This is a genomic window from Hydrogenophaga electricum (assembly GCF_030160815.1).
GTDB classification, from domain to species: domain Bacteria; phylum Pseudomonadota; class Gammaproteobacteria; order Burkholderiales; family Burkholderiaceae_C; genus Hydrogenophaga; species Hydrogenophaga electricum.
The window spans coordinates 1-57,472 of the sequence record NZ_BSPB01000008.1; the positions used below are offsets into that span (position 1 = coordinate 1).

General features: G+C 67.7%; 50 protein-coding genes (1 of these 50 cut by a window edge). 23 read left to right on the forward strand and 27 right to left on the reverse strand.

All coding sequences use genetic code 11. The features are described 5' to 3' along the window. The 4 genes from QQK43_RS07115 to mdoH all read left to right on the forward strand — a co-directional run. Positions 1–478: hypothetical protein (locus QQK43_RS07115; RefSeq protein WP_284307201.1), on the forward strand; the 478-nt coding region annotated here is incomplete at its 5' end. After that, positions 475–1,875, forward strand: a complete 1,401-nt coding sequence (locus tag QQK43_RS07120) for a sigma 54-interacting transcriptional regulator (RefSeq protein WP_284307202.1) — start codon at positions 475–477, stop codon at positions 1,873–1,875. The genes QQK43_RS07115 and QQK43_RS07120, both read left to right, overlap by 4 nt. Positions 1,876–2,065: 190 nt before the next feature. Continuing rightward, positions 2,066–3,643 carry a glucan biosynthesis protein G gene (locus QQK43_RS07125; protein WP_370465234.1) on the forward strand — a complete coding sequence of 526 codons (1,578 nt, stop codon included), beginning with the start codon at positions 2,066–2,068 and terminating at the stop codon, positions 3,641–3,643. Then, positions 3,616–5,601 carry a glucans biosynthesis glucosyltransferase MdoH gene (gene mdoH, locus QQK43_RS07130; protein WP_284307203.1) on the forward strand — a complete coding sequence of 662 codons (1,986 nt, stop codon included), beginning with the start codon at positions 3,616–3,618 and terminating at the stop codon, positions 5,599–5,601. The genes QQK43_RS07125 and mdoH overlap by 28 nt, the downstream gene beginning before the upstream one ends. Positions 5,602–5,848: 247 nt before the next feature. Here the strand turns inward: mdoH and QQK43_RS07135 are convergent, their stop codons facing one another. Next, complete coding sequence (locus QQK43_RS07135) at positions 5,849–7,336, reverse strand: aldehyde dehydrogenase (RefSeq protein WP_284307204.1); 1,488 nt, start codon at positions 7,334–7,336, stop codon at positions 5,849–5,851. Between the two features lie 198 nt (positions 7,337–7,534). Here QQK43_RS07135 and QQK43_RS07140 point away from each other — a divergent pair, with 198 nt between their 5' ends. The 3 genes from QQK43_RS07140 (at position 7,535) to QQK43_RS07150 (ending at position 10,396) form a co-directional block, all read left to right on the forward strand. Beyond that, entirely contained in the window at positions 7,535–8,527 is a 993-nt protein-coding gene (locus QQK43_RS07140) for a Bug family tripartite tricarboxylate transporter substrate binding protein (protein WP_284307205.1), read from the forward strand. A 41-nt stretch (positions 8,528–8,568) separates the two neighbouring features. Beyond that, positions 8,569–9,549 carry an aldo/keto reductase gene (locus QQK43_RS07145; RefSeq protein ID WP_234265580.1) on the forward strand — a complete coding sequence of 327 codons (981 nt, stop codon included), beginning with the start codon at positions 8,569–8,571 and terminating at the stop codon, positions 9,547–9,549. A 136-nt stretch (positions 9,550–9,685) separates the two neighbouring features. Further along, complete coding sequence (locus QQK43_RS07150; protein WP_284307206.1) at positions 9,686–10,396, forward strand: IclR family transcriptional regulator; 711 nt, start codon at positions 9,686–9,688, stop codon at positions 10,394–10,396. Between the two features lie 63 nt (positions 10,397–10,459). Here QQK43_RS07150 and QQK43_RS07155 read toward each other — a convergent pair whose 3' ends face one another. Then, complete coding sequence (locus QQK43_RS07155) at positions 10,460–11,092, reverse strand: hypothetical protein (protein WP_234265582.1); 633 nt, start codon at positions 11,090–11,092, stop codon at positions 10,460–10,462. A gap of 235 nt (positions 11,093–11,327) precedes the next feature. On the opposite strand from QQK43_RS07155, the gene QQK43_RS07160 reads away from it, so the two are divergent. Further along, positions 11,328–12,389, forward strand: coding sequence for a purine-nucleoside phosphorylase (locus QQK43_RS07160; RefSeq protein WP_284307207.1), 1,062 nt, complete (start codon positions 11,328–11,330; stop codon positions 12,387–12,389). A gap of 7 nt (positions 12,390–12,396) precedes the next feature. Then, positions 12,397–13,311, forward strand: coding sequence for a LysR family transcriptional regulator (locus QQK43_RS07165; protein ID WP_284307208.1), 915 nt, complete (start codon positions 12,397–12,399; stop codon positions 13,309–13,311). An 18-nt stretch (positions 13,312–13,329) separates the two neighbouring features. On the opposite strand, the gene ffh is transcribed toward QQK43_RS07165, so the two are convergent. Further along, entirely contained in the window at positions 13,330–14,694 is a 1,365-nt protein-coding gene (ffh, locus tag QQK43_RS07170) for a signal recognition particle protein (protein ID WP_234265586.1), read from the reverse strand. Between the two features lie 146 nt (positions 14,695–14,840). On the opposite strand from ffh, the gene QQK43_RS07175 reads away from it, so the two are divergent. From QQK43_RS07175 to QQK43_RS07210, 8 genes are all read left to right on the forward strand, one after another. Beyond that, positions 14,841–15,620, forward strand: a complete 780-nt coding sequence (locus tag QQK43_RS07175; protein ID WP_284307209.1) for a cytochrome C assembly family protein — start codon at positions 14,841–14,843, stop codon at positions 15,618–15,620. A 19-nt stretch (positions 15,621–15,639) separates the two neighbouring features. After that, on the forward strand, positions 15,640–15,885 hold the full coding sequence (locus QQK43_RS07180) for a PP0621 family protein (protein WP_284307210.1): 246 nt from the start codon (positions 15,640–15,642) through the stop codon (positions 15,883–15,885). 14 nt (positions 15,886–15,899) lie between these two features. Further along, positions 15,900–17,723, forward strand: a complete 1,824-nt coding sequence (locus QQK43_RS07185; protein ID WP_284307211.1) for a sensor histidine kinase — start codon at positions 15,900–15,902, stop codon at positions 17,721–17,723. Further along, positions 17,720–19,198, forward strand: a complete 1,479-nt coding sequence (locus tag QQK43_RS07190; RefSeq protein ID WP_284307212.1) for a sigma-54-dependent transcriptional regulator — start codon at positions 17,720–17,722, stop codon at positions 19,196–19,198. Before QQK43_RS07185 ends, QQK43_RS07190 begins: the two co-directional genes overlap by 4 nt. Further along, positions 19,182–19,790 carry a 1,6-anhydro-N-acetylmuramyl-L-alanine amidase AmpD gene (ampD, locus tag QQK43_RS07195; protein WP_284307213.1) on the forward strand — a complete coding sequence of 203 codons (609 nt, stop codon included), beginning with the start codon at positions 19,182–19,184 and terminating at the stop codon, positions 19,788–19,790. Before QQK43_RS07190 ends, ampD begins: the two co-directional genes overlap by 17 nt. A 366-nt stretch (positions 19,791–20,156) precedes the next feature. Continuing rightward, the gene (locus QQK43_RS07200) at positions 20,157–23,066 is read left to right on the forward strand and encodes a ribonucleoside-diphosphate reductase subunit alpha (RefSeq protein WP_234265592.1); all 2,910 of its coding nucleotides are present in this window, start codon (positions 20,157–20,159) and stop codon (positions 23,064–23,066) included. 157 nt (positions 23,067–23,223) lie between these two features. Next, positions 23,224–24,393: a ribonucleotide-diphosphate reductase subunit beta gene (locus QQK43_RS07205; protein ID WP_234265593.1), complete on the forward strand. Its 1,170-nt coding sequence runs from the start codon at positions 23,224–23,226 to the stop codon at positions 24,391–24,393. Positions 24,394–24,594: 201 nt separating this feature from the next. Further along, positions 24,595–25,134, forward strand: a complete 540-nt coding sequence (locus QQK43_RS07210; protein ID WP_284307301.1) for a histone — start codon at positions 24,595–24,597, stop codon at positions 25,132–25,134. 90 nt (positions 25,135–25,224) lie between these two features. Here the strand turns inward: QQK43_RS07210 and QQK43_RS07215 are convergent, their stop codons facing one another. From QQK43_RS07215 to QQK43_RS07245, 7 genes are all read right to left on the reverse strand, one after another. Next, on the reverse strand, positions 25,225–26,115 hold the full coding sequence (locus tag QQK43_RS07215) for a carbohydrate kinase family protein (RefSeq protein WP_284307214.1): 891 nt from the start codon (positions 26,113–26,115) through the stop codon (positions 25,225–25,227). A gap of 17 nt (positions 26,116–26,132) precedes the next feature. Continuing rightward, complete coding sequence (locus QQK43_RS07220) at positions 26,133–27,359, reverse strand: DUF3426 domain-containing protein (protein ID WP_284307215.1); 1,227 nt, start codon at positions 27,357–27,359, stop codon at positions 26,133–26,135. Positions 27,360–27,408: 49 nt separating this feature from the next. Beyond that, positions 27,409–28,293, reverse strand: a complete 885-nt coding sequence (prmA, locus tag QQK43_RS07225; RefSeq protein WP_284307302.1) for a 50S ribosomal protein L11 methyltransferase — start codon at positions 28,291–28,293, stop codon at positions 27,409–27,411. Between the two features lie 57 nt (positions 28,294–28,350). After that, on the reverse strand, positions 28,351–29,700 hold the full coding sequence (gene accC / locus QQK43_RS07230; RefSeq protein ID WP_234265596.1) for an acetyl-CoA carboxylase biotin carboxylase subunit: 1,350 nt from the start codon (positions 29,698–29,700) through the stop codon (positions 28,351–28,353). A gap of 15 nt (positions 29,701–29,715) precedes the next feature. Next, positions 29,716–30,180 (reverse strand): acetyl-CoA carboxylase biotin carboxyl carrier protein, encoded by a 465-nt coding sequence (gene accB, locus QQK43_RS07235; protein WP_234265597.1) that lies wholly within the window; start codon positions 30,178–30,180, stop codon positions 29,716–29,718. A 225-nt stretch (positions 30,181–30,405) separates the two neighbouring features. After that, positions 30,406–30,936, reverse strand: a complete 531-nt coding sequence (locus QQK43_RS07240; protein WP_284307216.1) for a TlpA family protein disulfide reductase — start codon at positions 30,934–30,936, stop codon at positions 30,406–30,408. Beyond that, positions 30,933–31,547, reverse strand: a complete 615-nt coding sequence (locus QQK43_RS07245) for a hypothetical protein (protein ID WP_234265599.1) — start codon at positions 31,545–31,547, stop codon at positions 30,933–30,935. Before QQK43_RS07245 ends, QQK43_RS07240 begins: the two co-directional genes overlap by 4 nt. Positions 31,548–31,635: 88 nt before the next feature. Between QQK43_RS07245 and mpl the strand changes: the two genes are divergently transcribed. Continuing rightward, on the forward strand, positions 31,636–33,093 hold the full coding sequence (mpl, locus tag QQK43_RS07250) for a UDP-N-acetylmuramate:L-alanyl-gamma-D-glutamyl-meso-diaminopimelate ligase (RefSeq protein ID WP_284307217.1): 1,458 nt from the start codon (positions 31,636–31,638) through the stop codon (positions 33,091–33,093). A 20-nt stretch (positions 33,094–33,113) separates the two neighbouring features. Here the strand turns inward: mpl and QQK43_RS07255 are convergent, their stop codons facing one another. The 5 genes from QQK43_RS07255 to rodA form a co-directional block, all read right to left on the reverse strand. Further along, on the reverse strand, positions 33,114–33,434 hold the full coding sequence (locus QQK43_RS07255) for a hypothetical protein (protein ID WP_234265602.1): 321 nt from the start codon (positions 33,432–33,434) through the stop codon (positions 33,114–33,116). A gap of 151 nt (positions 33,435–33,585) precedes the next feature. Continuing rightward, positions 33,586–34,620: a hypothetical protein gene (locus QQK43_RS07260; RefSeq protein WP_284307218.1), complete on the reverse strand. Its 1,035-nt coding sequence runs from the start codon at positions 34,618–34,620 to the stop codon at positions 33,586–33,588. A gap of 158 nt (positions 34,621–34,778) precedes the next feature. Further along, on the reverse strand, positions 34,779–35,900 hold the full coding sequence (locus QQK43_RS07265; RefSeq protein ID WP_284307219.1) for a 3-deoxy-7-phosphoheptulonate synthase: 1,122 nt from the start codon (positions 35,898–35,900) through the stop codon (positions 34,779–34,781). Positions 35,901–36,135: 235 nt separating this feature from the next. Continuing rightward, positions 36,136–37,596, reverse strand: a complete 1,461-nt coding sequence (tldD, locus tag QQK43_RS07270; protein ID WP_284307220.1) for a metalloprotease TldD — start codon at positions 37,594–37,596, stop codon at positions 36,136–36,138. 44 nt (positions 37,597–37,640) lie between these two features. Further along, a complete protein-coding gene (gene rodA / locus QQK43_RS07275; protein ID WP_234265606.1) occupies positions 37,641–38,795 on the reverse strand; it encodes a rod shape-determining protein RodA in 1,155 nt (384 codons plus the stop codon). 21 nt (positions 38,796–38,816) lie between these two features. On the opposite strand from rodA, the gene QQK43_RS07280 reads away from it, so the two are divergent. Genes QQK43_RS07280 through ruvC form a run of 5 tightly spaced genes read left to right on the forward strand, consistent with a single transcriptional unit; the run spans position 38,817 to position 43,803 of the window. Continuing rightward, the gene (locus tag QQK43_RS07280) at positions 38,817–39,449 is read left to right on the forward strand and encodes a YqiA/YcfP family alpha/beta fold hydrolase (protein WP_284307222.1); all 633 of its coding nucleotides are present in this window, start codon (positions 38,817–38,819) and stop codon (positions 39,447–39,449) included. Positions 39,450–39,500: 51 nt separating this feature from the next. Next, on the forward strand, positions 39,501–41,558 hold the full coding sequence (locus tag QQK43_RS07285; RefSeq protein ID WP_284307223.1) for a ribonuclease catalytic domain-containing protein: 2,058 nt from the start codon (positions 39,501–39,503) through the stop codon (positions 41,556–41,558). A gap of 22 nt (positions 41,559–41,580) precedes the next feature. Then, positions 41,581–42,453, forward strand: coding sequence for an energy transducer TonB (locus tag QQK43_RS07290; RefSeq protein ID WP_284307224.1), 873 nt, complete (start codon positions 41,581–41,583; stop codon positions 42,451–42,453). A 6-nt stretch (positions 42,454–42,459) separates the two neighbouring features. Then, positions 42,460–43,245, forward strand: coding sequence for a transglycosylase domain-containing protein (locus tag QQK43_RS07295; RefSeq protein ID WP_284307225.1), 786 nt, complete (start codon positions 42,460–42,462; stop codon positions 43,243–43,245). Positions 43,246–43,254: 9 nt separating this feature from the next. Further along, positions 43,255–43,803 (forward strand): crossover junction endodeoxyribonuclease RuvC, encoded by a 549-nt coding sequence (gene ruvC, locus QQK43_RS07300; protein ID WP_234265612.1) that lies wholly within the window; start codon positions 43,255–43,257, stop codon positions 43,801–43,803. A gap of 28 nt (positions 43,804–43,831) precedes the next feature. Here the strand turns inward: ruvC and QQK43_RS07305 are convergent, their stop codons facing one another. From QQK43_RS07305 to QQK43_RS07360, 12 genes are all read right to left on the reverse strand, one after another. Beyond that, positions 43,832–44,008, reverse strand: a complete 177-nt coding sequence (locus tag QQK43_RS07305; RefSeq protein WP_234265613.1) for a hypothetical protein — start codon at positions 44,006–44,008, stop codon at positions 43,832–43,834. Positions 44,009–44,017: 9 nt separating this feature from the next. After that, positions 44,018–44,941 (reverse strand): UDP-3-O-acyl-N-acetylglucosamine deacetylase, encoded by a 924-nt coding sequence (gene lpxC / locus QQK43_RS07310; RefSeq protein ID WP_284307226.1) that lies wholly within the window; start codon positions 44,939–44,941, stop codon positions 44,018–44,020. A gap of 202 nt (positions 44,942–45,143) precedes the next feature. Beyond that, positions 45,144–46,373 (reverse strand): cell division protein FtsZ, encoded by a 1,230-nt coding sequence (gene ftsZ, locus QQK43_RS07315; RefSeq protein ID WP_234265615.1) that lies wholly within the window; start codon positions 46,371–46,373, stop codon positions 45,144–45,146. Positions 46,374–46,554: 181 nt separating this feature from the next. After that, positions 46,555–47,784, reverse strand: coding sequence for a cell division protein FtsA (ftsA, locus tag QQK43_RS07320; RefSeq protein ID WP_284307227.1), 1,230 nt, complete (start codon positions 47,782–47,784; stop codon positions 46,555–46,557). A 15-nt stretch (positions 47,785–47,799) separates the two neighbouring features. Further along, entirely contained in the window at positions 47,800–48,597 is a 798-nt protein-coding gene (locus QQK43_RS07325; protein WP_284307228.1) for a cell division protein FtsQ/DivIB, read from the reverse strand. Between the two features lie 8 nt (positions 48,598–48,605). Next, positions 48,606–49,568: a D-alanine--D-alanine ligase gene (locus QQK43_RS07330; RefSeq protein WP_234265618.1), complete on the reverse strand. Its 963-nt coding sequence runs from the start codon at positions 49,566–49,568 to the stop codon at positions 48,606–48,608. Between the two features lie 14 nt (positions 49,569–49,582). Continuing rightward, positions 49,583–50,992, reverse strand: coding sequence for a UDP-N-acetylmuramate--L-alanine ligase (gene murC, locus QQK43_RS07335; RefSeq protein WP_284307229.1), 1,410 nt, complete (start codon positions 50,990–50,992; stop codon positions 49,583–49,585). Next, entirely contained in the window at positions 50,989–52,041 is a 1,053-nt protein-coding gene (gene murG / locus QQK43_RS07340; RefSeq protein WP_284307303.1) for an undecaprenyldiphospho-muramoylpentapeptide beta-N-acetylglucosaminyltransferase, read from the reverse strand. The genes murC and murG overlap by 4 nt, the downstream gene beginning before the upstream one ends. 71 nt (positions 52,042–52,112) lie before the next feature. Beyond that, positions 52,113–53,360: a putative lipid II flippase FtsW gene (ftsW, locus tag QQK43_RS07345; RefSeq protein ID WP_284307304.1), complete on the reverse strand. Its 1,248-nt coding sequence runs from the start codon at positions 53,358–53,360 to the stop codon at positions 52,113–52,115. 29 nt (positions 53,361–53,389) lie between these two features. After that, positions 53,390–55,201, reverse strand: coding sequence for a UDP-N-acetylmuramoyl-L-alanine--D-glutamate ligase (gene murD / locus QQK43_RS07350; protein ID WP_284307230.1), 1,812 nt, complete (start codon positions 55,199–55,201; stop codon positions 53,390–53,392). After that, positions 55,198–56,376: a phospho-N-acetylmuramoyl-pentapeptide-transferase gene (mraY, locus tag QQK43_RS07355; protein WP_284307231.1), complete on the reverse strand. Its 1,179-nt coding sequence runs from the start codon at positions 56,374–56,376 to the stop codon at positions 55,198–55,200. The genes murD and mraY overlap by 4 nt, the downstream gene beginning before the upstream one ends. Then, positions 56,366–57,472, reverse strand: partial view of a UDP-N-acetylmuramoyl-tripeptide--D-alanyl-D-alanine ligase gene (locus tag QQK43_RS07360; RefSeq protein WP_284307232.1) — the 3' portion only. It continues 321 nt past the right edge of the window; the window shows 1,107 of its 1,428 coding nt (coding positions 322–1,428); the start codon falls outside the window, past its right edge; it ends in the stop codon at positions 56,366–56,368. Before QQK43_RS07360 ends, mraY begins: the two co-directional genes overlap by 11 nt.

Here is a 57,472-nt window from a genome sequence, read left to right on the forward strand (position 1 = left end):
CGCCCCCGTGGTGGACCTGTCGCCCCCGCCCGCCCCGCCGCCGCCCCGGCTGGACGCCCCGATGCCGGCCCTCGTCAGCGCCCTGGTGTACGCCGACCGCCTGCGCAGCCTGGGAGCGGCCGAACTGGCCGCCGAGCAGGTGCAGATCGGCGAACCGGGCAACGCGCCCGAGCGCCTGATGCAACTGGCGCTGGTGCTGTCGCAGACCCACCAGGCCCCCGACACGGCCCGGGCGCTGGCGATGCTGCAAAGGCTCATGGCCATCAACGCCCCCGAGGCGCTGGAGCTGCGGCCGCTGGCCCGGCTGCTGGCCGGCCGGCTGCAGGAAAACCGCCGACTCGAAGAACAGCTGGACCGCCAGGCCCAGCTGTTGCGCGAGGCGCAGCGCCGCATCGACATCCTCAACGACCGGCTGGAGGCCATGCGCGCCATCGAGCGTAGCCTGACGCCCCGCCCGCCGGCCCGCCCCCTGCCATGAGCGCCGCTCCGAGCCCGCGCGCGCGCCTGCTCGTCGTCGACGACGACGCCGACATGCTGCGCCTGCTGTCGATGCGGCTGGGCGCGGCGGGCTACCAGGTCACGGCCGTCGGCTCGGCCGAAGCGGCGCTGAGCCAGCTCGACATCGAGCGGCCGCAACTGGTGCTCTCCGACGTGCGCCTGCCCGGCAAGGACGGGCTGGCGCTGTTCGACGAGATCCGCAGCCGCCACCCTTCGCTGCCGGTGATCCTGCTGACCGCTCACGGCACCATCCCCGACGCGGTGGAGGCCACGCGGCGCGGCGTCTTCACCTACCTGACCAAGCCCTACGACGCCAAGGAACTGCTGGAGCGCATCACCCAGGCCCTGGCACTGAGCGCCCCCGCACTGCCCGCGAGCCCGGCCGACGAGACCTGGCGCGCCGAGATCGTCAGCCGCTCCAGCCGCATGGCCGACCTGCTGGCCGAAGCCCGCCTGGTGGCCCAGGGCGACGCCAGCGTGCTGCTGCGCGGCGACAGCGGCAGCGGCAAGGAGCTGCTGGCGCGCGCCATCCACCGCGCCAGCCGGCGCGCCCGCAAGCCCTTCGTCGCGGTGAATTGCGGCGCCATTCCCGAAGCGCTGCTCGAATCCGAACTGTTCGGCCACATGAAGGGCGCCTTCACCGACGCCCACGCCAACCACAAGGGCCTGTTCCAGGCCGCGGACGGCGGCACGCTGCTGCTCGACGAAATCGGCGACATGCCGCCAGCGCTGCAGGTCAAGCTGCTGCGTGTGCTCCAGGAAAAGGCGGTGCGCCCGCTCGGCTCCAGCCAGTCGATCCCGGTCGACGTGCGCATCATCTCGGCCACGCACCGCGACCTCGAAACCGCCATGGCACAGGGCCAGTTCCGCGAAGACCTGTACTACCGGCTGAACGTGGTCACGCTGAACCTGCCCACGCTGGCCGAGCGGCGCGAAGACATTCCCCTGCTGGCCAACCACTTCCTGGCCCAGCTCGCGGCCAAGTACGGCAAGCGCAGCTCCGGCTTCGCGCCGGAAGCACTGAAGGCCCTGACCATGGCGAGCTGGCCCGGCAACGTGCGCCAGCTCTACAACGTGGTCGAACAGGTCTGTGCCCTGTCCACCACCCCGCTGGTGTCGCTGGCCCTGGTGCAGCGTGCGCTGCGCACCCCGTCGGTCGAAGTGCTCAGCTTTGCCGACGCGCGCCAGCGGTTCGAGCGCGAATACCTGGTCGGCTTGCTGAAGATGACCGACGGCCACGTCGCCGATGCGGCCCGGCTGGCGCAGCGCAACCGCACCGAGTTCTACCGCCTGCTGCAGAAACACGCGCTCACGCCGGGCCTGTTCAAAAGCGACGGCCCGAACGGGGAATCGCAGGATGCTGTCGCCGATTCGTGACAACCCCAAGGCCTTGATTTCCAAGGATTTGGCTCCGGCCCGCCGCCCATTTGTCGCTGACTGGCGACAAAAACCCCCTCCAACCCCGCGCCAACGCCCGTCAGCCGGCGTCGTTACATTCAAAAACCATAGCATCCCGTTGATCTGAAACGGTTTTTTTGACCTGGCATAGGGTTTGCCCTATCTGGGCATGACCTTCCGGATTTCTTCCCTTTTGCCGCGGCAGCGCCACCGCCGTCTGGCCGGTGCCGTGGCACTGGTCGCGGGGCTGGCCGCGGGCTGGGGCCCGGCGCAGGCGATGGACTGGGACGCCCTGGCAGAACTGGCGCGCACCCGCGCTCAAGCACCTTTCGAGGCCGCCAGCGACAAGCTGCCCGACGACCTCGCCGCGCTGGACTACGACCAGATCCGCGACATCCGCTTCCGCCCGGACCGCTCGCTCTGGCGCGACCGCGGCCTGCCCTTCGAAGCGCAGTTTTTTCACCTGGGCCTGTACCAGCGCCAGGCGGTGCACATCCATGAAATCGCCCCCGAAGGCACGCGGCTGCTGCCGTACCAGGGTGACGACTTCGACCTGGGCCGCAACACCGTGGACGCCAAGGCCTGGGGCGACCTCGGCCACGCCGGCTTCCGCCTGCACTACCCGCTGAACAACCCGGCCTACAAGGACGAACTGGTCGTGTTCCAGGGCGCGAGCTATTTCCGCGCGCTGGGCATGGGCCAGCAATACGGCCTTTCCGCCCGCGGCCTGGCCATCGACACCGTGGGCGCTCCGGCCGGCCAGGGCGAAGAATTCCCGCGCTTCACCGACTTCTGGCTGCGCCGCCCCGAGGCCGGCGCCACCGGCGTGACGGTGCTGGCCCTGCTCGATTCGCCTCGGGCCACGGGGGCCTACCGCTTCGTGATCCGGCCGGGTGCTGCCACCACGATGACCGTGACGGCCCGGGTGTTCCTGCGCGAGGGCGCTGCCCCGGTCAACACCCTGGGCCTGGCGCCGCTGACCAGCATGTTCCTGCACGGCGAGGTGCAACCGACCGCGCGCGACTTCCGCCCCAAGGTGCACGACTCCGACGGCCTGATGATGCACACCGGCGACGGCGAATGGCTGTGGCGCCCGCTGCAGAACCCGTCGCGCATCTCGGTCAGTTCGTTCGTCATGCGCCAGCCGCGCGGTTTCGGTCTGATGCAGCGTGACCGCCGCTTTGCCAGCTACGAAGACATCGAGGCCCGCTACGAACGCCGCCCCAGCGTCTGGGTGCAACCCATCGGCGACTGGGGCGCCGGCCGCGTCGAGCTGGTGCAACTGCCCACGCCCGACGAAACCCACGACAACGTCGTCGCCTACTGGGTCCCGGCGACCTTGCCCGCGCAGGGCGAGTCGCTGGATTTCGCCTACGAGCTGTCCTGGCAGGGCGATGTGCAGCAGACGCCCCCGGGCGCCTGGGTCGTGCAGTCGCGCCGCGGGTATGGCTACACCAGGCTCTCGGCCGACGAGCAGATCCGCCAGCCCCAGTTCGTGCTCGATTTCGCCGGCCCCGCGCTCGATGCCCTGCCCCCCGGTGCGCCCGTGCGCGCCGTGGTCTCCGCCAACGCCAACGGCCGCGTGGTCGAGGCCCTGGCCTACCCCAATCCCGCCCAGCGCGGCTGGCGCGTGACGTTGCGCGTCGAGCGGCTCGACCCGAGCCAGCCCGTCGAACTCCGCGCCTATCTCCAACACCAGAACGACACCCTGAGCGAAACATGGACACACGTCATCTTGCCCGAGTGACCTCGCCGACCGCCCCCCGCAGCCCGCTGCGCGAGGAACGCCACCCGAACGCGGTGACCGCACCGCCCGTGCACCGGGGCGCCATGGTGCCGCGGCCCTGGCGCGGGTTCTGGAACAGCGTCGGCACCACGCTGCTGGCCACGGCCAGCAACCTGCTGCCCCCGCGCGAGCCGCGCGCACCGCAACCGGCGCGCGCCGCCTGGGAACACACCGCCGACCGCCGCCGCCTGGCCTTCATGCTGATCGCCGTGCTGAGCACGGTGCTGGCGGCCTGGCTGTTCACCGACGCCCAGCCGGCCGAAGGCAATCCCTGGCTGCGTGGCCTGCACACGGTGCTGTTCGTGGTGCTCTCGGCCTGGGTCGTCACCGGTTTCGTCACCGCGCTGATGGGTGCCTGGGTGATGCTGTTCGGGGACAAGGCCTCGATCTCCGCCGCGTCGGTGCGCCACCAGCCCATGAACCCCGAGGCCCGCACCGCCGTGATCATGCCGATCTGCAACGAGGACGTGGCCACCGTGTTCGCCGGCCTGCGCGCCACGTGCGAGTCGCTGGCGGCCACCGGCCACGCCGGCCAGTTCGACGTGTTCGTGCTCTCCGACAGCTACGACCCGGCCATCGCCGCCGCCGAGCGCGAAGCCTGGGAAAACCTGCGCGCCGCCCTGGTGTCGCAACCCGGCCAGCCGGCGGTGGAGGTCTACTACCGCCTGCGCACGCGCCGCACGCACCGCAAGGCCGGCAACGTGGCCGACTTCTGCCGCCGCTGGGGCAAGGACTACCGCTACATGGTGGTGCTCGACGCCGACAGCGTGATGAGCGGCAGTTGCCTGACCACCCTGGTCAAGCTGATGGAAGCCCATCCGCAGGCCGGCATCATCCAGACCGCCACCCAGGCCATCGGCCACGCGACCCTGCACGCCCGCGCCCAGCAGTTCGCCAGCCGCGTCACCGGCCGCCTGTTCACCCTGGGCATGCAGTTCTGGCAACTGGGCGAATCGCACTACTGGGGCCACAACGCCATCATCCGCGTCGAGCCGTTCATGAAGCACTGTGCGCTGGCCCCGATCCCGGGCAAGGGCGGCATGGCCGGCGGCATCATGAGCCACGACTTCGTCGAAGCCGCCCTCATGCGCCGCGCCGGCTACCACGTCTGGCTGGTGTCCGACCTCACCGGCAGCTACGAGCAGCAGCCTCCCGACCTGCTCAGCGAGCTGCAGCGCGACCGCCGCTGGTGCCAGGGCAACCTGCAGAACGCCCGTCTGGCGGCCGAACCCGGCCTGCACCGCGTGCACCGCGCCATGTTCGCCATCGGCGCCATGTCCTACGTCTCGGCCCCGCTGTGGATGGCCTTCCTGCTGCTGGGCACGGCCCTGCTGGTGTCGGGCCCCGACCTGCCCACCGCCTGGCAAGCCGTGCCGGTCGAAGTGCGCGGCCTCTGGGCCTGGACACTGTGCCTGCTGTTCCTGCCCCGCGTGCTGGGCGTGCTGGCCGTGCTGCTCAAGGGCGAACGACGCAGCTACGGCGGCACCGGCCTGCTGCTAGGCAGCGCCGTGCTGGAAAGCGTGATGGCCGTGCTGCAGGCCCCCATCCGCATGGTCGCGCACTCGATCTTCGTGGTGGTCGCGCTCACCGGCATCAAGCTCGAATGGAAGTCGCCGCCCCGGGAAGCCGTGGGTGTGCCCTGGAGCGATGCCCTGGCCCGCCTGGCCCCGGTGTCGCTCGCCGTGGCCGCCCTGGTGATGGGCTCGACCCTGATCAACCCCGACGCGCTGCCCTGGCTGCTGCCGGTGGCTCTGCCCCTGCTGCTGGCCGTGCCCGTCACGGTGCTGACCGGCCACGTGCACCTGGGCACCTGGATGCGCGCACGCGGCCTGCTGCTGATCCCGGAAGAGTCCTGGTCGCCGGCCGTGCTGCGCCGCGCCTGGCGCCATGCCAGCCGTCTGGCGCTGAAGGCGGCCTGAAGACACCAGACCCCACACAGGGCGCAGACACACGCACCGCTCACGTTCAAAGCCACGCGCTCTCCAGGAGGGCGTGGCTTCGTTGAAAAACGCCGCTCACTGCTCGCCAGGGCCTGGCGGTGGCGTGGCGACCGGTTGTTCCCAACGAGTCGGGAAGCCGGAGGGCGACGACCGCGTGCCGAGTGAGGCCCGGGACGTTGCCACACACCGGCATCGGCGATGCCTTTGCGCCGGCAGCCCCCGGCACTCAGCGCCGGACAAAGGGATTGGGCACATCCAGGTCTGTCGAAATCCAGACCGACTTGGTTTCCAGATACTCCTTGATCGCCTCCACACCCGACTCGCGCCCGATCCCTGAGCGCTTGTAGCCACCAAAAGGTGTCGTGAAGCTGGTCGCTCGGTAGTTGTTGATCCAGACAGTCCCTGCACGCAACTTCGACGACATGAGCATCGCGCGGTGAAGGGACTGGGTCCAGACCCCTGCCGCCAGGCCATACTGCACATCGTTGCCGATGCGAATGGCATCCGCTTCGTCCTCGAACGGAATCACCGACAGCACAGGGCCGAACACCTCCTCCTGGGCAATGCGCATGCCGTTGTTCACGCCTGTGAAGATCGTGGGCTCGACAAACCAGCCCGCCCCCAGGTCGGGGCGTGCCCGCCCTCCCAGCACGCACCGCGCTCCCTCGGCCCGTGCAATGTCCAGATACCCCAGAATTTTGTCGAACTGAGGACGGGTGGCGATCGGACCGATGCGCGTTTGCGGGTCGGCGGGATCACCCAGGCGCGCGTCTTTCACGAAGTCGATCAGACGCTCGACAAAGGCATCATGGATCGATGCCTGCACCAGCAGACGTGAACCCGCAATGCAGGTCTGGCCCGCTGCCGCAAAAATGCCGGAAACAACCCCCTTGACCGCCTGATCCAGGTCCGCGTCGTCGAAAACAATGTTGGGCGACTTGCCACCCAGTTCGAGTGTCACGGTCTTCAGCCCGCGAGCGGCGGCTTCGTAGATCTTCTGCCCCGCCAGTTCCCCCCCGGTGAAACCCACATGCGCCACCAGGGGATGCGTCACCAGCGGCTCACCAGCTTCGGCGCCCAACCCGGTCACCACGTTCACCACGCCATCCGGGAAACCCGCCTCCTTGAACAACCGCGCGAACAAGACTGCGGACGGTGATGTGAACTCCGAGGGCTTGATGACCGCCGTGCACCCGGCCGCCAGCGCTGGCGCGAGCTTCCAGCTGGTCAGCGTCAGCGGCGAATTCCAGGGCGTGATGATCGCCACCACCCCTTTGGCCTCGTAGCGGGTGAAGCAGGTCACCCCTTTCTTGTCTGTGGGGATGACGTGGCTCTCCACCTTGTCGGCCAGGCCCGCGTAGTAGCGGAAGTAGTCCGCCACGTAGCGCACCTGCGAGGTGACTTCTGCCGCCAGCTTGCCGTTGTCACGCATCTCCACTTCGGCCAACGCAGCCGCATTTTGGGCCAAAAGTTCCGACAGACGGAACAATATTTCACCACGGCGTGTGGCGCTCATTTCTGACCAAGGACCGCTTTCAAAGGCCTTGTGGGCCGCCTTCACTGCACGGTCCACATCCGCAGCGTCGCCGCGAGCCACCATGGCCCAGGCCTCCCCGGAAAAGGGGTTCTGCGTCTCGAAGTAGCTGCCGGTCGCAGGGGGAACGTCCTGGCCGTCAATGTAGTGTGTGAAATGAGGGAGAGCGTCAGCGGTCATGGACATGCGGTCTTGAAAGAAGGGAAGACAGGGACATCGCCGTGCGCAGAAATCACTTGGATTTCGACAATCGGCCCAGAAAGTTGCATTCTGCAGAATTTGATTCTATTATTCAAGCACCGCGGCAAAAAGGCTCGGACAAGCCCGGATCAACAAGCCCGGGTTTGGCTTCACCCCATCGAAGGAGACACTGTTTTTATGGATCGACTCACCACCCGACGCGCTTTCGCCAGCCTGGCTGCCGGACTGGCACTGACCTCCACCAGCCTCGTCCAGGCCCAGGACACCGGCGGATTCCCCAGCCAACCTCTGCGCATCGTTGTCGGGTTCCCTGCGGGGGGGCCGACCGATGTGTCGGCCCGTCTGATCGCCGAATCGCTGACCCGCTCCCTGGGGCAACCCGTCATCGTGGACAACAAACCCGGCGCGAATGCCACATTGGCGGCCGATATCGTCGCAAGAGCCAAACCGGACGGCTACACGATCCTGATGGCGGCCACCAACCACCCCATCAACGCGTCGCTGTACAAGAACCTGAAGTTCGACAGCGAAAAGAGCTTTGCGCCCATCACGGCGGTGGCGGTGGCCCCCACGGTGCTGGTGGTCAACCCGAAATTTCCGGCCAAGACCTATGCCGAGTTCATCGCGCTGGTCAAGAGCAGCCCCGGCAAATACACGTACGCCAGCGCCGGCAATGGCGGCACGCCTCACCTCTCAGCGGAAATGTTCAAAGGCCTCACGGGCACGTCCATCGTCCACATTCCCTACCGCGGCGCAGCCCCGGCGGTCACCGACCTGATGGGCGGGCAGGTGGACATGTCCTTTGCCACACTGGGCTCGGTCTTGCCCCTCCTTCAGAGCGGACAACTGCGTGCCATTGCCGTGGCGGCCCCCCAACGCAGCCGGCTCCTGCCAGACGTGCCCACCTTTGAGGAGTCGGGTCTCAAAAACTTCCGTCTGGATTCGTGGTACGGCCTCATGGCCCCTGCAGGAACGCCCAAACCGGTGATCGACCGGCTTTACACCGACATCGTCAAGGCGGTGACCCAAACCGCCTACCAGCAAAAGCTCAACGCCGCCGGCCTGGAGCCCGTGACCACCAGCAACCCGACACAGTTCACCGAACAATTGCGGCACGAAATTTCGACCTATGGCGCGCTCGTGCGAGCCAACAACGTCGTGCTCGACTGAGCCAGCCAGCCCCCCGCCCCACCGTCAGCGCACCAACACACATGCGTTCTCACCCTATCGCCGATTCATCACCACCCTACGTGCTGGGCACCATGGCCCTCACCGGCTACTACGGCACCATTTCCGAAGAACAGGCTGCAGCCACCATCGAGCGCTACCTCGACGTGGGCGGACGCTACATCGACACCGCCGATCTGTACGCGAACGGTGGCAACGAAACCTTGGTGGGGCGTTGCCTGCAAGGTCGCCGACAAGGCGTCGTGCTGGCCACGAAGTTCGGCTACACCTTCGGTGAACGGGCGGATCAGCGCGGTCTGGACGCGCGCCCTGAACGTGTGCAACCGGCTTGCGAAGCCAGCCTTCGCCGGCTGGGCGTGGAACAGATCGACATTTACTACCTCCACCGCGTGGACCCCAACGTGCCGCTTGAAGACACCTGGGGTGCCATGAGCCGGCTGGTCGAGCAGGGCAAGGTACGGGCTCTGGGCCTGTGCGAGGTCGGTCCGCACAGCTACCGCAAGGCTGCGGCGATCCACCCGGTGGCCGTGGTGCAGTCCGAATACTCACTCTGGAGCCGCGACCCCGAGGAGGACATGCTCGACCTCCTGCGCGCTGCGGGCTCGTGGTTCTTTGGATATGCCTCACTGGGTCGGGGTTTTCTCAGCGGAACCGTCCGCCGCCCCGAAGACTTCCCGCCTGAAGACCAGCGCCGCGACATGCCACGCTTCCAGGGCGAAAACTTTCAGCGCAACATTGAACTGGTCGACGCGCTGCAGCAATTGGCAGCCGATCTGGGGGTGAGCGCAGCGCAACTTGCGCTGGCGTGGTGCCGCCGTGACGGCCTGGCCAGTCCCATTGCCGGCGCCACGTTGCCAGCACACGTGGACGACGCGCAGCAGGCGGTGGCACTGGACATTCCACGCGAGGCATGGGCCCGACTGGATGCCGTTTTTCCGATGGGCGCGGCAGCTGGCGATCGCTACAACGCTTCGGCCATGCAGCGCCTGCAAACCGGCCGTTAAAGCGCGGCCGGCAAGGCGGCGTCGGGCCCCATGCCAATGGCACAATGGCACGACGAAACCGGTGCCCGGCGTTCAGCCAGCGCCGCCGGAATACTGTCATTGCACAGCGGGCCGCCAGGCGCGCCAACCATCACCGATGAGCGAAGAAACAGGCGTTGCCGCCGTTGATCGAGCCTTGCACATCCTGGGTGTGTTCACCCCGCAGGACCACAGCCTGACGCTGACCCAAATCGCCGAGCGAACGGGGATGTACAAGAGCACGGTGCTTCGCCTGGCCGAATCCTTGATGCGCGCCCAGTACCTGGTGCGCATCTCCGACGGCAGCTATCAGATCGGCCCCAAGCCTTTGCAGTTGGGATCCATCTTTCAGCGCCAGTTCCGATCCTCGGAGTTTGTGCCTCCTGTCCTGCGGGAACTCGTGGCGCAACTGGGCGAAAGCGCCTCTTACTACGTCCCGGTACAAAACGGGCGCATCTGCCTGCACCGCGTCGATGCGCCGCGCATGATCCGCGACGCAGTGCGCGAGGGCGACTGGCGCCCGCTGGAAAACGGTGCGGCCGGCACCATCCTCATGGCCTTCCGCGGCGACCCGGGCGACCGCCTGGACCGGGTCAGGCAGGAGTTCTGGGCAGCTTCGCTCGGCAACGAAGTCGACCCCGAACTGGCCGCGGTATCCGTTCCTGTTTTTGGGCATGACGGCAAGATCGCGGGCGCGCTCAGCATCTCGGGCCCACGCTACCGGCTGGAGGAGCACGGCACCCGGAGCTTCGTGCCGGCGCTGCTGGCGGCCGCCCGGCAGCTATCGGCTCAGTTTGGCGCCGACACCAGCATGTACCCGGCCAGCTGACGACCTCTTCAGACAGTTCGCCCCGATCTGCTGCTCAAGCCGCACCGCACCCGCCAGACACGTTCATGGCGGCGGTGCCGGCGGTTTCAGATAGCGGGCATCGGACCAGGTGGCCAGCCACTGTGGAGCAAAGGCCACGAAAATGGCGCCGAACATGCCGGTGAGGAAAGCATCGCCCCAGGCCATGAGCCAGCGCGCCACCAGCGAGAGATCACGCACCGGCAGGCCCGCCAGTTGCTGCAGACCTTCGAGCAGCAGCCCCGAAACGAACACCGCCACGGCGGTACCCAGAAACGCGCGCCCCAGGGTGTAGACAAACGGGTTGGCCGGCAGCCAGCGGCGCAGCGCGGCGCCGATGCCCAGCGCCAGCGTGGCCGGAACCAGGCCGATCCAGACCCACTGGTGAAGAGCCGCCTCTGCCGGGGCCTGGCCCACCCCCCAGACCACGGCCGCCACCCCGCCCAGCACCAGCACCGCCAAGGGCCATCCCAGCATCAGCACCAGCAGGCAGGCGCCCGACAACTGCACCTGCAGTCCCTGCGGCATCTTTTGCGGCAGCAGCCAGAGCCACGGCAGCAGCGCCAATGCCGCCAGCGCGGGCGTGAGCAAAGCGCCCTGCAACATGCGCCAGGGACGCAGGCTCAGCACCACCGCCCCCGCCAACGCCGCCATTGCCCCATTGATCACAGTCAACATGGCCCGGAGTATGTCGGGGCGCTGGTGGGCCACGGTTGATTTCTGTCAATCCACCTCGGGCGACGGGGACATGCGCCAGCGCACCTCAGGCGTGCGCTTTTTTCGCACAGGCAGCACGAAAATCGATGCTGTTCGGCATTGCCCTGCCTCCCTAGAATCCGGCTCCCGTGGCACCGCCCGGCATGGCCGGCGCCGCCTGATCGCCCATTCATTTCATTCACGCAAGGCACCTTCCATGGCATCTTTCTGGTCCCGTTCCCTCCCTCTGGCCTGGGTGTCGGCGGCACTGATGCTGGCCGGCTGTGCGGTGGGGCTCCAGCCCCCCTCCCCGGCCGCAGCAATCGCCACCACAGCCCCCGCTGCCGCCACCCCGGTCCGCGTCAAGGTCTTCGTTGCCGCCATGTTCGAAATCGGCCAGAACACCGGTGACCGCGCGGGCGAATTCCAGCACTGGTATGAGCGGTACTGGAAGGACGCCAAGCCCATCCGCGTGCCGGGTGCCCTGCAACCGGTGTACTGCAACGCGGACGGCGTCTGCGGCGCCGTGCTGGGCATGGGCAAGGTCAATTCCTCGGCCTCGATGCAGGCCATTTTGCTGAACCCGGCGTTCGACTTTTCCCAGGCCTACTACCTCCTGACGGGTGTGGCGGGCACGCCGCCCTCGCGCGGCACCATCGGCGACGTGGTCTGGGGCACCTGGCTGATCGACTACGACCTGGGCCACCGCTGGGCGCCCGAAGAAAACACCCCGGGCGCCCCCACGTTCATGCCACGCAAAGGCTATGAGGACTACCGCCGCTTCCAGCTCAACCCGTCGCTGGTGGGCTGGGCGCTGCAGCTCTCGGCCGACACCCCGCTGCAGGACTCGGACAGCGCACGGGCCTACCGGCAGCGTTACCCGGATGCCGCCGCCCGGCGCGCTCCGGCCGTGGGCAAGGGGACGCACATGACCGGCGACACCTTCTTCCACGGTCCCGGACTGTCCAAAGAAGCGCAGTACATGGCCAAGCTGTACGGTGCCGACGACTACGTGATCACCGAAATGGAAGCTGCGGCCATCACCCTGGTGATCAAGCGCAGCCACGGGGTGGAGCGTGTGATGAGCCTGCGCGGCGCCGTCAATTTCGACCAGGGCAACCCGCGCGAGACCACACTGGCCCACCTGGACCCCAAGCCCGGCGAAACGGCCGGCGGCTTTGCCGAGACGGTGGGGAACATCGAGCGCGTGGGCTCGCGCATGGTCGACCACATCGTGACCCACTGGCCGCAATGGCAGGCCGGCGTGCCGCCGCGCTGACACCGCCATGCACGCCAGCGTCCTCCGGTACTTCATCGAGGTGGCCCGTTGCGGCTCGGTGCGCAAGGCATCGGAGCGGCTGCACGTGGCGGCCAGTGCCGTCAACCGGCAGATCCTGAACCTGGAGGACGAACTGGGCGTGGAACTGTTCGACCGGCTGCCGGGTGGCATGCGCCTGAACCCGGCCGGCGAACGGCTGCTGCGCCATGCGCAGGAGACGCTGCACGGCTACCAGGTGATGCGCACGGAGTTGGACGCGCTGCGGGGCGAGCGCAGCGGCCACGTCAAACTGGCGGCCATGGACTCGTGCTTCGAGGACCTGCTGCCCGCGGCGGTCGAGGACTTCTCGCAGATTTTTCCCGCCGTCACCTACACCATCATCTCGACGCAGCCGATGGAAGTGCCGCAACTGGTGGCCTCCGGCCAGGTGGACCTGGGCATCACGTTCGCGACCCGGCTGCCCGCCGGGGTCGTGACGGTCGCGCTGGCGCAACTGCCGCTGGGCGTCGTGATGGCGCCTGGCCACCCCCTGGCCTCGCAAGCCAGCGTTTCGCTGCGGGACTGCGCACGCCACCCCTTTTTGCGCTCGGGAACCCAGCCGGTGTTCGGCCCCACCTTGTCGGCCGAATACACCGCGTTCTGGGAAGCCATGGTGCCGGCCGCCACCTGCAACTCCACCCCCTTGCTCAAACGCCTGATCAAGGCGGGCAAAGGCATTTCGACCTTTTCCAAGATCGCACTGATCGAAGAACTGCGGCGGGGCGAACTGGTGTGGAAGCCGTTTGAACTGCCCGCGCTCAACAGGCTGCAGGTGGGCATCGTGGTGCCCAACCAGCGCACCCTGCCCCAGATCACCCAGAACTTCGTGGGACGGCTCGCGCGCCGCCTGACCCAACTCGAACAGGCGGCCGCCGCCACCTAGCGGCGGGCACTCAGACGCTCAGAACGGCATCTTGGGCATGCCCTTCATGCCCCCCATGCGCTTCATCATTTTCATGAGGCCGCCGCCCTTCATCTTTTTCATCATGCCCTGCATCTGCTCGAATTCCTTGAGCAGGCGGTTGACCTCCTGCACGTGCACGCCAGCACCGGCAGCGATGCGGCGTTTGCGGGTGGCCTTGATGATCTCGGGCTTGCGACGCTCGGCCAGCGTCATGCTGCAGATGATGCCTTCCTTGCGCTTGATGTCCTTCTCCGCGCGGCTCAGGTCGGCCTCGCTGGCCTTGGCGGCCAGGTTGCCGGGCAGCTTGTCCATGAGGCTGGACAGACCGCCCATCTGCTTCATCTGGCGCAACTGGTCGAGGAAATCGTTGAGGTCAAACCCCTCGCCGCTCTTGACCTTGGCCGCCAGCTTCTGCGCCGCCGCCATATCGACGCCGGCCGTGACCTGTTCGACCAGCGCCACGATGTCGCCCATGCCCAGGATGCGCCCGGCATGGCGATCGGCGTCGAACACCTCCAGCCCGTCGATCTTCTCGCTGACGCCCGCAAACTTGATCGGCGCGCCAGTGACCTGGCGCACCGACAGCGCAGCACCGCCACGCGAGTCGCCGTCCATCTTGGTCAGCACGATGCCGGTCAGCGGCAGCGCTTCCTTGAAAGCCTTGGCGGTGTTGACCGCGTCCTGACCCTGCATGGCGTCGACCACGAACAGGGTTTCCACCGGATTGAGCGCCGCGTGCAGGGTCTTGATTTCCTGCATCAGCGCTTCGTCGATGGCCAGGCGGCCGGCCGTGTCGACCAACAGCACATCGAAGAAGTGCTTCTTCGCGTAGTCCAGCGCGCTGCGGGCAATGTCCAGCGGTTTCTGGTCGGGTGTACTGGGGAACCACTCGGCACCGGCCTGGGCCGTGACGGTCTTGAGCTGTTCGATGGCGGCCGGGCGGTAGACGTCGCCCGAAACCGTCAGCACCTTCTTCTTGCGTTTTTCAATCAGGTGTTTGGCCAGCTTGGCGGTGGTGGTGGTCTTGCCCGCGCCTTGCAGACCGGCCATGAGGATCACCGCCGGCGGCTGCGCCGCCAGATTGAGATCGGCCACCCCCTCGCCCATGGTGGCGGCCAGCTCCTTGTTGACCACACTGACCAGCACCTGGCCCGGGGTGAGCGAGCCCACCACCTCGGCCCCCAGCGCCTTGTCCTTGACCCGCGCAATGAAGTCGCGCACCACGGGCAGCGCCACGTCTGCCTCCAGCAGGGCCATGCGAACCTCGCGCAACATGTCGGTGACGTTGCTCTCTGTGATGCGGGCCTGGCCCCGCATCTCTTTGACGATGCGGGAAAGGCGTTCGGAAAGGGCTGAGGCCATGGCGATCGGGTTCGGGGGTGGCTGGAGGCCGTGAGAAGGTCCACCGGAGGGACGCCGCAGACCGGGCGCCCGGCGGTCCGGGCCGTTAAACTGTGCGGAGGATTTTAGCCGGCCCTCCCTTTGCGCGGCGACTCGGTCCCTGCTCCATGCCCTTTCCGCCCCTGATCGCTTTGTCACTGGCCACGGCACTGGCTTACGCCCTGCTGGCCTATGCCTATCGGCGGCTCTCGCCGTCGGCCTCACGCTGGGCGCTTGCCAGCGTCTGGGTGCTGCACCTGCTGGTGCTGGCGCAGGGCCTGTTCGCCGAGCCGGCGCGCTTCGGCTTTGCGCCGGCGCTCTCGGTCACCGTGTGGCTGGTGCTCACGGTCTACGCGATCGAAAGCCGCCTGTACCCGCAACTGCGCGCGCGCTGGGCCCTGGCCGGTCTGGGATCGCTGGCAGTGATCCTGGCCATGCTCTTCCCCGGCCAGCACTACCCGAACCTGCAGTCGGCCTGGCTGCCGCTGCACTGGGCCCTGGGCATTGCGTCCTACGGCCTGATCGGTGCGGCGGTGGTCCACGCCTGGCTGATGCAGCGCGCCGAACAGGCGCTGCGCCAGGGCAAGACCGAAGAAAAGGCCATTCCCCTGCTCACGCTGGAGCGCCTGACCTTCCGCCTGCTGGCCGCCGGCTTCGTGCTGCTGAGCCTCACCCTGGTGGCCGGCGGCTGGTTCTCCGAACTGCTCAACCAGCGCTGGGTCTGGAACCACAAGACGGCGCTGTCGGTGCTTTCCTGGATCACCATCGGCATCCTGCTGCTCGGCCGCTGGCGCCTGGGCTGGCGCGGCCGCACGGCCGTGCGCATGCTCTACCTGGGCGCCGGCTTCCTGCTGCTGAGCTACGCCGGTTCGCGCTTCGTGCTCGAGGTTGTCCTGCACCGGGCCTGATCCCCTTGGTGGCCCACGCATGAAATACCTGCTCGTTCTGTTCGTCCTGCTGGTTGCGTTCTGGATCTGGCGCAACAACCGCCTTGACCGCCAGCCCCCGACCCAGCACGCACAACGGCCCGGCACGGGCGGCCAGCTCCAGGCCATGGTGGCCTGCACCCACTGCCAGACCCATGTGCCCGACAGCGAAGCGGTCCGCGACACCCACGGTCGGCCGTACTGCTGCCCGGAACATTTGCGCCAGGCCCGGGCCACCCCGCGGTGACGGAAGACGCCGACATGCGGTTCGAGGCCTCCTCCCATTTCGCCGCATCCCAGTTTGCCCCCTCGTGGTTCATCGGCGACGAGGGCCCGGCCGGGTCGGGCCACAGCGAGTCGCGCCAGCGTGGCTTCATCCGCCTGTGGCGGGCGTTCATGCGGGCCCGCGTCTTCATCGCGCTGGTGGTGCTGGCCCTGGAAGTGTTCGTGGTGGTCAACAACACCGGGGGGCCCGACTGGCTGGTGCTGCTGAGTTCGCTGCACCTGGCGGCGGCGCTGGCCGTGCTGCTGTGGATGCGGCCCGTCGGCATCGGCCCTGCGCTGCGGGTGCAATGGCTGGCCACCATCGGGGTCGATCTGGTCGTCTTTGCCGTGCTGCAGTACTTCCAGCAGGGCAGCATCAACTTCACGCCCCTGTTCGCGCTGCCGGTGCTGCTCGCCTCGATTCTCGGTACCCTGCTGCTGGGCCTGGGATCGGCGGCCTTCGTCACGCTCTACCTGCTGGCGGAAACCGCCACCAATGCCGGCCTGGTCGGCGATGCCTCGACGTCCCGCTTCCTGCAGGCCGGCCTGACCGGCACCGGGTTTTTCCTGGTGGCGATTCTGGCGCATCAGTTGGCCCTGCGCCTGGCCCGGGAAGAGGCGGTGGCGCAAAGCAGCCAGGCCGCCGCACGCACGCAGGCCCAGGTCAACGAACTCGTGATTGCCAGCCTCAGCGAAGGCGTGCTCGTGGCCGATACACACGGCGTGGTGCGCAACGCCAACCCCGCCGCCCTCGAAATGCTGATGGGCGACGGACACCCCCCCAACCCACGCCTGCTGCTGTCGGCCCGTCCGGGCTGGGAAAGCCTGGCGGAGCTGGTGAACCAGACCTTCCTGCTGGGGCACCCGATGGAGGCCGAACTGCGCGTCGACATCGACGAACTTACCCGCCACCGCCTGTACGCCCGCACCCGCCTCACAGCGACCGGCGGCAAACACCATACGGGCCTGTGTGTGCTGTTCCTCGAAGACCTGCGCGAGGTGGAGGCCCGCGTCCGGACCGAAAAACTCGCCTCCATGGGCCGCATGTCGGCGGCCGTCGCGCACGAAATCCGCAACCCGCTGTCGGCCATCACGCAGGCCAATGCCCTGCTGGACGAAGAGGTCGCCGATCCGTCCCAGAAACGCCTGACCCGGATGATCGAGCAGAACGCCCAACGGCTCTCCCGCATCGTCGACGACATCCTCAACGTGGCCCGCGCCCAGCCCAGTCAGGGTGACACCTCCACCCTCACCCCGCTGGACGCGGTGGTGCGGCAGATCACCCAGGAATGGACCCGCCAGGTGCAGGCCGGCCCTGCGCTGGGGGTGCATCTGCACGCGCCCGGCAGCCACGTGGGCTTCGACCCGGAACACTTGCGGCGTCTGCTGGTGAACCTGCTGGACAACGCACGCCGGCACGCCAGCGGCCAGCCCGCCTCGATCCGCGTGATCACCCAGCCGGCCGGCACCGAACGCATCCGGCTCTCGGTCTGGAGCGACGGCCTGCCGCTGGAAGCGAGCGTGCTCAAACACCTGTTCGAGCCGTTCTTTTCCTCCGAGAGCCGCTCCAGTGGCCTGGGCCTCTACATCTGCCGCGAACTGTGCGAGCGCTACGGCGCCCAGATCGCCTACCAGCGCAGTGTGCTCGACCAGCGCGAAGGCAACGAGTTCTATGTGCTCATGCCCAGCGGCGCCCCGTCGCAGCGCCAGCCGGCCCAGCAAAGCCTGGCCTACCCGCCGGCCGACTCGCAGCCTCCCCGCTCGCGCCCCATGCTGAGCCGCCCCAGCGAGCTGCCCCCTTCTCCCCCGCCGACGCCATGAATGCCGCCCCCCGCGCCTCGGTCCTTGTGGTCGACGACGAGCCCGACCTGCGCACTCTCTACGAACTGACCCTGCTGCGCGAGGGGCATGACGTGACCTCGGCCGCCGACCTCGCCGAAGCCCGCCACAGCCTGGCGTCGCGGCACTTCGATGTGCTGATCACCGACATGCGCCTGCCCGATGGCCTCGGGCTGGAACTGTTGCGCGAAGTCCAGGCCGGGCAACGCCCGGAACGCACCATCGTCATCACGGCCTACGGTTCGGCCGAAAACGCCGTCGAGGCGCTCAAGTCCGGCGCCTTCGACTACCTCACCAAGCCCGTGGACCTCAAACAGTTCCGCACGGCCGTGGTGGCGGCCCTGCAGAGCCAACATGGCGCCGGCCACGCCACCGAAGCCACCGCGCCCGCCCGCGCGGGAGAACAGGCCCTGGCCCGCCTGGTCGGCACCTCACAGGCCATGGCCCAGATCCGTGCCCGCATCGAAAAGGTCGCCACCAGCATGGCGCCGGTGCTGATCCTGGGCGAGTCGGGCACCGGCAAGGAACTCGTGGCGCGCGCGGTGCACGAATGCAGCCACCGCGCCAGCGGTCCCTTCGTCGCCGTCAACTGCGGCGCCATCCCCGAAAACCTGATCGAGGCGGAGTTCTTCGGCGCCCGCAAAGGCGCCTACACCGGGGCCAGCGCCGACCGCGAGGGCTACTTCCAGGCCGCGCGCGGCGGCACCCTGTTCCTGGACGAAATCGGCGACCTGCCACTGGCCATGCAAGCCAAGCTGCTGCGCGTGATCCAGGAGCGGCGGGTCCGCCCCCTGGGTGGCGTGCAAGAAGAAGCGGTGGACGTGCGCCTGGTCAGTGCCACCCACCGCGACCTGGCCACCATGGTGCGGCAGGACGGCTTCCGACAAGATCTGTTTTACCGGCTCAACGTGATCGAGTTGCGCCTGCCGTCCCTGCGGGAGCGGCGCGACGATCTGCCGCTCCTGGTGCACGCGCTGCTGCGGCGTGTCTGCGACGAATACGGCCAGCCCGCCCCGGCGATCTCGGCCCAGGCGATGGCCTGGCTGCAGTCGCGCGAACTGCCGGGCAATGTGCGCGAACTGGAAAACCTCCTGCAGCGAGCCCTGGCCCTGTGCGACGGACAGACGCTGGCGCCCGAGGATTTCGGCGATGACAGCCCGGACACCGTGCCCGATCCGCTGCCACCCGAACCGCCAGCGACGCACCCAGCCCCGCCGCAGGAAACACCGCCGCCGGACGCTGCCTTGCCCGAACCCAGCGCGGCGCTGCCGGCAGACCTGCAGGCCTACCTGGACGACCAGGAGCGCCAGATGCTGGTCAAGGCCCTCAGGGAAACCGACTACAACCGCACGGCGGCGGCGGCACGGCTCGGGTTGAACCTGCGCCAGATCCGCTACCGCATCCAGCGGCTGGGCATTGCCCTGCCCTCGGACGGCGCCGATGCCTTCCGCGACTGACCCCGCCACAGCCCGCCGCGGGGGCGCGCACTGGCAGCAGGGCTGGCTGGCCGAAGCGCGTGCCTGCCCCTCTCCCAACTTCGGGCCGCGACCGGCGGGCGCGGTCATCGATCTCATCGTGGTGCACTCCATCAGCCTGCCTCCCGGCACCTACGGCGGGCCCGAAGTCGAACAGCTCTTCACCAACACCCTCGACTGGGACGCACACCCCTACTTCGCGACCATTCGCGGCCTGGAGGTTTCGGCGCACTTCTTCATTCGCCGCACGGGTGAATTGATCCAGTTCGTCAGCGCGGACGACCGCGCCTGGCACGCTGGCGCGTCGCACTGGCGTGGCCGCAGCCAGTGCAACGACGACTCCATCGGCGTCGAACTGGAAGGCCTCGAAGGCGAGCGGTTCGAACCGGCGCAGTACCAGGCGCTGGTGCGGCTGTGCCGCGCCCTCAAGACGCACTACCCCATCGACCACGTCGCCGGCCACGAGCACATCGCTCCCGGCCGCAAGCTGGACCCCGGACCGGGCTTCGACTGGCCCCGGCTGCGACGGTCACTGCGCTGGCCGCTGCACCGTTTTCCCGCCAGCGCCCGCTGAGCCTCGTCGAAGGCACCACCACCCAGCATTGGTGCGGCATTCCGGGGCAAATCGTCCTGCATCGCACGCGTCGCAAGGTATCCCTGGCCACAGCGCCCGGAGCACGGCACCTGCGGCCACGACCAGTCTCTCCAGCAAGCACCGGCGCGGGCCTTTGCCCGTCTCAATGACGCCCGGCTCACCGATCAAAGAAATTTCCCCACACACTACCGGTAGTGGCTTGAACCACGCATACACACCAGATATAGTGTGCCCTGCTCAAACACCTTGGTCCGCCACCGCCTCACGGCGATGCCCGCAGCGACCACCGGAAACGGCCATTGCCAGCCAGGACCGGCCCCCGACAACACCAACACAAGAGGAACCATGCAAACCACACCCTCCACCGCACCGTCGTCCGTCGCGCCCACGTTCCTGGCGGCAGGGCCTGGCGCCGAAACGCTTCAGGGCACGGCGTCGCCCTATGCCCACTACCAGATCATTCGACGCAATGGTGCGGTGGTGCATTTCGAGCCCGGCAAGATCGCGGTGGCGATGATGAAGGCCTTCCTGGCCGTGCACGGCACCCAGGGTGCGGCGTCCGCCAGCGTGCGCGAAACCGTCGACGCCCTCACCCAGAACGTGGTCCGTGCGCTGATGCGTTCGCGCCCGGGCGGCGGCACCTTCCACATCGAGGACGTGCAGGACCATGTGGAACTGGGCCTGATGCGTGGCGGCCACCACGAAGTGGCGCGCGCCTACGTGCTCTACCGCGAACGCCGCACCCAGGAGCGCGCCCGCCAGGGCGAGGCCACCCAGCCCGCCGAAAGCCTGTTGCATGTGATCGACCACGGTCAGCGCGTGCCCCTGGACCTGCCGCGCCTGAACGCGCTGATCGAGGCCGCCTGCGCCAACCTGGGCGCCGACGTCCAGGCCGCCCCCATCGTGGCCGAAACCAAGCGCAACCTGTACGACGGCGTGCCGATGGAAGAGGTCTACAAGGCCGCCATCCTGGCCGCGCGCACGCTGATCGAAAAAGACCCTGACTACACCTACGCCACGGCCCGCCTGCTGCTGCACACCATCACCAAGGAAGTGCTGGGCGAGGACGTGCCCGGCACCGAACTGGCGACCCGCTACGCCGACTTTTTCCCACAGGCCATCAAGAAGGGCGTCGAGGCCGAACTGCTCGACGACAAGCTGCTGCAGTTCGACCTGCCGCGCCTGGCGGCAGCCCTCAAACCGGAACGCGACCTGCAGTTCGACTACCTGGGTCTGCAGACCCTGTACGACCGCTACTTCCTGCATGTCAGAAAGACCCGCATCGAGCTGCCGCAGATCTTCTTCATGCGGGTGGCCATGGGCCTGTCGCTCAACGAGATCGACCGCGAAGCCCGCGCCATCGAGTTCTACGAGGTGCTGTCCTCGTTCGACTTCATGTCGTCCACGCCCACGCTGTTCAACAGCGGCACGCGCCGTTCGCAGCTGTCGAGCTGCTACCTGACCACCGTGCCCGACGACCTGGACGGCATCTACGAAGCCATCAAGGAAAACGCGCTGCTGTCCAAGTTTGCCGGCGGCCTGGGCAACGACTGGACACGCGTGCGCGCGTTGGGCAGCCACATCAAGGGCACCAACGGCGAATCGCAGGGCGTGGTGCCCTTCCTCAAGGTGGTGAACGACACAGCCGTCGCCGTGAACCAGGGCGGCAAGCGCAAGGGCGCCGTCTGCACCTACCTGGAAACCTGGCACCTGGACATCGAAGAATTCCTGGAACTGCGCAAGAACACCGGCGATGACCGCCGCCGCACCCACGACATGAACACCGCGAACTGGATTCCCGACCTGTTCATGAAGCGCGTGATGGAGAAAGGCGACTGGAGCCTGTTCTCGCCCAGCAACGTGCCCGACCTGCACGACAAGTTCGGCGCCGACTTCGAGCAGGCCTACCTGGCCTACGAAGAGAAAGCCGCGCGCGGCGAGATCAAGCCCTACAAGAAGATCCCCGCGACCGACCTGTGGCGCAAGATGCTCTCGATGCTGTTCGAGACCGGCCACCCCTGGATCACCTTCAAGGACGCCTGCAATGTGCGCTCGCCCCAGCAGCACGCCGGCGTGGTGCATTCGTCCAACCTCTGCACCGAGATCACGCTCAACACCAGCGACACCGAAACCGCCGTGTGCAACCTGGGCTCGGTGAACCTGCTTCGCCACCTGGTCGATGGCCCCAACGGCAAGGACCTCGACCACGCCAAGCTTCGCAAGACCATCAACACGGCCATGCGCATGCTCGACAACGTGATCGACATCAACTACTACGCGGTCAAGAAAGCCCGCGACTCCAACCTGCGCCACCGCCCGGTGGGCCTGGGCCTGATGGGCTTCCAGGACGCCCTGTACGAGCTGCGCATTCCCTACGCCTCCGACGCCGCGGTGGAATTTGCCGACCGTTCGATGGAAGCCATCTGCTACTACGCCTACTGGGCCTCGACCGAACTGGCCAGCGAACGCGGCCGCTATTCGAGCTTCAAGGGCTCGCTGTGGGACCGCGGCGTGCTGCCGCTCGATTCGCTGGACCTGCTGGCCCAGCAGCGCGGCGGCTATGTCGATACCAACCGCGCCGCCACCCTGGACTGGGACGCGCTGCGCCAGAAGATCGCGCGCGACGGCATGCGCAACTCCAACTGCGTCGCCATCGCCCCGACCGCCACGATCTCCAACATCATCGGCGTGGACGCCTCGATCGAGCCTTGCTTCGGCAACCTGTCGGTCAAGTCCAACCTCTCGGGCGAGTTCACGGTCATCAATGGCTACCTGGTCAAGGACCTGAAACGCCTGGGCCTGTGGGACGACGTGATGGTGATGGACCTCAAGCACTTCGACGGCTCGCTGCGCGCCATCGACCGCGTGCCGCAAGACATCAAGGCCCTGTACGCCACCGCCTTCGAAGTCGAGCCGACCTGGCTCGTCGAAGCCGCAGCGCGGCGGCAGAAGTGGATCGACCAGGCGCAGAGCCTGAACATCTACATGGCCGGCGCCTCGGGCAAGAAGCTCGATGAGACCTACAAGCTCGCCTGGCTGCGCGGCCTCAAGACCACCTACTACCTGCGCACCACCTCGGCCACGCAGGCCGAAAAGTCCACGGGCCGCGCGGGCCAGCTCAACGCGGTCTCGGCCCACTCGGCCGAAGTCGCGGCAGCGGCACCGGTGATCGCGGCGGTCGAGGCTGCCATCGAACCGGCCACCGACATCAAGTTCTGCGCCATCGACGACCCGGGCTGCGAGGCCTGCCAATAAACCCCAACGCCATGCAACGGGGTGTTCACGATCCGCCGATTCCATCGCGCAATCGATGCGACACAGCAACACCCCGCTCGCGCCACGAATGCAATGCCTTGGATTTAGTTGCCGTGGCTTCGAGACCCTTCGATAATCCGCTGAATTGGATGGACCTATGCTGACCTGGGACGATCACGTCACACCCACCGCCAAGCCCGCACCCTTGAACCCGGCTTCTCAAACGCCGGCCGTGCCCTCCGCTTCCTCCCTGTCATCGGCCCGTGCGCCAGTTGCACCGTCTGCCCGTGCCGACGGTCACAGCGAGCAGCGCCGCGTCAACGTGGCCGACAAGCGCATCATCAACGCCCAGACCGACGTCAACCAACTGGTGCCGTTCAAGTACAAATGGGCCTGGGAAAAATACCTCGCCACCTGCGCCAACCACTGGATGCCGCAGGAAGTGAACATGAGCCGCGACATCGCGCTCTGGAAAGACCCCAACGGCCTGAGCGAAGACGAGCGCCGCATCATCAAGCGCAACCTCGGGTTCTTTGTCACCGCCGATTCGCTGGCCGCCAACAACATCGTGCTCGGCACCTACCGCCACATCACGGCGCCCGAATGCCGCCAGTTCCTGCTGCGCCAGGCCTTCGAAGAGGCCATCCACACCCACGCCTACCAGTACATCGTGGAATCGCTGGGACTGGACGAAGGTGAAATCTTCAACGCCTATCACGAGGTCTCCAGCATCCGCGACAAGGACGAGTTCCTGATCCCGTTCATCGATGCGATCATGGACCCGAACTTCCACACCGGCACCCCCGAAACCGACCAGACCTTGCTCAAGAGCCTGATCGTGTTCGCCTGCCTGATGGAAGGCCTGTTCTTCTACGTCGGCTTCACGCAGATCCTGGCGCTGGGCCGGCAGAACAAGATGACCGGTGCCGCCGAGCAGTACCAGTACATCCTGCGCGACGAGTCGATGCACTGCAATTTCGGCATCGACCTCATCAACGCCATCAAGCTCGAAAACCCGATGCTGTGGACCCCGCAGTTCAAGGCCGAGATCAAGGAGCTTTTCCTCAAGGCGGTGGACCTCGAGTACCGCTACGCTGAAGACACCATGCCGCGCGGCGTGCTGGGTCTCAACGCCTCCATGTTCAAAGGCTATCTGCGCTACATCGCCAACCGGCGCGCCACGCAGATCGGCCTCGACCCCCTGTTCCCCAACGAAGAAAACCCGTTCCCCTGGATGAGCGAGATGATCGATCTCAAAAAGGAGCGCAATTTCTTCGAGACCCGTGTCATCGAATACCAGTCCGGTGGTGCCCTGTCCTGGGATTGACGCCTCTTCCGCTGCTTTCATGAACACCCGTTCACCGAAACCTTCCCACCCGCGTCTGCTGACCGGCTGGGCGGTTTCGTCACCAGATTCAACGCCCTGCCGCCATCCGTGGGTGCACCCGCCTGGCGGCAAGGCCTTGAATCGCTTCCGCGAAATGTTTTCGCGCGAAGTGCTCTTTGCAACTTGATCAAGGAGAAAACAATGGCAACTGCGAAGAAGGCCGCCCCGGCCAAGAAGGCCGCCCCGGCCAAGAAGGCCGCCCCGGCCAAGAAGGCCGCTCCGGCCAAGAAGGCCGCTCCGGCCAAGAAGGCCGCTCCGGCCAAGAAGGCCGCCCCGGCCAAGAAGGCCGCTCCGGCCAAGAAGGCCGCTCCGGCCAAGAAGGCCGCTCCGGCCAAGAAGGCCGCTCCGGCCAAGAAGGCCGCTCCGGCCAAGAAGGCCGCTGCTCCGGCGAAGAAGGCCGCTGCTCCGGCGAAGAAGGCTGCTGCTCCGGCGAAGAAGGCCGCTGCTCCGGCGAAGAAGGCCGCTGCTCCGGCGAAGAAGGCTGCTGCTCCGGCGAAGAAGGCTGCTGCTCCGGCGAAGAAGGCTGCTGCTCCGGCGAAGAAGGCCGCTCCGGCCAAGAAGGCTGCCCCCGCAAAAAAAGCCGCGCCGGCTAAAAAGCCGGCTGCCCCAGCGGCCCCAGCAGCTCAAACCAAGCTGAATCCCCAGGCTGCCTGGCCGTTCCCGACGTCCAGCAAGCCCTGATTCAACAGGTTTGAACCTGAAAGCCCGGCGCAAGCCGGGCTTTTTTTCTGGGTGCAGGCCATCGCGGCCTCATTGCCTTTGGACCTGTCTTTACGCGGAAGGCAACCGGTAGTTCTGCCCACCGCGGCTGGCGATCTTCAGAGCACCCATGCGATTGCCCAGCTCGGCACAGCGCACCAAAGACCACCCTTGCAACAAGCCGTGCAGCAGCGCGGCCCGGAATGCATCCCCACATCCGGTCGGGTCAACCACCGCGTCGACCAACACACCCGGCACGCGGGTCACCTGCCCATCGGCATAGACATCGCAGCCCTGCTCACCCAAGGTGACCAACAAACCGGCCACTTCGGCCGCCAAGGCCTCCAGCGACAGCCCCGTACGGTCACTGAGCATGCGCGCTTCGTAGTCGTTGACCGCCACCCAGCGTGCCTGCTGGACGAACTGGCGCAACTCGTCACCGTTGAACATCGGCAGCCCCTGTCCGGGATCAAAGATGAAGGGCACACCGGCTGCAGCCAACTGCCGGGCGTGGTCGATCATCGCGTCACGCCCATCGGGCGCAATGATGGCCAGCTTGACCCCGGCATCGAGTGGAACAGCCGTCTGGTGGGCCAGCGACATGGCGCCGGGGTGGAAGGCCGTGATCTGGTTGTTGTCGCGGTCGGTCATGATCATCGCCTGCGCGGTATAGGCCTGCTCGCTCACCCCCACTGCCCGGGTGTCGACACCCAGCGACACCAGGCGCTGCACATAGTCCTGCCCGTCGTTGCCCAGCATCGCCAGCGGCATGGCCGGCGAACCCAGTTGCCGCAAGCCGTAGGCGATGTTGCCGGCGCAACCACCGAACTCTCGGCGCATGCCCGGCACCAGGAAGGACACGTTGAGGATATGCAGTTGATCCGGCAGGATCTGTTCGGCGAAGCGACCTTCGAACGTCATGATGGTGTCGAAAGCCAGCGAGCCGCAGATGAGGATGGACATGGGTCGTGATCAGACAGTCAGGGGTAAAAAACCAGGGCCCGATAACCGGTCATGGCGGTCGTGGGTTCCTGGGCGAGCTTCAGGCTGAGCGTGACCGGCAGGCGCGCGCCCGGCGCCAGGCTCTCGGGGCGCCCCGGCAGCTCGGCCGGCAAAAACACCCGGCGTGCCAGCACCTGGTCGCGCAGATCGGTCAGACTCAGCTCCAGCGCCGGCATGGCCACCGCGGCCGACGCGTTGTTCTTCAGCACCAGCTCGAACCCGTACATATCGCCCACGCGGCGCACGAGGCTGGAGCTTTCGATGACCACCGCGTCCAGGTGTTGCAGAGGCTGGATCGCGCATTGCCAAGGCTTGCACAGGGTTTCCAGCCACGGCCGAAGACCTGGATAGGCCGCAGCCCAGCGGTCCCGCTCGTGCAACGCCACCTGGGTCAACAGGGCCATGCCGAGCAAGAGCGCCCCAATGAGCAGCCCCGAACGGACCACGGGCAGGCGCCAGAAAGCCTGCTTGCGGGCCTGGCGCACAAAACCCGGCTCGGCGGCCACGGGTGCGTGCCGTTCACCTTCCGACGACGGTGGCCGGGTCACGGAAGTTATCGGCGACGCTGACGTCTCCGGCACAGCAGGGACGTCGGGCGCGCGCGCGGCGGCGACCATCACCGCCTTCTGCGGCACCACAAAAGGTTCGGCAGCGTTCTGGGCAGAGCCGGTCTCGGTCTCGGTCTCGGTCTCGGGCTCGGGCTCGGGCTCGGGCTCGGGCTCGGGCTCGGGCTCGGGCTCGGGCTCGGGCTCGGGACGCGCGGCGGCGGCAAAGGCCGCCAGCTCTGCGTGGAAATCGTCTACACCGGGAAGCAGGCTGTCGGCGGCGGACCGCTCGGCGACCGGGCCCGACGACCACGATGCCCCGGGTGGCACGGTCAATGGCTCCGGTTCATGATCCAGCAGCACATCGATGCCGTGCGCCGCAGCAGGCTGCTTGGCAAGGAGGACGGCCGGCGGCGACGGCTCGGGTGAGGGCATCACCAGCCAATCCGCATCGTCTTCTCGGGGGGACGGGGGATCAGCCACCGGGGGGACAGGCGTGGACTCCTGCTTGGCCGCGGGTTCGAGCATGTCCAGGTACAGCGTGGCGTCAAACACGTCCGCACAGTGCCCGCAACGCACCCAGCCGTCGGAAATTTTCAACTGGTCCGGGACGACCTTGAAGGCCGTGCCGCAGGCCGGGCAACGCGTGATGAACCCCATGCAGCGATTATTGCAGCAGGGCTATCCCGACCGGCGTGCCACGCGGCCCTCAGGCCTTGCGTGCCGTCATCAGGATCCAGCCCTCTTCTTCGTCGCTGACGGACAGGGACACCCAGGGCGAGTACGCCGCGCGCAGTTCATCGGCCTGGCGCGACAGGATGCCCGCGAGCACCAGATACCCGCACTCGCGCACGTGGGCGCACAGCAAGGGTGCCAGCACTTTCAGCGGCGTCGCCAGAATGTTGGCCAGCACCAGGTCGTAGACCCCCTGGGCAGCATCGGGCAACCCGGCGGTCAGCTGTACATGGTTGGCCGACGCATTCAGGCGCGTGGCTTCCACCGCTGCCGGGTCGATGTCCACGGCGTCCAGATGCCGCGCACCGAATTTGGCCGCACCGATGGCCAGAATGCCCGAGCCACAGCCGTAGTCCAGCACGCGTGGCTGGTCGTGTCCTTGCGCGGCGATCCAGCGCAGGCACATGCGCGTGGTCGGGTGGGTGCCGGTCCCGAAGGCCAGTCCCGGGTCCAGGCGGATGACCTGCTGCGCGGCAGCCGGCGGCTCGTGCCAGCTCGGCACGATCCAGAACGACGGGGTGATCTCCACCGGGTCGAACTGCGACTGCGTCAGCCGCACCCAGTCCTGCTCGGCCACGGGCTGCACGCCCAGCACCTCGCAGCCGTCGAAAAAATCCTGCGCCTGCAGCAGTTGCGCCGCATCGCGGGCCGCGGCTTCCGTGGCGAACAGCGCCTGCACGCGGGAACGCTGCCAGCCCTCTTTCGGCGGCGGCATGCCGGGTTCGCCGAACAGCGCCTGCTCGGCCGGCGTGAGCGCGTCGGCATCCTCCACCGACACGCTCAGCGCGTCCAGCGCGTCCAGCGCCTCGCCCAGGTTCTCGATCGCGGATTCCGGCGCCAGAAGCACCAATTCAAACAAGGATGACATGGCCAGACACCAAAAGAGAAACGCCCCGCGGGCGGGGCGTCGGGATCATCAGCGCTCGTGCTGCGAGAGCCAGTGCTCCAGGTAGTGGATGTTGGTTCCCCCGGCGGAGAAGCTGGCATCGACCATCAGCTCGCGATGCAGGGGGATATTGGTCTTGATGCCTTCGACCACCGTCTCGGCCAGCGCCGTGCGCATGCGCGCCAGCGCCTGCTCGCGGGTGTCCCCGTGCACGATGATCTTGCCGATCATCGAGTCGTAGTTCGGTGGCACGAAATAGTTGGTGTAGACGTGCGAGTCCACGCGCACCCCGGGGCCGCCCGGTGCGTGCCAGGTGGTGATGCGACCCGGCGACGGCACAAACTTGTACGGGTCCTCGGCGTTGACCCGGCATTCGATGGCATGACCACGCAGCTGGATCTGCCGCTGGGTGAACGGCAGCTTCTCACCGGCCGCCACCGCGATCTGCGTGCGCACGATGTCAATGCCCGTGATCAGCTCGGTGACCGGGTGCTCGACCTGCACGCGCGTGTTCATCTCGATGAAGTAGAACTCACCGTTTTCGTAGAGGAACTCGAAAGTGCCGGCACCGCGATAGCCGATCTTCTTGCAGGCCGCGGCGCAACGGTCGCCGATCTTCTCGATCAGACGGCGGGCAATGCCCGGCGCCGGCGCTTCTTCGATCACTTTCTGGTGGCGCCGCTGCATGGAGCAGTCGCGCTCGCCCAGATAGACCGCGTTGCGGTGCGTATCGGCCAGGATCTGGATCTCGATGTGGCGCGGGTTCTGGAGAAACTTCTCCATGTAGACCTCGGGGTTGCCGAACGCAGCCCCCGCTTCTGCCTTGGTGGTCTGCACAGCATGGATCAGCGCCGCTTCCGTGTGAACCACACGCATGCCGCGTCCGCCACCGCCGCCGGCCGCCTTGATGATCACCGGGTAACCCACCGACTTGGCGATGCGCTTGATCTGGGCCGGATCGTCCGGCAGGGCACCGTCGGAGCCGGGCACGCAGGGCACACCGGCCTTGATCATGGCCTGCTTGGCCGACACCTTGTCGCCCATCAGGCGGATGGAGTCGGGCGTGGGACCGATGAAGGTGAAACCGCTCTTTTCCACGCGCTCGGCAAAGTCGGCGTTTTCCGACAGGAAGCCATAACCCGGGTGAATGGCCTCGGCGTCCGTCACTTCGGCCGCCGAGATAATGGCCGGCATGTTGAGGTAGCTCTGGGCCGACTGCGCCGGGCCGATGCAGACCGCCTCATCCGCCAGACGCACGTATTTGGCGTCGCGGTCGGCCTCCGAATAGACCATCACCGCCTTGACGCCCAGTTCGCGGCAGGCGCGCTGGATACGCAGGGCGATTTCGCCTCGATTGGCGATCAGGATTTTCTTGAACATGGGCTCAGCAAAGCCTTATTCGATGACGAACAGGGGCTGGCCGTATTCCACCGCCTGGCCGTTTTCGACCAGCACCTGGGTGATCGTGCCGGACTTGTCGGCCTCGATTTCGTTGAGGATTTTCATGGCCTCGACGATGCAGATCGTCTCGCCTTCCTTCACCGTGGCACCCACCTCGGCAAACGGCTTGGCACCGGGGCTGGATGCGCGGTAGAACGTGCCCACCATGGGCGACTTGACGATGTGCCCAGCCGGCACGCTGGCCGCTGCCGGCGCCACGGCCGCCACCTCGACCGCCGGAGCGGGCACCGGGGCCACCGGCGCAGCGGCGGGAGCCATCGCGTACGTCACCGGCGCGGCCAGGCCTCCGGGCATGCCTTTGACGATGCGCACCTTGCCTTCCGCCTCGGTGATTTCCAATTCCGACACGTTCGACTCGGACACCAGGTCGATCAGTGTCTTGAGTTTTCTCAGATCCATGATTTCTCCAACGAAATTCCCTTAAACCAACTCATCTTCATGCATCTTTCAGCAAAATGAAACAAAGAGTGGCATTTGACGGGGTGCCGCAGTGTACACGAACGCCAAGGGGTGCGGTGTGCGCTCTCCGGCGCAACAGATTTTGTCGCGCAAGGGGGTGCCGAATTTACCGCGATTTGGCCAATTTTGGCAGGTGATAGACAAACGGTAGCCGCATGCAAACCATCACCCCAATTGGGCCCATTGATCCAGGTCCGCCTCGGACACTTTGCCGATTTTTCGATGCAGAACCCGCCCTTCGGCCCCGAACACCACGGTGTAGGGCAGCCCGCCTGACGGGTTGCCCAGGCGCCGGCTGAGCTCGGTGCCCCCCAGGCCAGCCATGGCGACAGGAAAACGCAGCGGCAACTTCTGCACGAACTGGCGCACGGCGCTGGGTTGATCCACCGCCAGGCCCACCACCTGCCAGCCCTGCCCCGACCGGGCCTCGTGGAAGCGGTTCAGCAAGGGCAACTCTTCGACACAGGGTGGGCACCAGGTGGCCCAGAAGTTGACCAGCAAGGGGCGCCCCTGGAACATCGACATCGCCACCGGCGCGCCCTGCGGGTCGTCCAGTTGCAGCGCCCAGAACGCGGCTTCAGCCTCGGAAAACACCGGCCCGGGGCGGTAGCGCCACCAGGCCACACCGGCACCGGCCGCCGCTGCGGCCCCGCCCACCGCGATCCAGCCAGCGAGGGCGCGCCGACGCGGCGTCATGCGGACTCTCCCGGCGGCGCCATCAGCGCACGCAGGGCCCTGGCGTCGCCACGGGGCTTGCGCCCCTGGGTATCGGGCTTGAGCGCGCCGCGCACATCATCGCGGTCATGGGCCATGAGATGAATGAGCACAGGGCCCAGCTCCTGACTGCGGACGCGCACCGTCAGTACGTCCACCAGCTCACCTTTCCAGCCCGTCACCGAACCAGGCTGGTAATCGATTCGCAGATCCATCAGGCGCCACTCGAGCGATTTCGGATCGTCACAGAACAGTTGGAGATAGATGTCACTGTGTTGTGTGGCGGTGCCGTGCCAGACGGCCCCGCCCACATGGGGCTGAAACTCAGCCAGCCGGTCCATCCAGTGCAGCGCCAGTTCGCGCAGCGCCTGCAACTGCACCGGCTGCGTATCGGCGCAGAACACCGCAATGTGCTCACGCACCGCGGCATCCAGTTGCGCGTTGTCGGGCCAGGGCCCGCGTGGCGAAACCCCCAGCTGACGGCCAGCCTGGCGCTTGGCCGCAGCGTATTCCAGACCGTCTTCCACCACCAGGCGGGCTGCCACTGCAGCGATTTCAGCCAGGCCGTCGGCCGGCGAATGAAGAGCAACCATCCCGCCATTGTGCCGGCTCGGGCACGCACCCGCCAGAAACCCCGGACAGACCCGCCAGCGCCTGGGGTCGCCCCTAGAATCCGGGGCCATGCATATTCATATATTGGGCATCTGCGGCACCTTCATGGGAGGCCTTGCCGCCCTGGCCCGCGAGGCCGGCCACCGCGTCACCGGCTGCGACGCCGGGGTCTACCCCCCCATGAGCGACCAGTTGCGGGCGCTGGGCATCGATCTCATCGAGGGGTTCGACGCCGATCAATTGGCCTTGGCCCCCGACGTGTTCGTCATCGGCAACGTGGTCAGCCGGGCGCGCCTGCCAGATGGTTCGCCCAAATTCCCGCTGATGGAGGCCATCCTCGACGCCGGTGTGCCCTATACCAGCGGCCCCCAATGGCTGGCCGAACACGTGCTGCAAGGCCGCCATGTGTTGGCCGTGGCCGGCACGCACGGCAAGACCACCACCACGTCGATGCTGGCCTGGGTGCTGGAAGCCAATGGCCTGCATCCGGGCTTTCTGGTCGGGGGCGTCCCGATGAATTTCGGCGTTTCGGCGCGCCTGGGTGGACAGACCTCGACCAGCGAAAGCCGTTTCGCCACCGGATCGCCCCAAAGTGGCGCAGCGTGGGGGCCCACGTTCGTCATTGAGGCCGATGAGTACGACACCGCGTTCTTTGACAAGCGCAGCAAGTTCGTGCACTACCGGCCGCGCACGGCCATCCTGAACAACCTGGAGTTCGACCACGCGGACATCTTTCCGGATCTGGCCGCGATCGAGCGCCAGTTCCACCACCTGGTGCGCACCGTGCCCGGCACCGGCCGCGTGGTGACCAACGGCCTCGAAGAGAGCCTGGACCGCGTGCTGCACCAAGGTTGCTGGAGCGAGGTGCGCAGCTTCGGCGCAGCGGTCAGCGACTTCACGGCCCACGGCGAGCCTCACGCCTTCGATGTGCACCGGCGCGGCGAACCGGTGGCGCGCGTCGAATGGTCACTGACCGGTCAGCACAACCAGCTCAATGCGCTGGCGGCCATCGCCGCGGCCGAACACGTGGGCGTGACACCGGCCGATGCGGCCCGAGCGCTGGGCAGTTTCCAGAATGTGCGTCGCCGCATGGAGGTGCGTGGGACCGTGGCGCGGGACGGCCAGCCCCCCCTCACGGTCTACGACGACTTCGCCCACCACCCCACCGCCATCCGCACCACGCTCGACGGGCTGCGTCGCAAGCTGGGCACCGACAGCGACGCAGGGCGCATCCTCGCCGTGTTCGAGCCACGCAGCAACACCATGAAGCTGGGCACAATGAAGGCCCAACTGCCCTGGAGCCTGGAGCCGGCCGACCTGGCCTTCTGCCACACGGGCGGGCTCGACTGGAACGCCGAGGAAGCGCTGGCGCCCATGGGCGCCAGGGCCCAGGTGGCGCCCGACGTCGACACCCTGATCACCCAGATCCGCGCTGCGGCACGCCCCGGCGACCACATCGTTTGCATGAGCAACGGGGGGTTTGGCGGCATCCACCAGCGCCTGCTGAACGCGCTCGCTCGCGCCTGAGACCTGCCGCGAGCCGAACCTCAGTAGCCGACGGTCAGCGCCGGCAGGTCCACGGTCACCACGGGTTTGGCCAACGCGGCACTGGCCGCCCGCGCAAAGGCCATGGCCCAGGCCCGGTGCGCAGGGTCGCGAAAACGGGCTTCCCCGGCGGCCTGCGCCACACTCAGCACCTTGTCGGCCGTGAGCACCTTGCCCGTCAGCCGGATCGGTTCACACCCGAAAAAGGTGAACTGCTCGTCCAGCCAAGCGCGCGCCTGGTCATGCGGCAGGGGCTGCTGCTCTTCCAGGTCGAACGGGTAGACGGCGGTATCGCTCCATTTCACGGTGAGTTGGCTGCGCATGACGGGATCCTTGGTGGTCAAAACGAACGGCCCCCATTGTCGGCCGCGCGGCGCGCGCCGACTGCCGCTGGCACGACTATTTGAGGGTTCCTCCGGATGGGACATCCCCGCCCCCAGCCGCTCCATGACAGAACCCCCATCAGGGAGCGGCTCAAGCCGGCGGCGGATCCAGGGGCCGGCGCAGCGGCGAATGCACGGCATCGTAAAGTGGCAGGGTCGACCCGGCAGGCGCTGACCGCGCCGAGGGCGCCGCCAGCGCGCCCTCGGCACCTGGAGTCAGTTGCGCCACGGCCTCCCGGGCCTGCAACTCGGCCCGCCGGGCGCTGTCGCTGTCGGTGGTCAGCGCACCGGCGTAATAGAGCGCGGCCAGATGGTGCGCTACCGACGACAAGGGCGCGTCCACCCGCTGGCGCAAGGCATCCAGGGTGTCTGGCGCCGCCAGCAGGGCGCGCATCAGTGCCAGATGCAGTTCATCGAACCAGCGCACCGGCATGAGGGGCACACGGCGCAGGTAGATCCGCCGGTCCCGGTAACGCGGCGGCAGGATATCGAGCCGCGTGCGCACGGCATAGGTCCACATGACCCGCTGTAGCGGCAACCGGATGAAGGCCGGCGGAATCTCGACCGGACTGCCCGGCGCCTGGCGAACCCACTGCGCCATGGCCAAGTCCACCGGACGTGCCGGCACCAGCAGGCCCGCTTGCCAGCGCCGGAAATCGATCACGGCCAGCAGGCGCTCCTCATGCAGCAGATGCACCACCGCCCCTTTGTGGGCGCCCATGCGGCGCACCACTTCGCCCCCCAGCGCAAACTGGCTGCGCAGCGGACGCAACCAGGCTTCGAACCGCTGCAGACGCTGACGCACGGCGGCTTCGTCATCGGCCTCGAAGAACTCGGCGGAGGCAAAGCCCACCGGCAGCGGGCAGGCAAAGGCCAGCGGCCGATCCACCTCGGCCCGGTTGAGCAACCACCGCTCGCCGCTGCCGAACGGGTGGTGGATGACGACACCGTCCCGCCCGTGCACCGCCACGGCACCTCCCCGGATCATCCAGGCGTCTGCCCTGTGCGGATCGCCACACAGCCAGGCCGGCCAGCCTGGCTGCACCTGCGCCACCCATGCCGTCAGCCGTGCCTGTGCCGCGGGGTCAAACCCCAACAACCCCAGACGCAATACCGGCTGCTCCACACCGACTCCTCTTCGCCCGCCTCGCAAGGCACCATGCCCCTGTCGCGATCACGTGGCTTGTGGCACCCCAGCATAGCGGTGCTCCCGGCCCGTCTCAACGGGTTCGGCCTCCGGGTGCGAGACACATTGCACGAACAGGAGCCTTAAAAAGGGGCCGATCAGCCCCGGCGGCGGCTAACCGCCTGCGCCAGCTCTTCGAGCGCCTGCAGCGAATCGTCCCAGCCCAGGCAGGCATCGGTGATGCTCTGGCCGTACACCAGCCCGTCCACGGCGTCCTTGCCCGGCGTGAATTTCTGGGCGCCGGCCTCGATGTGGCTCTCGATCATGACCCCGAAGACGCTGGTCGATCCGCCCGCAATCTGTGCCCCGATGTCGCGCGCCACATCGAGCTGCTTTTCATGCTGCTTGCTGCTGTTGGCGTGACTGCAATCGACCATCAGGCGCGGCGTGAGCTTGGCCGCTTCGAGCTCTTTGACCGCCGCCGCCACGCTGCCGGCGTCGTAATTGGGTGCCTTGCCCCCGCGCAGGATGACGTGACAGTCTTTGTTCCCATGGGTCTGCACGATGGCCACCTGGCCGTTCTTGTGCACCGACAGGAAGTGGTGACCGCGCGCAGCCGCCTGGATGGCGTCGGTGGCGATCTTGATGTTGCCGTCGGTGCCGTTCTTGAAGCCGATGGGCGCCGACAGGCCCGAGGCCAGTTCGCGGTGCACCTGGCTTTCGGTGGTGCGCGCCCCGATGGCGCCCCAGGCGATCAAATCCCCGATGTACTGCGGGCTGATCACATCCAGAAACTCGGAGCCGGCCGGCAGGCCCTGGCGGTTGATCTCGATCAGCAACTGGCGCGCGATGCGCAGCCCCTCGTCGATGCGGTAGCTCTCGTCGAGGTACGGGTCGTTGATCAGCCCCTTCCAGCCGACGGTGGTGCGCGGCTTTTCGAAGTAGACCCGCATCACGATTTCCAGCGTGTCGGCATACCGCTCGCGCAGCGGCTTCAGGCGCCGCGCGTAGTCGAGTGCGGCCGCCGGGTCGTGGATGGAGCAGGGCCCGATCACCACGAGCAGCCGGTCGTCCTTGCCATGCAGGATGTCATGGATGCGCTGGCGGGTCTGCTTGATCAGTTTTTCCACCGGGGTCCCGGCAATCGGGAAGAAGCGGATGAGATGTTCGGGAGGCGGGAGCACGGTGATGTCCTTGATGCGCTGGTCGTCGGTCTGGCTGGTCTTGTCGGCAGGCCGGACGTACCAAGCATCGCTGGCGGTGGTGGCTTTGGCGTTCATCGATGAGCTCCTCGCGAGATGGAAAAGAAAGGGGGCAAAAAAAAACCGCCGGGCTGCGGGCCCGGCGGTTTGGGGGATTCGGTTCTGCTGCGCGCTTACACCGAGGCCTCTCGTCCGCCGGGGACAGAGAACCAAAAGTAAAAGCCGAAGAAAAAGGCTTGACGCGCTTGCATGGCGAAAGAATGTAGCACAAAACGGCTCCTGCGCCGATCAACATAACAGGACAGCGCCGGGCTCACACCGTGCCGCCGACCGTCAGCCCGTCGATGCGCAGCGTGGGTTGCCCCACCCCCACGGGCACGCTCTGGCCTTCCTTGCCGCAGGTGCCGACGCCGCTGTCCAGGCGCAGGTCGTTGCCGATCATGCTCACGCGGGTCAGCGCATCGGGGCCGTTGCCAATGATGGTCGCGCCCTTCACCGGGTACTGGATCTGGCCGTTTTCCACCCAGTAGGCTTGGCTGGCCGAGAACACGAACTTGCCGCTGGTGATGTCGACCTGCCCGCCACCGAAGTTGGTGGCATACAGGCCGCGTTTGATGGAGGCGACGATTTCCTCGGGGTTGCGATCGCCGCCCAGCATGTAGGTATTGGTCATGCGCGGCATCGGCACGTGCGCATAGCTCTCGCGGCGGCCGTTGCCGGTGGGTTTGACGCCCATCAGGCGGGCGTTCATCGCGTCCTGGATGTAGCCCTTGAGGATGCCATCCTCGATCAGCACGTTTTTCTGTGTCGCCTGGCCCTCGTCGTCGACGTTGAGCGAGCCCCGGCGGTCGGCGATGGTGCCGTCGTCCAGCACCGTCACGCCCTTGGCGGCAACCCGCTGGCCGATGCGCCCGGCAAACGCGCTCGAGCCCTTGCGGTTGAAGTCGCCTTCCAGGCCATGGCCCACCGCTTCGTGCAGCAGCACGCCCGGCCAGCCGGGACCGAGCACCACCGTCATTTCACCGGCCGGCGCAGGCCGGGCCTCAAGGTTGGTCAGCGCGGCGCTCACGGCCTCGTCGACATAGGTGCCGACCGTGGCCTCGTCGAAGTAGGCCAGTCCGAAGCGGCCGCCACCACCGGAGGAGCCCACTTCGCGCCGGCCCTTCTGCTCGACGATCACCGTCACGGACAGGCGCACCAGCGGTCGCACATCGGCCGCCAGCGTGCCGTCGGCTCGCGCGACCAGCACCACGTCGTGCTCCGCCGCCAGACCGGCCATGACCTGCACCACGCGCGGATCGCGGGCCTTGGCCAGCCGCTCGACCTGTTCCAGCAGCGCGATCTTGGCCTGGCTGTCGAGCGTGCCGATGGGGTCCAGCTCCGGGTACAGCGAGCGCGACTTCGAAATCTTGGCGGCACGGGCGCGCACCCGGCGGCTCTGCCCCTGCCCGGAAATGGAGCGCACGGTGTGCGCGGCGTCGATCAGCGCATCCCAAGACAGGTCGTCGGAATAGGCAAAAGCGGTTTTTTCCCCGCTGACCGCGCGCACGCCCACCCCCTGGTCGATGCTGAAGCTGCCGGTCTTGACGATGCCCTCCTCCAGACTCCAGCCTTCGTGGCGGGTGGTCTGAAAATACAGGTCGGCATCGTCCACGCCGTGCGACATGATCTCGCCCAGCGCTTTTTGCAGATGGGCGGGCGTCAGCCCCGAAGGCTGCAGCAACAGGGATTCGGCGGTGGCCAGGCGGGCCAGGGTGGGTTCGCGGGCAATCATGGCCCCATTTTAGGGAGCCGCTGGCGGCCGCGCCGCCGGCAGGGTCAAGACTGCATCAACCGCTTGGACTTGGCGATCGCCATCAGCATGCCCAGCGCCACGCCCAGAGTGACCATGGCCGTGCCGCCGTAGCTGATGAAAGGCAGCGGCACGCCCACCACCGGCAGCACGCCGCTGACCATGCCCATGTTGACGAAGGCGTAGACGAAGACGTTGAGCGACAGCGCCCCGGCCAGCAGGCGCGAAAACAGCGTGGGCGCGTCCATCGCGATCACCAGCCCGCGGAACACCAGGAAGATGAAGCCGGCCATGAGCAGCAGCACGCCCACGAGGCCGAATTCTTCCGAATACGCGGCGTAGATGAAATCGGTGGTGCGTTCGGGGATGAACTCCAGGTGCGTCTGCGTGCCCTGCATGAAGCCCTTTCCCCAGACGCCGCCCGAGCCAATGGCGATCATGCCCTGGATGATGTGAAAGCCCTTGCCCAGCGGGTCCTTGGACGGGTCAAGCAGCGTGCACACGCGCTGGCGCTGGTACTCGTGCAGCACCTTCCAGTCCACGCCGGGCTGGCACAGCGTGGGCTCCATGACCACGAGCGCGACCACGCCTATCACGCCCAGCAGCACCGGCGGAATGATGAGCTTCCAGCTCAGGCCGGCCAGGTAGATGACGAACAGGCCCGAGGCCAGCACCAGCAGCGTGGTGCCCAGATCGGGCTGCTTCAGGATCAGCGCCGCCGGCCCACCCAGGATCGCTGCCGCGACCAGGAAATCCAGCGGCTTGAGCTGGCCTTCGCGACGCTGAAACCACCAGGCCAGCATCATGGGCATGGCGATCTTCATGATCTCGCTCGGCTGAATCACGATGCCCAGGTTGATCCAGCGCGTGGCACCTTTTTTGGTGATGCCAAAAAACTCCACGCCCAGCAGCAGCACCACGCCCAGCAGGTACAGCGGCATGGCAAACGCCATCAGGCGCTGCGGCGGGATCTGCGCCAGCACGAACAGCACCCCCAGCGCCAACAGCATGTTGCGTGCGTGCATGGAAAAACGGGTGCCGTGGTCGAAACCCACCGAATACATGGCCAGCAGGCCGGTACCGGCCAGCAGGATGATGGCCAGCGCCAGCAGGCCATCGAAACCCTGGAAGATCGGGGCGATGCGCTGCAGCAGGGAGGGTTTGTCGAACACGGCGGCCATGTGCCGATTATCCTTCGCCCCATGGCTGTTCCCGCTCCACCCACGCCCGCCGTCACCCACCTCATCTACCTGCACGGCTTCCGCTCATCGCCGCAGTCCATGAAGGCCCTCAGGGTCGCCGACCGGGTGGCCGATCGCCATCCGTCGGTCACATGGTGGTGCCCGCAGTTGCCCCCTTCGCCCGCGCTGGCGGCCGCGCAGATCCGGCAGGCGACCGCAAACTGGCCCCGGGCGCGCATGGCGGTGATCGGGTCGTCGCTGGGCGGCTTCTACGCCCGCTGGCTGGCGCTGCAGACCGGTTGCGCCCGCACGGTGCTGCTCAACCCCGCCGCGTTCCCGGCCCGCGACCTGGCCCGCCATATCGGTGAACAGACCGCCTGGCACGACCCGGCACAGCGCTTCTATTTCGCGCCCGCCTTCGTCGATGAACTGCGCACCTTGGAAACCGACATCCAGCGCCTGACCGCCGAACACGCCACCACCCCGGCCAGCCAGCTCGCCATCGTGGCCCAGGGCGACGAACTGCTGGACTGGCGCGAGATGCAGGCCTTCTGCGCTGGTGGCCAGATCCGCCTGCTCGACGGCAGCGACCACGCTCTGAGCGATTTCGATCACCACATCGACGCCGTCTTCGATTTTTTGCATCTGGCCTGAAACGGGGTCCCCGCCCCCAGCGCCAGGCGGGCGCGTGGGACAATCCGGCCCATGTTTATCCTGTTCGATGAAGCCGGCAAGCTGCTGACCGGCCGCCTGATGTCCGAAGCCGAAAGCTCGCTGCAGATCGAGCTTGACTCGGGCAAGCGCGTGAAGGTCAAGCTGGCCAACACGCTGCTGCGTTTTGACAAACCCGCCCCCGCTGCGTTGCTGCCCGAGGCGCAGACGCTGGCCGCCACCATGGACCTGGCGCTGGCCCACGAGTTCGCCCCCGAAGAAGAATTCGGCTTCGCCGATCTCGCGGCCGACTATTTCAGCGACCCGCCCACCGTGGCCCAGCAGGTCGCGGCGCTGATCTGCCTGCAGGGCGCGCCGCACTACTTCCGGCGTGCCGGCAAAGGCCGCTTCAAGAAAGCACCGCCGGAAATCGTGGCGCAAGCACTGGCGGCGATCGAGAAAAAGAAGCAGATCCAGGCACAGATCGATGCCTGGTCCGCCGACCTCGTGGCGGGCCAGTGCCCCGAACCCGTTCGCCAGCAGCTCTACAAGATCCTGTTCCGGCCCGACAAGAACGCGCCCGAGTACAAGGCCGTGGTCGAAGCCGCCCGCAGCAGCCACCTCAATCCGCTGGCGCTGCTGCAGAAGGCCGGCGCCATCACCAGCGCCTACCAGTTCCACTGGCAGCGCTTCCTGTTCGATCAGTTCCCCAAGGGCACGGGCTTTCCCGCGCTCGAAGCCCCGGCCATCGGCGACGAACTGCCGGTAGCGCCCGTGCAGGCCTTCTCGATCGACGACTCGCACACCACCGAAATCGACGACGCACTCTCGCTGCAGGGCCTGGGCACCGGCAGCGTGACCCTGGGTATCCACATCGCCGCGCCGGGCCTGGCCATCGCGCCGGACAGCGCGGTCGACCAGGTCGCCCGCGCGCGCCTGTCCACCGTCTACATGCCGGGCCACAAGATCACCATGCTGCCCGACGCGGTGGTGCAGGCCTATACCCTGGAAGCGGGCCGCGACTGTCCGGCGGTGTCGCTCTACGTGACTTACGACGAAGCCACCCTGACCGCAACCGGCAGCCGCACAGTGCTGGAGCGCGTGCCCATCGCCCACAACCTGCGCCACGACCGGCTCGACAGCGTGATCACCCCGGCCTGGCTCGATGGCGAAACCGCTGCCGACGCCGCCCCGGCCGAGATCGCGGCGCTGCACCCGCAACTGGCCTTCCTCTGGCGCCTGGCCCGGCACCTCAAGGCCCAGCGCGAAGTGGTGCGCGGCAAGCCGGAAAACTTCACCCGCCCGGACTATACCTTCCGGCTGGAAGGCGGCAGCGGCGACGAGCCCGATGGCAGCGAAACCGTGCTTATCGGCACCCGCTCGCGCGGCGCCCCGCTGGACCTGATGGTCGCCGAAGCCATGATCGTCGCCAACAGCACCTGGGGCCAGTGGCTGGCCGGCTGCGGCGTGCCCGGCATCTACCGCAGCCAGGCCAGCATGGCCCCGGGAATCAAGGTCCGCATGGGCACCAAAGCCCTGCCACACGCCGGCATCGGCGTGCCCGCCTACGCCTGGAGCACCTCGCCGCTGCGCCGCTATGTCGATCTGGTCAACCAGTGGCAGATCATTGCCTGCGCGCGCCACGGCGCGACAGCCGCGCTGGTGGCCCCGTTCAAGCCCAAGGACGCCAACCTGATGGCGGTGATCAGTGCCTTCGACGCCGCCTACACCGCCTACAACGGTTTCCAGAACGGGATGGAACGCTTCTGGACGCTGCGCCACCTGCAGCAGGCCGGCATCACCGAACTGACCGCCACGCTGATCAAGGACAACCTGGTGCGCGCCGACACGCTGCCCCTGGTGTTGCCGGTGCTGGGCGCCGAAGGGCTGCCGCGCGGTGCGCAGGTGCGGGTGCGCCTGGGTGCCGTCGACGAGATCAGCCTGGAAGTCTCGGGCACCGTCATCGAACGCCTCGATCTCGCCACCGACCCGGCCGCCGAGGCCGGCGAAGATGAAGGCAGCGACGACGATGCGCTGGCGGCTGCGCCACTGGCCCTGGCGATCGACGTGAACGAAGCCCCTGAAGGGCCCGCCGCCAACGGGGCCGGCTGACACCAGCAGGGATAATGCCGGCGTGAAATCCTTCCTGGCCTTCGTCAAGCAGCTCAGCACCCTGCAGATCGCCCTGGCGGTCTCGGTGCTCGCGCATGCCGCCCTGCTGACGGTGCGCTTTGTCGACCCGGAAAGTTTCAACCGGGCCTTCAAGGACACGCCGCTGGAAGTGATCCTGGTCAACGCCCGCAGCGAAGAGCGACCGGACAAGGCGGCCGCCATCGCCCAGGCCACGCTGGCTGGCGGTGGCGAGGCAGAACGCCAGACCCGCGCCACCACCTTCCTGCCCTATTCGGGCCAGACCCGCGTGGGCGATGCGGCCGAAGACGAAGAGCGCCGGATCGAGGCCCTCAAACAGCAGCAGAACCAGTTGCTCACCCAGGTGCGCAAGGCCCTGGCTTCGATGCCTCCACCCGATCTGCAGGCGGTCAATCCCAGCCCCGACACCATCGAGCGCGAAGAAAAGCGCAAGGCCTTGCTCAAGATCCTGGGCGAGATCGAGCGCCGCATCAACGAGGAAAACGCGCGGCCGCGCAAGCGCTACATCAGCCCGGCCACCCGCGAAGAGATCTACGCCGTCTACTACGACGAACTGCGGCGCAAGATCGAGGAGCGCGGCACCAGCAACTTCCCGGAAGCCGGTGGGCGCAAGCTCTACGGCGCGTTGACCATGATCATCACGGTCAACCACACCGGCCAGGTGCTCGACACCGAGGTGGTGGAAACGTCGGGCAACCCCACGCTGGACCGGCGCGCCCAGTCCATCGTCCGCAGCCTGGGATTCGGCCGCTTTTCCGACGGCATGCGCCGACGCGCCGACCAGATCGTGGTGGTCTCGCGCTTTCGTTTCACGCGCGAAGAGACGCTGCAGACACAGCTCAGCGCCAGCCCCTGACGACGCATGAAAGCCCTGGGACGCTGGATCTTGTGGCTGCTGTTGGCCGGTGTGGCGCTGCAGCTGTTCTTCCTGCTGCGCATCGCGCTGATGCTGGTGGTCGACCCGCAGAGCACCGCGTTCATGCGCTCGGAGGCCTGGCGCATTGCCCAGTCCAGCCTGACGGGCGACACCCGCTGGACCTGGTCGGCCCGGTGGGTGGACTACGAGCAGATCAGCCCCCACCTCAAGCGCGCGGTCATGGCCTCGGAAGACGACGGTTTCGCGACCCATGGCGGAGTCGACTGGGGCGCCATCGAAGCGGCCTGGAGCCGCAATGAAAAACGGCAGGCCCAGGTGCAGAAGAAGGCCGAGCAGATCGAGCGCCGGCTGGGCCACAAGCCCGAAGCCGCCGAAGCGGCCCTCAAAGCGCTGCGCCCGGCCCGCATCATCGGCGGCTCCACCATCTCCCAGCAACTGGCCAAGAACCTGCTGCTTTCGGGCGAGCGCACCCTGCTGCGCAAAGGCCAGGAGCTGGTGCTGACCCTGATGCTCGAAGCCCTGCTGTCCAAGCAGCGCATTCTCGAGATCTACCTCAACAGCGTGGAGTGGGGGGAAGGCGTCTTCGGCGCCGAAGCCGCCGCCCAGCGCTACTTCAACAAACCGGCTGCCAAGCTCGCTCCCGCAGAAGCTGCCCGGCTGGCCGTCATGCTGCCCAGCCCCAAGTTTTTCGAAAAGCGCCCGGGCTCGGCCTACCTGTCCCGCCGCACCGCCACCATCGTTGCCCGCATGAGCGCGGTGACGCTGCCCTGAGGCCCCACCATGCGCATTCTCGGCATCGACCCTGGCCTGCAGTGCACGGGCTTTGGCGTCATCGACACCGAAGGTGCCGCCCTGCGCTACGTGGCCAGCGGCACCATCCAGACCAGCCCCCGGGACGGTGCGCTGCTGCCCGAGCGCCTGAAGACCATCTTTGACGGCATCACGGAGGTCGTGCGCCGCTACCAGCCCGACGTGGCCGTGTGCGAAATCGTGTTCGTCAACGTGAACCCGCAGGCCACGCTGCTGCTGGGCCAGGCGCGTGGCTGCTGCCTGACCGCGCTGGTGGCCAATGGCCTGCCGGTGGCCGAATACACCGCCCTGCAGCTGAAGAAGGCGGTGGTCGGCCACGGCCGCGCCACCAAGCCGCAGATGCAGGAGATGGTGCGCCGCCTGCTGCAGTTGCCCGGCCTGCCCGGCAAGGACGCGGCCGACGCATTGGGCCTGGGCATCACCCACGCCCAGGTCAGCCGCACCACCGCGGCCATGAACCGGGTGACCACGCTGCAGGCACGAACCCACGCGGCGTACAAGTCGGGGCGGGTCTACTGATCCCTGGCAGCGGGCCCGCGCCGCGCCTTCAGACGATGCGTTCGAGCACCAGCACGCCGAAAAAGCCCAGCGCAGCCAGCACCGTCCACTTCAGGACGATCAGCCCCCACTGCCGGTAACGCGCCTGCCCGGTCCCGATGTAGAAGGCGAAACACACGCCTGCCGCCAGCAGCAGGAAGAACAGGGTCCAGCGGAACAGCAGCATGGCGGCGGCTTACCAGGCCGGCACCAGTTGCGCGAAACCCTGGGGCGCCTCGCGCTCGCTGCTGAAGCTGACCAGATCCCACGCCTCGGGCTGGGCCTGCAAGGCGCGCAGCAACTGGTTGTTCATGGCGTGGCCCGACCGGAAGGCGCTGTAGGCGGCCAGCAGCGGGTGGCCCACCACGTACAGGTCACCGATGGCGTCGAGGATCTTGTGCTTGACGAACTCGTCCTGGTAGCGCAGCCCGTCGCTGTTGAGCACCTTGTAGTCGTCCATCACGATGGCGTTGTCCAGACCGCCCCCCAGCGCGAGTCCGTGCGAGCGCATCATTTCGACATCGCGTGTAAAGCCGAAGGTGCGTGCCCGGGCGATTTCGCGCGCGTACTGGCCGCTGCCGAGGTCGAACTCGACGCGCTGTCCGGTGGCCGTCACCGCCGGGTGGTTGAACTCGATTTCGAACGACAGCTTGAAGCCGTGGTATGGCTCCAGCCGCGCCCATTTGAGCTGGCGCCCCTCGCCTTCGCGCACTTCCACCGGTTTCTTGACGCGGATGAAACGCTTGGGCGCGTTCTGGGCCACGATGCCCGCGCTTTGCAGCAGGTAGACGAAAGATGCCGAGGAGCCATCGAGAATGGGCACTTCCTCAGCCGTGATGTCCACGTAGAGGTTGTCCAGCCCGAGGCCGCAGCAGGCGCTCATCAGGTGCTCGATGGTGTGCACCTTGGCGCCGCCGCTGGAGATGGTGGAGGCCAGGCGCGTATCGGTCACCGCCTCGGCGTTCACCGGGATCTCCACCGGCTCCGGCAGATCCACCCGCCGGAACACGATGCCGGTGTCGGGCGCTGCCGGCCGCAGCGTCAGCTCCACCCGCTGGCCGCTATGCAGGCCGACACCGACCGCCTTGGTCAGGGATTTGAGCGTTCGTTGAGCGAGCATCCTGCGATTTTAAGTTTGGCTGCCGTCTCCTGCCGGTGGAAATGGCTATGCCGGCGATTGACGAGCCTCCGGAGAGCGAAGCCCCCCGACACCAGGGCAGCAAGGGTCCGGCTCCGCCGGCCCAGCTGCCGTCCCCCCTCGAAGCGCCAAAGGCGCGCCACAGAGGAGGGAAGCCGCGTCAGCGGCGCAGGGGCGTGCCGAATCAGTCGGCCTGCTTGCGCAGGAAAGCCGGGATCTCGAAGTCGTCCATGCCGCCGGAAGCCAGGGCGTCGACCTTGGCCGCTGCCTGGGTGCGGTTGGTGCGCCAGACGCTGGGCACCGCCATGGCGTCGTACGCAGGTTGTGCAGCCCCGGTGGCCGCCCCGTTGCCGGCGCCGCCGACCACGGTATTGACGGTGGGCACGTTGAACGGCACGTTGTCGGTGCCGGTGCGCAGCACCTGCAGGGGCGGCGCGGTGCGGCGGGCAGCGCCCTGGCGCGACAGGCCGGTGGCGACCACGGTCACGCGCATCTCGTCGCCCAGGCTTTCGTCGTAGGCGGCACCGTAGATGACGTGGGCGTCCGGTGCGGCGTAGGCCTTGATGGCGTTCATCGCTTCCTTCGATTCCTTCAGCTTCAGGCTGCCCTTGGAGGCCGTCACCAGCACCAGCACGCCCTTGGCGCCGGAGAGGTCCACGCCTTCCAGCAGCGGGCAGGCCACGGCCTGCTCGGCGGCGATGCGGGCGCGGTCGGGGCCTTCGGCGGTGGCGGTGCCCATCATGGCCTTGCCGGGCTCGCCCATCACGGTGCGCACGTCTTCGAAGTCGACGTTGACGTTGCCGTACTCGTTGATGATCTCGGCGATCCCGCCGACGGCGTTCTTCAGCACGTCGTTGGCGTGGGCAAAGGCTTCGTCCTGGGTGATGTCGTCGCCCAGCACGTCCTGCAGCTTCTCGTTGAGCACCACGATCAGCGAGTCGACGTTGGCTTCCAGTTCGGTCAGGCCGCCGTCGGCATTGGCCATGCGGCGCCCGCCCTCCCAGTCGAACGGCTTGGTGACCACGCCCACCGTCAGGATGCCCATTTCCTTGGCCACGCGGGCGATCACCGGAGCGGCGCCGGTGCCGGTGCCGCCGCCCATGCCGGCCGTGATGAACAGCATGTGGGCGCCATCGATGGCGGTGCGGATTTCCTCCACGGCCGCCTCGGCCGCGTCACGGGCTTTTTCGGGCTTGCTGCCAGCGCCCAGGCCGGTGTTGCCGAGCTGGATGGTGCGGGTGGCCGAGCTGCGGGCCAGCGCCTGCGCATCGGTGTTGGCGCAGATGAACTCCACCCCCTGCACGTTGCGCATGATCATGTGCTCGACGGCGTTGCCGCCGCCGCCGCCGACGCCAATGACCTTGATTTGCGTGCCCATGTGGAATTCTTCGACTTCGATCATTTCGATGCTCATGTTGGCCTCCTGGGTTGCGCCTGGGGGGCGCGGGGTGATTCAGATAAAACGGTAAGACGGGAAATGCAGAAAACGGGATTCGGTCGTTCAGCTAGGCGGCCCGGTGCCGTCCCGACATCGGAACGGGGATCGCGGGCGGGTCCGGGGCGACCAGGGGGCGGACGATGGCGTCGAGGTCATGTCAGAACGTCCCCAGAAACCAGTTCTTCAGGCGGTCGAAGGCGCCTTGCATGGAGCCGCTCTTCTGCGCCACCTTGTGGCCGCGAAGACGGGCCTGGCGGGCCTCTTCCAGCAAGCCCATGACCGTGGCCGCGCGGGGTTGCGCCACCATGTCCGACAGGGCGCTGGCGTACTGCGGGACGCCTCGGCGCACGGGTTTGAGGAAGATGTCCTCCCCGAGTTCAACCATGCCGGGCATGACGGCGCTGCCGCCCGTGAGCACGATGCCCGAGGACAGCACCTCTTCGTGTCCCGAGTCGCGGATGACCTGCTGCACCAGCGAGAAGATCTCCTCCACCCGGGGTTCGATCACGCCGGCCAGTGCCTGGCGGCTGAGCATGCGCGGGCCGCGATCGCCCAGACCCGGCACCTCGACCTGCTGGTCCGGGTCGGCCAGCAATTGCTTGGCGCAACCGCTCTCGACCTTGATGTCCTCGGCGTCCTTGGTTGGTGTGCGCAGCGCCATGGCGATGTCGCTGGTGATCAGGTCACCGGCGATCGGAATCACCGCCGTGTGGCGGATCGCGCCGCCCGCGAAGATCGCCACGTCGGTGGTGCCGGCGCCGATGTCCACCAGCGCCACGCCCAGCTCCTTCTCGTCGTCGGTCAGGATGGCCTGGCTGCTGGCCAGCGGGTTGAGCATGAGCTGGTCGACCTCCAGACCGCAGCGGCGCACGCACTTGATGATGTTTTCCGCCGCGCTCTGCGCACCGGTGACGATGTGCACCTTGGCTTCAAGCCGGATGCCGCTCATGCCGATCGGCTCCTTGACCTCCTGGCCGTCGATCACGAACTCCTGCGGCTCCACCAGCAGCAGGCGCTGATCGGTCGAGATGTTGATCGCCTTGGCGGTCTCGATCACGCGCGCCACGTCGGCCGGCGTGACCTCGCGGTCCTTGATCGCGACCATCCCGCTGGAGTTGATGCCGCGGATGTGGCTGCCGGTGATGCCGGTGTAGACGCGGGCGATGCGGCAGTCGGCCATCAGCTCGGCCTCTTTCAGGGCCTGCTGGATGCTCTGCACGGTCGCGTCGATGTTGACCACCACCCCGCGCTTGAGGCCGTGGCTGGGGGCGACACCCAACCCGGCCAGCTTGAGCTCGCCTTGGGGCAGGACCTCCGCCACCACCACCATGATCTTGGCGGTGCCTATGTCGAGTCCGACGACCAGATCCTTGTATTCCTTGGCCATGATGCGTTGCTTCGATTACCGGGTTTTCGGTGGGGTGTTGGGGGCTTCGACGAGGGTGGTCACGCCGCGCACACGCAGGGCGTAACCGTTGGGGTAGCGCAGGTCGGCGTACTGCAGCGGACCGGGGTAGCGTTGCTGGATCTGGCCCAGCGAGCCTATGAACCGGGCGACACGCGCCTGCAAGGCTTCGGGCGTGCCGCGGCCAAGCTCCACCACGGCACCGCCTTCGAGTTCGGCGCGCCAGCCACCGCGCTCGTTGAGCTGCAGCTTCAGCAGCACCAGCTGGTGGCGCGCAAATTCGGCCTTCAGCGGCTGGAACAGCGCCCAGACCTGCGCCGACTGGTGCTCCGGCCCCGACAGCTCCGGCAGCCCCTCCAGTTCGTCCGGCGTGGCCTCGAACACTTCGCCCAGGTGATTGACGAGGTGACCGCCGCCGGCGGCGCCCCACCACGCCACCGGCTGGTGCTCTTCGATCGTCACACGCAGGCGGTTGGGGAATTCGCGCTGCACCACCGCCTTGCGCACCCAGGGCACCGATTCGAACAGCCGCTGCACCTGGCGCAGGTCCAGCGCCAGGAAGCCGCTGGCCAGCGCATTGCGCAAAGGCGCCGCCAGTTGCGAACGGATGGACACCGCGTTCTGGTGCACCACGTCGCCCTGCACCAGCACCGACTGCACCGACCACGCCGGGTGCCGCACAGCCCACAGCCCGATCACGCCCACGGCCAGCGCGGCGAACAGCGCCACCAGGGCGCGTGTCGCCACGGCCATCAGCCGGACGTCCAGGGGCAGGTCGAGGTCGGTGGCAGCCATGGCGGGGGTCAGGCCTTCAGGGAAGCCGGGTTGTCCAGCGCGGCGGTGGCCAGCACCTGCAGGCACAGGTCCTCGTAGGACACGCCCGTGGCGCGGGCCGACATCGGCACCAGCGAATGCCCGGTCATGCCGGGCGAGGTGTTGATTTCGAGCAACCAGGGCTTGCGCGTGGTGGCGTCGATCATCACGTCGGCGCGCGCCCAGCCCCGGCAGTCGAGTGTGCGGAAGGCCTGGAGCACCAGCGCCTGGATCGCGGCCTCCTCGCCCTCGGGCAGGCCGCAGGGCACGAGGTACTTCGTGTCGTCGGTGAAGTACTTGTTCTGGTAGTCGTAGTTGCCATCGGGCGCCACGATGCGGATCACCGGCAGCGCACGCGCCGCGTCGCCCGTCCCGAGCACCGGGCAAGTGACCTCGTCGCCAGCGATGAACTGCTCGCACATCACCATCGGGTCCAGGCCTGCGGCCAGCGCGTAGGCCGCGTCGCACTGTTCCAGCGTCGTGACCTTGGTGAGCCCGATGGTGGAGCCTTCGCGCACCGGCTTGACGATCATCGGCGCCCCCAGCGCGGCGAAGGCGGCGCGCGTTTCCGCCGCGCTGCGCACCTGCCGCCAGGCCGGCGTGGCCAGGCCTTCGGCGATCCAGATGCGCTTGGTCATGAGCTTGTCCATGGCCACCGACGAGGCCATCACACCCGGGCCGGTGTACGGGATGCCCAGCAACTCCAGCGCGCCTTGCACCGTGCCGTCTTCGCCGAAGCGGCCATGCAGCGCGATGAAGACGCGCGAAAAGCCGTCGCGCCGCAACTCACTCAGGTCGCGCTCGGCCGGGTCGAAGGCGTGGGCATCCACGCCCTTGGCCTTCAGCGCGGCCAACACGCCGGCGCCCGACATCAGCGAGACCTCCCGTTCGGCCGATCGGCCGCCCAGCAGGACGGCCACCTTGCCCAAGGCCTGCACATCGATGGGGTTCATGTTCGGATTCATGGTCACACCTTGTCCTTGCCGGCCAGCTCGATCACCTGAGCGGCCACCGCGCCGATGGAGCCGGCGCCCATGCACAGCACCACATCGCCGTCGCGGGCGTTGTCCAGCACCGCCTGGGGCATGGCGGCAATGTCGTCCACAAAGACCGGTTCGAGTTTGCCCGCCACGCGCAGCGCGCGCGCCAGCGACCGGCCGTCGGCGGCCACGATGGGCGCTTCGCCGGCCGCGTAGACCTCGGCCAGCAGCACCGCGTCGGCCTGGCCGATCACTTTGACGAAGTCCTCGAAGCAGTCGCGCGTGCGGCTGTAGCGGTGCGGCTGGAACGCCAGCACCAGGCGGCGTTCGGGGAAAGCCCCGCGCGCGGCCGCGATGGTGGCGGCCATTTCCACCGGGTGGTGGCCATAGTCGTCGACCAGGGTCGCGCGGCCACCCGCCGGCAACGGCGCTTCGCCATAGCGCTGGAAGCGCCGGCCCACGCCCTTGAAGTCGGCCAGCGCCTGCAGCAGCGCCGCATCGGGAATGCCCAGTTCGACCGCGATGCCGATGGCGGCCAGCGCGTTGAGCACGTTGTGGCGGCCCGGCAGGTTGAGCACCACGTCGAGGTCGGGCAGTTGCACGCCGTTGCGGCGCTGCACGGTGAAGTGCATCTGTGCCCCCACGGCGCGCACATCCACCGCGCGGATCTGCGCGTCCTCGGCCATGCCGTAGCTGGTGATCGGGCGCCCGATCTGCGGCAGGATCTCGCGGATCGCGGCGTCGTCCACGCACACCACGGCGGCGCCGTAGAACGGCATCTTGTGCAGGAAGTCGACGAAGGCGCCCTTGAGCCGGCCGAAGTCGTGCCCGTAGGTGTCCATGTGGTCGGCGTCGATGTTGGTGACGACCGAAATCACCGGCAGCAGGTTGAGGAAAGACGCGTCGGACTCGTCCGCCTCGACCACGATGTACTCGCCCGAACCGAGCTGGGCATTGGCGCCGGCGCTGTTGAGCCGGCCACCGATGACGAAGGTCGGGTCCAGGCCTGCAGCGGCGAGCACGCTCGCCACCAGACTGGTGGTCGTGGTCTTGCCGTGCGTGCCAGCGATGGCGATGCCTTTTTTCATGCGCATCAGCTCGGCCAGCATGACCGCACGCGGCACCACCGGCACGAGCTTGGCGTGCGCCGCCACCACCTCGGGGTTGTCTTCCTTCACGGCGGTCGAGGTGACGATGGCGTCGGCCCCCTCGATGAAAGCGGCGTCATGCCCCTGGTGCACCGTGGCACCCAGTGCGACCAGGCGGCGCGTGGCGGCGTTGGCCCCCAGGTCGCTGCCGGAGATCACGTAGCCCTGGTTCAGCAGCACCTCGGCAATACCGCTCATGCCCGAACCGCCGATGCCGACGAAGTGAATGTGGCGAATGGCGTGCTTCATGCGCCCTTCCCCTTCGCGAGCTGCTCACAGGCCGCCACCACGGCGGCCACGGCCTCGGTCTTTGCCATTTGCTGGGCCTTCACGGCCATCTCCATCAAAGCGGCCCGTTGCACCGTGCGCAGGGTCTGCGCCAGCGATTCGGGCGTGAATGCGGGTTGGGGCACCAGCCAGGCAGCGCCCGCATCCACCAGGAAGCGGGCGTTGGTGGTCTGGTGGTCGTCCACCGCGTGCGGAAAGGGCACGAACAGCGCGGCCGCTCCCACAGCGGCGATTTCCGTCACGGTGCTGGCACCGGCACGGCAGACGATCAGGTCGGCGTCGGCGAAGGCCTGGGCCGTGTCGTCGATGAAGGGCGTGAGCGTCGCGTCGACCCCTGCTGCGGCGTAGTTCGCACGCAGCTCGTCGATCTGTTTTTCGCCGCTCTGGTGGATCACCTGCGGGCGCTCGGATTCGGGCAGCAGCGCCAGCGCGCGCGGCACGGTGTCGTTGAGCGCCTTGGCTCCCAGGCTGCCCCCCACCACCAGCAGGCGCAGCGGCCCGCTGCGCCCCGCCAGACGCTGCGCCGGTGGCGGCTGTTGCAGAAACGGTGCGCGCAGCGGATTGCCCACCCAGGCACCCTTCTTCAGCGCCCCGGGGAAGGCCAGAAACACGCGGTCGGCGACGCCGGCCAGCACCTTGTTGGCCAGCCCCGCCACCGAGTTCTGTTCGTGCAGCACCAGGGGCTTGCCCGCGAGCGTGCCCATCATGCCGCCCGGGAACGTGATGTAGCCCCCCAGGCCCACCAGCACGTCGGGGCGCACGCGGCGCACCACCTGCCAGGCCTGCCAGAAGGCACGCAGCAACCGCAGCGGCAGCAGCACCAGCGTCTTGAGCCCCTTGCCGCGCACGCCACCGAAGTCGATGGTTTCCAGCGCAAAACCACGCGGCGGCACCAGCCGGCTTTCCATGCTGCCCGGCGCGCCGAGCCAGTGCACGCGCCAGCCCTGTTCGCGAAGGGCCTCGGCCACGGCCAGACCGGGGAAGATGTGCCCGCCCGTGCCGCCGGCCATCACCAGCGCACAAGGCGCCGTGCCCCGGTGGTCTGCTGCAGAGGTCGTGTGACGCGGGGTGGTGTTCGGCGTCATGCGCGCCCTCCCCGCATCAGTTGGCGGTTCTCGTAATCCACCCGCAGCACGATGGCAATGGCCACCAGGTTCATCAGCACGGCCGAGCCGCCATAGCTCATGAGCGGCAGCGTCAGCCCCTTGGTGGGCAGGGCCCCCAGGTTCACGCCGATGTTGATGAAGGCCTGGAAACCCATCCACAGGCCCACACCCTGGGCTACCAGCCCCGCGAAAACCTGGTCCAGCGCAATCGCCTGGCGCCCGATGTACATGATGCGGCGCGTCAGCCACAGGAACAGGCCGATCAGCGCGAGCACGCCGATCAGGCCGAACTCTTCGCCCACCACCGCCAGCAGGAAGTCGGTGTGCGCCTCGGGCAGCCAGTGCAGCTTTTCCACGCTGCCGCCCAGACCGACACCGAAGATCTCGCCGCGCCCGATGGCGATGAGCGCGTGCGAGAGCTGGTAGCCCTTGCCCAGCGCATGGTTCTCGCTGAACGGGTCCAGGTACGCAAAGATGCGTTCGCGGCGCCACTCGCTGGTCAGCACGATCATGGCGAACGCGGCCACCACCAGCAGCGCCATGAGGAAGAACATGCGGGCGTTGACACCCCCCAGGAACAGGATGCCCATGGCAATCACCACGATCACCATGAACGCGCCCATGTCGGGCTCGGCCAGCAGCAGCATGCCCACCACCAGCACCGCCAGCGCCATCGGCAGCACAGCGCGGAAGAAGCGCTCCTTGACTTCCATGCGGCGCACCATGTAGTCGGCCGCGTAGAGCAGCACGGCCAGCTTGGCCAGCTCCGAAGGCTGGAAACTCATGAAACCGAACGAAATCCAGCGGCGGGCCCCGTTGACCACCGTGCCGACGTGCGGGATCAGCACCGCCACCAGCAGCACCAGCGCCACGGCGAACAGCCAGGGCGCAAAACGCTCCCAGGTGCGCATCGGCACCTGGAACGCCATCAGCGCGGCCACCATCCCGATCAGGATGAAGAAGCCGTGCCGGACCACGAAATGGGTGTGGCTGTAGTTGGCGAAGCGCGGGTTGTCGGGCAGCGCGATCGAGGCCGAATACACCATCACCAGGCCCCAGGCCAGCAGGGACAGCACCACCCACAGCAGCGGCTGGTCAAAGCCCAGCTCGCGCACCGCGGCGTTGCGCGTGCCCGCATAGGTGCGGTTGGACAGCCGCACCGGCAGCGCGTCGCCACCGGTCAGCGCGCCCGCGAGGCTGCGCCCCGAAAACAGGTCGCGCAGGCGGCTGGCGAAGGAACGGGCTTCGGTGCTCACAGGCCCCCTCCCAGTTCCACGCCCCGATCGACCGCCAACGCCTGCACGGCGTCGACGAAGACACGGGCCCGGTGCCCGTAGTTCTCGAACATGTCCAGACTGGCGCAGGCGGGCGAGAGCAGCACCGCGTCGCCGGAACGGGCCCAGGCCGCGCACTGCTGCACCGCCTCGGGCAGGCTGGCGGCGTCGGCCATCTCGACCCCTGCCTGTTGCGCTTCGGCGCCGATCTGCGCCCGGATACGCGCGGCGTCGCGGCCGATGAAGACCACCGCGCGCGCGTGGCGCGCCACCGGCGCCGCCAGGGGCGTGAAATCCTGGCCCTTGCCGTCGCCCCCCAGGATCACGACCAGGCGGCGCTCCGCGCCAAGGCCGCTGATCGCCGCCAGCGTGGCACCGACGTTGGTGCCCTTGCTGTCGTCGAAGTACTCGACCTCGTCGACGATGCCGACCGGTTCGACCCGGTGCGGCTCGCCGCGGTATTCGCGCAGCCCGTGCAGCATGGGCGCCAGCGGCGCGCCGGTCGACGTGGCCAGCGCCAGCGCGGCCAGCGCGTTGGCGGCGTTGTGGCGGCCGCGGATGCGCAGCGCATCGGCCGGCATGAGGCGCTGCAGGTACAGCTCCTCCTCGTCGTCGGCGCGGCCCCGCTTGCGGGTTTCGTCCAGCGCCAGCGCCCGCACCAGCCATTCCATGCCATTGACCGCTTCCAGCCCCCAGTCGCCGGCGCGCGAGGGCAAGTCCAGGCCGAAGCTGCTCCAGGGCCGGGCGCTTTGCTGGCGATTGCGACCGCTGATCTTGACCGTCACCAGCCCCGGCTTCATTCCCAGCACCTGGGGGTCGTCGCGGTTGAGCACCATCAGCGCCTGCTGACCGAAGGCCGCGGCCTTGGCCCCGGCGTAGGCAGCCATCGACCCATGCCAGTCGAGATGGTCTTCGGTGATGTTGAGCACCGTCGCGGCCGTCGGCACCGCGTCCCAGTCGCCACCGGCCGTGCCGTCGAGCTGGAAGCTCGACAGCTCCAGCACCCAGACCTGCGGCAGGTGCGGCGGCTCGGGCGGCGGCGGGGGTGGCGGGGCGATCAGGGGCGCGACCTCGACGTCGGCCTCGGGTTCGACCGGCTCGGCGGTGTCGTCGGCGACCGGCGCGGCCACCTCCGGGCTGGCGGCTGCGTCGGCAGCCTCCGCGCTGTCGGGGGACGCGTTGTCGACCGCCACCGACACGTCGCCCTCGGCCACCGGTTCGATCACGTCGGCTTGCGCCGCTTGCGCTGCGGCCTCGGCATCCGCCTGCGCTTCGGCAGCCAGCGCCTCGCCCAGCACATCCAGCAGGGCCGGACCGATGTTGCCGGCCACCGCCACGCGCAGGCCGGCGCGCTCGAGCAGCAGGCCAGTGAGCGAGGTGACCGTGGTTTTGCCGTTGGTGCCCGTGATCGCCAGCACCTTCGGCCGGTAAGGCCAGGCTTCGCGCGCGCCCAGTTCGCGCAGGGCGGCGGCAAACAGGTCCAGCTCGCCCACCAGCGGCACGCCGTGTTCGGCGGCCCAGGCGCGCACGGGCGCCAGTTGCGCTGGTGGCAGTCCTGGGCTGCGGGCAATGAGCTGCCAGGTCCCGCTGCCGAGCAAGCCCTCGTCGAAGGCCCCGGCCACGAACGCCACCGCCGGGCATTCGGCCTGCAGCCGCGCCAGCGACGGCGGCGCAGGCCGGGTGTCGGCCACGGTCACCCGGGCGCCCTGGACCGCGCACCAGCGCGCCATGGACAGGCCGGAGATGCCCAGGCCGAGGATGAGAACGTGTTGGTCCTGGAGCGTGTTCATCGGAGCTTGAGCGTGGACAAGCCGATCAGGCACAGCAACATGGTGATGATCCAGAAGCGGACCACCACCTGGGTTTCCTTCCACCCCTTCTTCTCGAAGTGGTGGTGCAGCGGCGCCATCTGGAACAGGCGGCGCCCCTGGCCGTATTTCTTCTTGGTGTACTTGAACCAGCTCACCTGCAGCATCACGGACAGCGCTTCAACCACGAAGATGCCCCCCATGACGGCGAGCACGATTTCCTGGCGCACGATGACGGCGATGGTGCCCAGCGCGCCCCCGAGCGCGAGCGCACCGACGTCGCCCATGAAGACCTGGGCCGGGTGGGTGTTGAACCAGAGAAACGCCAACCCGGCACCCGCCATGGCGGCGCAGAACACCAGCAGTTCGCCCGCCCCCGGAATGTGCGGCACCAGCAGGTAGCGCGCAAAGACCGCATTGCCGGTGACGTAGGCGAAGATGCCCAGCGCCGACCCCACCATCACCACCGGCATGATGGCCAAGCCGTCGAGCCCGTCGGTCAGGTTGACCGCATTGCTGGAGCCGACGATGACCAGGTAGGTCATGACCACAAACCCGAACACGCCCAGCGGGTAGGCCACTTCCTTGAAAAAGGGCACCATCAGACCGGAGTGCGGCGGCAGCTCCAGGGTGAAGCCCGACGCAACCCAGTCGAAGAACAGCTCCAGCACGCGCAGGTTGTTGGTTTCAGCCACGCTGAAGGCCAGGTAAAACGCGGCCACCAGGCCGATGACGGACTGCCAGAAATACTTCTCGCGCGAGCGCATGCCTTCCGGGTCCTTGCGCACCACCTTGCGCCAGTCGTCGACCCAGCCGATGGCGCCAAACCCGAAGGTCACCAGCATCACGATCCAGACGAAGCGGTTCGTCAGGTCGAACCACAGCAGCGTCGCCAGCGCGATCGCAAACAGGATGAGCACCCCGCCCATAGTGGGCGTGCCGCCTTTGCTCAGGTGGGTCTGCATGGCGTATTCGCGGATCGGCTGACCGATCTTGAGCGCGCTCAGGCGCCGGATGAAATACGGCCCGGCCACCAGCCCGACGATGAGCGCGGTCATCGCGGCCATCACGGCGCGAAAAGTCAGGTACTGGAAAACGCGCAGAAAGCCGAATTCCGGGCCGAGGCCCTGCAGCCACTGGGCCAGACTAAGCAGCATCGATCGGTTCCTTCCGCAAGGGTTCTTGGGCGGCAGCCTGCAGCGCCTGGACCACGCGCTCCATGCGCATGAAGCGCGAGCCCTTGACCAGCACACTGGCCACCCCGTTGGCCGGGGTCACCACCGCGGCCGCCACCCAGGCCGCAAGTTCGGCGCCGTCGGCCCAGTGGCGCGGCGCCGGCTCACCGGCCGCGGCCAGGGCGGCACAGGCTTCGGCCATCAAGGGGCCGGTGCAGCACACGGCCTCGATGCCGCAGGCCCGGGCATGGCGCAGCACTTCCAGGTGGAAAGCCAGCCCCCGGTCACCGACCTCGCCCATGTCGCCCAGCACCAGCCAGCGCGGCGCCGGCAGTTCGGCGAGCACGTCGACCGCGGCCAGCATGGAGTCGGGGTTGGCGTTGTAGGTGTCGTCCACCAGGGTGATATGGCGGCCCGGCAGGGACAGTGCCAGCGCGCGCGAGCGCCCGCCCACGGGCTCGAAGCGATCCAGGCCGGCGGCCACCTGTTCGGGGGCCACACCCGCCGCCAGCGCACAGGCCGCCGCCGCGAGCGCGTTGCGCACGTTGTGCCGCCCAGCGATGTGCAGCCGGCAGCGCAGATCGCCCGCCGGGGTTTGCAGGTGCAGCGCCCACGCGCCCGCCTCCCACCGCGCGGCCAGCACCCGCAGATCGGCCGCCGTATCGTGGTCGCTGAAGGTCAGCGTCCGGCGGCGGCCCGCCAGTTCGCGCCACACGGGGGTGTAGGCATCGTCGCTGGGGAAGACGGCCACGCCCTCCGCACCCAGCGCGCTGAGGACCTGCCCGTTTTCGCGCGCCACGGCCTCCACCGTGCCCATGAATTCCTGGTGCTCGCGCTGGGCGTTGTTGACCAGGGCCACGGTGGGCCGCGCGAGCGCGGCCAGGTAGCCGATTTCGCCCGGGTGGTTCATGCCCAGTTCCACCACCGCGAGGCGGTGCTGCGGCCGCAGGCGCAGCAGCGTCAGCGGCACACCGATGTCGTTGTTCAGGTTGCCCTGGGTCGAATGCGCCTGTTCGCCGGCCGCGACCCGCAGGATGGACGCGACCATCTGGGTCACGGTGGTCTTGCCGTTGCTGCC

Coding starts and splice junctions, on each gene's coding strand:
- QQK43_RS07120 (WP_284307202.1), top strand. CDS start 475: ATGAGCGCCGCTCCGAGCCCGCGCGCGCGCCTGCTCGTCGTCGACGAC.
- QQK43_RS07125 (WP_370465234.1), top strand. CDS start 2,066: ATGACCTTCCGGATTTCTTCCCTTTTGCCGCGGCAGCGCCACCGCCGT.
- mdoH (WP_284307203.1), top strand. CDS start 3,616: ATGGACACACGTCATCTTGCCCGAGTGACCTCGCCGACCGCCCCCCGC.
- QQK43_RS07135 (WP_284307204.1), bottom strand. CDS start 7,336: ATGACCGCTGACGCTCTCCCTCATTTCACACACTACATTGACGGCCAG.
- QQK43_RS07140 (WP_284307205.1), top strand. CDS start 7,535: ATGGATCGACTCACCACCCGACGCGCTTTCGCCAGCCTGGCTGCCGGA.
- QQK43_RS07145 (WP_234265580.1), top strand. CDS start 8,569: ATGCGTTCTCACCCTATCGCCGATTCATCACCACCCTACGTGCTGGGC.
- QQK43_RS07150 (WP_284307206.1), top strand. CDS start 9,686: ATGAGCGAAGAAACAGGCGTTGCCGCCGTTGATCGAGCCTTGCACATC.
- QQK43_RS07155 (WP_234265582.1), bottom strand. CDS start 11,092: ATGTTGACTGTGATCAATGGGGCAATGGCGGCGTTGGCGGGGGCGGTG.
- QQK43_RS07160 (WP_284307207.1), top strand. CDS start 11,328: ATGGCATCTTTCTGGTCCCGTTCCCTCCCTCTGGCCTGGGTGTCGGCG.
- QQK43_RS07165 (WP_284307208.1), top strand. CDS start 12,397: ATGCACGCCAGCGTCCTCCGGTACTTCATCGAGGTGGCCCGTTGCGGC.
- ffh (WP_234265586.1), bottom strand. CDS start 14,694: ATGGCCTCAGCCCTTTCCGAACGCCTTTCCCGCATCGTCAAAGAGATG.
- QQK43_RS07175 (WP_284307209.1), top strand. CDS start 14,841: ATGCCCTTTCCGCCCCTGATCGCTTTGTCACTGGCCACGGCACTGGCT.
- QQK43_RS07180 (WP_284307210.1), top strand. CDS start 15,640: ATGAAATACCTGCTCGTTCTGTTCGTCCTGCTGGTTGCGTTCTGGATC.
- QQK43_RS07185 (WP_284307211.1), top strand. CDS start 15,900: ATGCGGTTCGAGGCCTCCTCCCATTTCGCCGCATCCCAGTTTGCCCCC.
- QQK43_RS07190 (WP_284307212.1), top strand. CDS start 17,720: ATGAATGCCGCCCCCCGCGCCTCGGTCCTTGTGGTCGACGACGAGCCC.
- ampD (WP_284307213.1), top strand. CDS start 19,182: ATGCCTTCCGCGACTGACCCCGCCACAGCCCGCCGCGGGGGCGCGCAC.
- QQK43_RS07200 (WP_234265592.1), top strand. CDS start 20,157: ATGCAAACCACACCCTCCACCGCACCGTCGTCCGTCGCGCCCACGTTC.
- QQK43_RS07205 (WP_234265593.1), top strand. CDS start 23,224: ATGCTGACCTGGGACGATCACGTCACACCCACCGCCAAGCCCGCACCC.
- QQK43_RS07210 (WP_284307301.1), top strand. CDS start 24,595: ATGGCAACTGCGAAGAAGGCCGCCCCGGCCAAGAAGGCCGCCCCGGCC.
- QQK43_RS07215 (WP_284307214.1), bottom strand. CDS start 26,115: ATGTCCATCCTCATCTGCGGCTCGCTGGCTTTCGACACCATCATGACG.
- QQK43_RS07220 (WP_284307215.1), bottom strand. CDS start 27,359: ATGGGGTTCATCACGCGTTGCCCGGCCTGCGGCACGGCCTTCAAGGTC.
- accC (WP_234265596.1), bottom strand. CDS start 29,700: ATGTTCAAGAAAATCCTGATCGCCAATCGAGGCGAAATCGCCCTGCGT.
- accB (WP_234265597.1), bottom strand. CDS start 30,180: ATGGATCTGAGAAAACTCAAGACACTGATCGACCTGGTGTCCGAGTCG.
- QQK43_RS07240 (WP_284307216.1), bottom strand. CDS start 30,936: ATGACGCCGCGTCGGCGCGCCCTCGCTGGCTGGATCGCGGTGGGCGGG.
- QQK43_RS07245 (WP_234265599.1), bottom strand. CDS start 31,547: ATGGTTGCTCTTCATTCGCCGGCCGACGGCCTGGCTGAAATCGCTGCA.
- mpl (WP_284307217.1), top strand. CDS start 31,636: ATGCATATTCATATATTGGGCATCTGCGGCACCTTCATGGGAGGCCTT.
- QQK43_RS07255 (WP_234265602.1), bottom strand. CDS start 33,434: ATGCGCAGCCAACTCACCGTGAAATGGAGCGATACCGCCGTCTACCCG.
- QQK43_RS07265 (WP_284307219.1), bottom strand. CDS start 35,900: ATGAACGCCAAAGCCACCACCGCCAGCGATGCTTGGTACGTCCGGCCT.
- tldD (WP_284307220.1), bottom strand. CDS start 37,596: ATGATTGCCCGCGAACCCACCCTGGCCCGCCTGGCCACCGCCGAATCC.
- rodA (WP_234265606.1), bottom strand. CDS start 38,795: ATGGCCGCCGTGTTCGACAAACCCTCCCTGCTGCAGCGCATCGCCCCG.
- QQK43_RS07280 (WP_284307222.1), top strand. CDS start 38,817: ATGGCTGTTCCCGCTCCACCCACGCCCGCCGTCACCCACCTCATCTAC.
- QQK43_RS07285 (WP_284307223.1), top strand. CDS start 39,501: ATGTTTATCCTGTTCGATGAAGCCGGCAAGCTGCTGACCGGCCGCCTG.
- QQK43_RS07295 (WP_284307225.1), top strand. CDS start 42,460: ATGAAAGCCCTGGGACGCTGGATCTTGTGGCTGCTGTTGGCCGGTGTG.
- ruvC (WP_234265612.1), top strand. CDS start 43,255: ATGCGCATTCTCGGCATCGACCCTGGCCTGCAGTGCACGGGCTTTGGC.
- QQK43_RS07305 (WP_234265613.1), bottom strand. CDS start 44,008: ATGCTGCTGTTCCGCTGGACCCTGTTCTTCCTGCTGCTGGCGGCAGGC.
- lpxC (WP_284307226.1), bottom strand. CDS start 44,941: ATGCTCGCTCAACGAACGCTCAAATCCCTGACCAAGGCGGTCGGTGTC.
- ftsZ (WP_234265615.1), bottom strand. CDS start 46,373: ATGAGCATCGAAATGATCGAAGTCGAAGAATTCCACATGGGCACGCAA.
- ftsA (WP_284307227.1), bottom strand. CDS start 47,784: ATGGCCAAGGAATACAAGGATCTGGTCGTCGGACTCGACATAGGCACC.
- QQK43_RS07325 (WP_284307228.1), bottom strand. CDS start 48,597: ATGGCTGCCACCGACCTCGACCTGCCCCTGGACGTCCGGCTGATGGCC.
- QQK43_RS07330 (WP_234265618.1), bottom strand. CDS start 49,568: ATGAACCCCATCGATGTGCAGGCCTTGGGCAAGGTGGCCGTCCTGCTG.
- murC (WP_284307229.1), bottom strand. CDS start 50,992: ATGAAGCACGCCATTCGCCACATTCACTTCGTCGGCATCGGCGGTTCG.
- murG (WP_284307303.1), bottom strand. CDS start 52,041: ATGGCCGGCGGCACGGGCGGGCACATCTTCCCCGGTCTGGCCGTGGCC.
- murD (WP_284307230.1), bottom strand. CDS start 55,201: ATGAACACGCTCCAGGACCAACACGTTCTCATCCTCGGCCTGGGCATC.
- mraY (WP_284307231.1), bottom strand. CDS start 56,376: ATGCTGCTTAGTCTGGCCCAGTGGCTGCAGGGCCTCGGCCCGGAATTC.